Source organism: Streptomyces sp. NPDC053755 (assembly GCF_040677675.1).
In the GTDB taxonomy this organism is placed as follows: Bacteria; Actinomycetota; Actinomycetes; order Streptomycetales; family Streptomycetaceae; genus Streptomyces.
The window spans coordinates 1-48,043 of the sequence record NZ_JBFASK010000042.1; the positions used below are offsets into that span (position 1 = coordinate 1).

37 protein-coding genes are annotated in these 48,043 nt (G+C 71.7%); 17 read left to right on the plus strand and 20 right to left on the minus strand.

Going from position 1 to position 48,043, the window contains the following annotated elements; all coding sequences use genetic code 11:
• Positions 1-266 precede the first annotated feature (266 nt).
• The 3 genes from AB0K65_RS28465 to thyX form a co-directional block, all read right to left on the minus strand.
• Positions 267-1,952 carry a ribonuclease J gene (locus AB0K65_RS28465; protein ID WP_365721446.1) on the minus strand — a complete coding sequence of 562 codons (1,686 nt, stop codon included), beginning with the start codon at positions 1,950-1,952 and terminating at the stop codon, positions 267-269.
• Between the two features lie 153 nt (positions 1,953-2,105).
• The gene (gene dapA, locus AB0K65_RS28470; RefSeq protein WP_365721448.1) at positions 2,106-3,005 is read right to left on the minus strand and encodes a 4-hydroxy-tetrahydrodipicolinate synthase; all 900 of its coding nucleotides are present in this window, start codon (positions 3,003-3,005) and stop codon (positions 2,106-2,108) included.
• Positions 3,006-3,183: 178 nt separating this feature from the next.
• The gene (thyX, locus tag AB0K65_RS28475) at positions 3,184-3,924 is read right to left on the minus strand and encodes an FAD-dependent thymidylate synthase (protein ID WP_365721450.1); all 741 of its coding nucleotides are present in this window, start codon (positions 3,922-3,924) and stop codon (positions 3,184-3,186) included.
• Positions 3,925-4,112: 188 nt separating this feature from the next.
• On the opposite strand from thyX, the gene AB0K65_RS28480 reads away from it, so the two are divergent.
• Together AB0K65_RS28480 and AB0K65_RS28485 are read left to right on the plus strand one after the other, a co-directional pair.
• Positions 4,113-4,352 (plus strand): hypothetical protein, encoded by a 240-nt coding sequence (locus AB0K65_RS28480; RefSeq protein WP_365721452.1) that lies wholly within the window; start codon positions 4,113-4,115, stop codon positions 4,350-4,352.
• A 94-nt stretch (positions 4,353-4,446) separates the two neighbouring features.
• Positions 4,447-5,004: a hypothetical protein gene (locus tag AB0K65_RS28485; RefSeq protein WP_365721454.1), complete on the plus strand. Its 558-nt coding sequence runs from the start codon at positions 4,447-4,449 to the stop codon at positions 5,002-5,004.
• Here AB0K65_RS28485 and AB0K65_RS28490 read toward each other — a convergent pair.
• The 6 genes from AB0K65_RS28490 to eccD form a co-directional block, all read right to left on the minus strand.
• Positions 4,994-5,446 (minus strand): hypothetical protein, encoded by a 453-nt coding sequence (locus AB0K65_RS28490; RefSeq protein WP_365721456.1) that lies wholly within the window; start codon positions 5,444-5,446, stop codon positions 4,994-4,996. The genes AB0K65_RS28485 and AB0K65_RS28490 overlap by 11 nt on opposite strands.
• Positions 5,447-5,451: 5 nt before the next feature.
• Positions 5,452-6,204: a 4-hydroxy-tetrahydrodipicolinate reductase gene (gene dapB / locus AB0K65_RS28495; protein ID WP_365721458.1), complete on the minus strand. Its 753-nt coding sequence runs from the start codon at positions 6,202-6,204 to the stop codon at positions 5,452-5,454.
• 16 nt (positions 6,205-6,220) lie between these two features.
• The gene (locus AB0K65_RS28500; RefSeq protein ID WP_365721460.1) at positions 6,221-7,600 is read right to left on the minus strand and encodes a pitrilysin family protein; all 1,380 of its coding nucleotides are present in this window, start codon (positions 7,598-7,600) and stop codon (positions 6,221-6,223) included.
• Positions 7,597-9,819 carry a polyribonucleotide nucleotidyltransferase gene (locus tag AB0K65_RS28505; RefSeq protein WP_365721462.1) on the minus strand — a complete coding sequence of 741 codons (2,223 nt, stop codon included), beginning with the start codon at positions 9,817-9,819 and terminating at the stop codon, positions 7,597-7,599. The genes AB0K65_RS28500 and AB0K65_RS28505 overlap by 4 nt, the downstream gene beginning before the upstream one ends.
• A 276-nt stretch (positions 9,820-10,095) precedes the next feature.
• Positions 10,096-10,386 carry a 30S ribosomal protein S15 gene (gene rpsO, locus AB0K65_RS28510; protein WP_158991116.1) on the minus strand — a complete coding sequence of 97 codons (291 nt, stop codon included), beginning with the start codon at positions 10,384-10,386 and terminating at the stop codon, positions 10,096-10,098.
• 242 nt (positions 10,387-10,628) lie between these two features.
• Complete coding sequence (eccD, locus tag AB0K65_RS28515) at positions 10,629-12,107, minus strand: type VII secretion integral membrane protein EccD (protein ID WP_365721465.1); 1,479 nt, start codon at positions 12,105-12,107, stop codon at positions 10,629-10,631.
• Positions 12,108-12,287: 180 nt separating this feature from the next.
• Between eccD and eccCa the strand changes: the two genes are divergently transcribed.
• From eccCa to AB0K65_RS28545, 6 genes are all read left to right on the plus strand, one after another.
• The gene (gene eccCa, locus AB0K65_RS28520) at positions 12,288-16,241 is read left to right on the plus strand and encodes a type VII secretion protein EccCa (RefSeq protein ID WP_365721467.1); all 3,954 of its coding nucleotides are present in this window, start codon (positions 12,288-12,290) and stop codon (positions 16,239-16,241) included.
• Positions 16,242-16,343: 102 nt separating this feature from the next.
• Entirely contained in the window at positions 16,344-16,772 is a 429-nt protein-coding gene (locus tag AB0K65_RS28525; protein ID WP_365721469.1) for a hypothetical protein, read from the plus strand.
• A gap of 31 nt (positions 16,773-16,803) precedes the next feature.
• Complete coding sequence (locus AB0K65_RS28530) at positions 16,804-18,939, plus strand: hypothetical protein (RefSeq protein WP_365721471.1); 2,136 nt, start codon at positions 16,804-16,806, stop codon at positions 18,937-18,939.
• 49 nt (positions 18,940-18,988) lie between these two features.
• Positions 18,989-19,594, plus strand: a complete 606-nt coding sequence (locus tag AB0K65_RS28535) for a hypothetical protein (RefSeq protein ID WP_365721473.1) — start codon at positions 18,989-18,991, stop codon at positions 19,592-19,594.
• On the plus strand, positions 19,591-20,253 hold the full coding sequence (locus AB0K65_RS28540; RefSeq protein WP_365721475.1) for a hypothetical protein: 663 nt from the start codon (positions 19,591-19,593) through the stop codon (positions 20,251-20,253). The genes AB0K65_RS28535 and AB0K65_RS28540 overlap by 4 nt, the downstream gene beginning before the upstream one ends.
• 80 nt (positions 20,254-20,333) lie before the next feature.
• Entirely contained in the window at positions 20,334-20,567 is a 234-nt protein-coding gene (locus AB0K65_RS28545) for a DUF397 domain-containing protein (protein ID WP_365721477.1), read from the plus strand.
• 94 nt (positions 20,568-20,661) lie between these two features.
• Here the strand turns inward: AB0K65_RS28545 and AB0K65_RS28550 are convergent, their stop codons facing one another.
• The 7 genes from AB0K65_RS28550 to eccB form a co-directional block, all read right to left on the minus strand.
• Entirely contained in the window at positions 20,662-20,970 is a 309-nt protein-coding gene (locus AB0K65_RS28550) for a WXG100 family type VII secretion target (RefSeq protein WP_365721479.1), read from the minus strand.
• A gap of 19 nt (positions 20,971-20,989) precedes the next feature.
• Complete coding sequence (locus AB0K65_RS28555; protein ID WP_365721481.1) at positions 20,990-21,316, minus strand: hypothetical protein; 327 nt, start codon at positions 21,314-21,316, stop codon at positions 20,990-20,992.
• A gap of 49 nt (positions 21,317-21,365) precedes the next feature.
• Positions 21,366-22,589 carry a S8 family serine peptidase gene (locus AB0K65_RS28560; protein WP_365721483.1) on the minus strand — a complete coding sequence of 408 codons (1,224 nt, stop codon included), beginning with the start codon at positions 22,587-22,589 and terminating at the stop codon, positions 21,366-21,368.
• Positions 22,590-22,602: 13 nt separating this feature from the next.
• Positions 22,603-23,961, minus strand: a complete 1,359-nt coding sequence (locus tag AB0K65_RS28565; RefSeq protein WP_365721485.1) for a hypothetical protein — start codon at positions 23,959-23,961, stop codon at positions 22,603-22,605.
• Positions 23,962-23,979: 18 nt separating this feature from the next.
• Positions 23,980-24,438 carry a hypothetical protein gene (locus AB0K65_RS28570; RefSeq protein ID WP_365721487.1) on the minus strand — a complete coding sequence of 153 codons (459 nt, stop codon included), beginning with the start codon at positions 24,436-24,438 and terminating at the stop codon, positions 23,980-23,982.
• A gap of 92 nt (positions 24,439-24,530) precedes the next feature.
• Complete coding sequence (gene mycP, locus AB0K65_RS28575) at positions 24,531-25,781, minus strand: type VII secretion-associated serine protease mycosin (protein ID WP_365721489.1); 1,251 nt, start codon at positions 25,779-25,781, stop codon at positions 24,531-24,533.
• 13 nt (positions 25,782-25,794) lie between these two features.
• Positions 25,795-27,351, minus strand: coding sequence for a type VII secretion protein EccB (gene eccB, locus AB0K65_RS28580; RefSeq protein ID WP_365721491.1), 1,557 nt, complete (start codon positions 27,349-27,351; stop codon positions 25,795-25,797).
• 190 nt (positions 27,352-27,541) lie between these two features.
• Between eccB and eccE the strand changes: the two genes are divergently transcribed.
• The 8 genes from eccE (at position 27,542) to AB0K65_RS28620 (ending at position 39,068) form a co-directional block, all read left to right on the plus strand.
• Positions 27,542-28,858, plus strand: a complete 1,317-nt coding sequence (eccE, locus tag AB0K65_RS28585) for a type VII secretion protein EccE (RefSeq protein WP_365721514.1) — start codon at positions 27,542-27,544, stop codon at positions 28,856-28,858.
• Positions 28,858-29,694 (plus strand): hypothetical protein, encoded by an 837-nt coding sequence (locus tag AB0K65_RS28590; protein ID WP_365721493.1) that lies wholly within the window; start codon positions 28,858-28,860, stop codon positions 29,692-29,694. Before eccE ends, AB0K65_RS28590 begins: the two co-directional genes overlap by 1 nt.
• 226 nt (positions 29,695-29,920) lie before the next feature.
• Positions 29,921-32,941: an SCO5717 family growth-regulating ATPase gene (locus AB0K65_RS28595; protein ID WP_365721495.1), complete on the plus strand. Its 3,021-nt coding sequence runs from the start codon at positions 29,921-29,923 to the stop codon at positions 32,939-32,941.
• Positions 32,942-33,121: 180 nt separating this feature from the next.
• A complete protein-coding gene (locus AB0K65_RS28600; protein ID WP_365721516.1) occupies positions 33,122-34,987 on the plus strand; it encodes an ABC transporter substrate-binding protein in 1,866 nt (621 codons plus the stop codon).
• Between the two features lie 4 nt (positions 34,988-34,991).
• Positions 34,992-36,053 (plus strand): ABC transporter permease, encoded by a 1,062-nt coding sequence (locus AB0K65_RS28605; RefSeq protein ID WP_365721497.1) that lies wholly within the window; start codon positions 34,992-34,994, stop codon positions 36,051-36,053.
• Positions 36,050-36,937: an ABC transporter permease gene (locus AB0K65_RS28610; protein WP_365721499.1), complete on the plus strand. Its 888-nt coding sequence runs from the start codon at positions 36,050-36,052 to the stop codon at positions 36,935-36,937. Before AB0K65_RS28605 ends, AB0K65_RS28610 begins: the two co-directional genes overlap by 4 nt.
• A complete protein-coding gene (locus AB0K65_RS28615; RefSeq protein WP_365721501.1) occupies positions 36,934-37,899 on the plus strand; it encodes an ABC transporter ATP-binding protein in 966 nt (321 codons plus the stop codon). Before AB0K65_RS28610 ends, AB0K65_RS28615 begins: the two co-directional genes overlap by 4 nt.
• The gene (locus AB0K65_RS28620; protein WP_365721503.1) at positions 37,896-39,068 is read left to right on the plus strand and encodes an ABC transporter ATP-binding protein; all 1,173 of its coding nucleotides are present in this window, start codon (positions 37,896-37,898) and stop codon (positions 39,066-39,068) included. Before AB0K65_RS28615 ends, AB0K65_RS28620 begins: the two co-directional genes overlap by 4 nt.
• Before the next feature lie 199 nt (positions 39,069-39,267).
• On the opposite strand, the gene AB0K65_RS28625 is transcribed toward AB0K65_RS28620, so the two are convergent.
• Complete coding sequence (locus AB0K65_RS28625; RefSeq protein ID WP_365721504.1) at positions 39,268-40,218, minus strand: hypothetical protein; 951 nt, start codon at positions 40,216-40,218, stop codon at positions 39,268-39,270.
• A 53-nt stretch (positions 40,219-40,271) separates the two neighbouring features.
• Positions 40,272-41,453 (minus strand): type III polyketide synthase, encoded by a 1,182-nt coding sequence (locus tag AB0K65_RS28630; protein ID WP_365721506.1) that lies wholly within the window; start codon positions 41,451-41,453, stop codon positions 40,272-40,274.
• 162 nt (positions 41,454-41,615) lie between these two features.
• On the opposite strand from AB0K65_RS28630, the gene AB0K65_RS28635 reads away from it, so the two are divergent.
• Positions 41,616-42,836, plus strand: a complete 1,221-nt coding sequence (locus tag AB0K65_RS28635) for a cytochrome P450 (RefSeq protein ID WP_365721508.1) — start codon at positions 41,616-41,618, stop codon at positions 42,834-42,836.
• Positions 42,837-43,060: 224 nt separating this feature from the next.
• Here the strand turns inward: AB0K65_RS28635 and AB0K65_RS28640 are convergent, their stop codons facing one another.
• Positions 43,061-44,026, minus strand: coding sequence for a bifunctional riboflavin kinase/FAD synthetase (locus AB0K65_RS28640; protein ID WP_365721510.1), 966 nt, complete (start codon positions 44,024-44,026; stop codon positions 43,061-43,063).
• Between the two features lie 31 nt (positions 44,027-44,057).
• Positions 44,058-47,801: a trypsin-like peptidase domain-containing protein gene (locus AB0K65_RS28645; RefSeq protein ID WP_365721512.1), complete on the minus strand. Its 3,744-nt coding sequence runs from the start codon at positions 47,799-47,801 to the stop codon at positions 44,058-44,060.
• Positions 47,802-48,043 lie beyond the last annotated feature (242 nt).

Genomic DNA, 48,043 nt, shown 5'->3' on the forward strand with positions numbered 1-48,043 from the left:
TCGTGTTTCCAGCTTAGCAGATCCGATTTCCGTTTCCGCCACCCGCTGGAGCGGGTTTCACCTTCCAGGAATTCGCTTTCGCGCTTTCCTTTCCGGCGGCTCCGACTTTATCAGAACTTCTGAGTCGGAATTCCCGCCCCTCCCGGTTCACCCGTTCGTGCACACGGAGGTGCCGGGCTTCCCGTTCAGGCGGAGCCGTAAACGTACTGGAGCGGGGCGCCCCGATGCAAATCGAGGCGCCCCGCTCCTGGTTGGGGGGTCGAGGGTCAGACCTCGACGACCACCGGGAGGATCATCGGACGCCTGCGGTAGGTGTCCGAGACCCACTTGCCGACCGAGCGGCGGATGAGCTGCTGGAGCTGGTGCGGCTCGACCACGCCGTCCTGGGCGGACTTGTTGAGCGCCTCCTCGACCTTGGGGACCACGGCGCTGAACGCCGAGTCCTCGATGCCGGAGCCGCGGGCGTGGATGTTCGGACCGCTGACGATCTTGCCGGTCGAGGCGTCCACCACGACGAAGACCGAGATGATGCCCTCGTCCCCGAGGATGCGGCGGTCCTTGAGGTGGACCTCCGTGACGTCGCCGACCGAGAGGCCGTCGACGTAGACGTAGCCGGCCTGGACCTTGCCGACGATCTTGGCCTTGCCGTCGACCAGGTCGACGACGACGCCGTCCTCCGCGATGACGATGCGGTCCTTCGGGACGCCCGTCATCGCGCCGAGCTCGGCGTTGGCGCGCAGATGGCGCCATTCGCCGTGGACCGGCATGAGGTTCTTCGGCTTGCAGATGTTGTAGAAGTACAGGAGCTCGCCGGCCGAGGCGTGGCCCGAGACGTGGACCTTGGCGTTGCCCTTGTGGATGACGTTGGCGCCCCAGCGGCTCAGGCCGTTGATCACGCGGTAGACCGCGTTCTCGTTACCCGGGATGAGCGAGGACGCCAGGATCACGGTGTCGCCCTGGACGATCCGGATCTGGTGGTCGCGGTTGGCCATCCGGGACAGGGCCGCCATCGGCTCGCCCTGCGAACCCGTGCAGACGAGCACGACCTCGTCGTCCGGGAGGTCGTCGAGGGTCTTCACGTCGACGACCAGGCCGGCAGGGACCCGCAGATAGCCCAGGTCACGGGCGATGCCCATGTTGCGGACCATCGAGCGGCCGACGAAGGCCACGCGGCGGCCGTACTCGTGGGCCGCGTCGAGGATCTGCTGGATGCGGTGCACGTGGCTGGCGAAGCTGGCCACGATGATGCGCTTCTGGGCGTTCGCGAAGACGTTCCGAAGGACGTTGGAGATGTCCTTCTCCGGCGGGACGAAGCCCGGGACCTCGGCGTTCGTCGAGTCGGACAGGAGGAGGTCGATGCCCTCCTCGCTGAGCCGCGCGAAGGCGTGGAGGTCGGTGAGCCGGCCGTCCATCGGGAGCTGGTCCATCTTGAAGTCGCCGGTGGCGACGACCATGCCCGCGGGGGTGCGGATGGCGACCGCGAGCGCGTCCGGGATGGAGTGGTTGACCGCGATGAACTCGCAGTCGAAGGGGCCCAGGTTCTCCCGGTCGCCCTCCTTCACCTCGAGGGTGTAGGGGCGGATCCGGTGCTCCTGGAGCTTCGCCTCGATCAGGGCGAGGGTCAGCTTGGAGCCGATGAGCGGGATGTCCGGCTTCAGCCGGAGCAGGTACGGGACGGCGCCGATGTGGTCCTCGTGACCGTGCGTGAGCACGATGCCCTCGACCTGGTCCAGGCGGTCCCGGATCGTGGTGAAGTCGGGCAGGATCAGGTCGATGCCGGGCTGCTCCTCCTCTGGGAAGAGGACGCCGCAGTCGACGATGAGCAGCCGGCCGTCGAATTCGAAGACCGTCATGTTGCGGCCGATCTCGCCGAGCCCGCCGAGCGGGGTGACGCGAAGGCCGCCCTTGGGGAGCTTCGGCGGGGCGCCGAGTTCAGGATGCGGATGACTCAAAAGACTCTCCTCACCACACGCGCCACGTACCGCTTCGGCACGTGGCGCGCATGACATTCGTGCACTTGCTGTTGTCTGTCGGGCGGTCTCGTCGGACGTCGGATGTCGCTCGTCGCGTCGGACGGACCGGATATTCAGTTGTGAAGTCCGTTGCTAGATCTGTACCCCGCCGGCGGCGAGATCGACCTTGAGCTGGGCGGTTTCCTCCGGGGAGAGCTCCACGAGCGGCAGGCGCAAGGGTCCGGCCGGGAGGCCCTGGAGGGCGAGGGCGGCCTTGGAGGTGATGACGCCCTGGGTGCGGAACATGCCGGTGAAGACCGGGAGCAGCTGCTGGTGGATCTCGGTGGCCTTCTGGACGTCGCCGCTGAGGTACGCGTCCAGGAGGGCGCGGAGCTCGGGCGTCACGACGTGGCCGACGACGGAGACGAAGCCGCAGGCTCCCACGGAGAGCAGCGGCAGGTTGAGCATGTCGTCGCCGGAGTACCAGGCCAGGCCGCTGCGCGCGATGGCCCAGCTGGCGCGTCCGAGGTCGCCCTTCGCGTCCTTGTTGGCGACGATCCGGGGGTTCTCGGCGAGCCGGACGATCGTCTCGGTGTCGATGGGGACGCCGCTGCGGCCGGGGATGTCGTAGAGCATCACCGGAAGCTCGGTGGCGTCGGCGATCGCCGAGAAGTGCCGGTACAGGCCCTCCTGCGGGGGCTTGTTGTAGTACGGCGTGACGGCGAGCAGGCCGTGCGCGCCGTCACGGGCGGCGGTGCGGGCGAGCTCGACGGAGTGGTGCGTGTCGTTGGTTCCGATGCCGGCGATGACGTGGGCGCGGTCTCCGACCGCTTCCAGTACCGCTCGGACCAGCTCCGATTTCTCCGCGTCGCTGGTGGTCGGGGACTCGCCGGTGGTGCCGTTGATGACGAGGCCGTCGTTGCCTGCGTCCACCAGATGGGCGGCCAGTCGCTGGGCACCGTCGAGGTCGAGTGCGCCGTCAGCCGTGAGAGGCGTGACCATGGCGGTGAGGACCCTCCCGAAGGGGGTCTGCGGAGTGGAGATCGGAGCCATGGGTCACACGCTACTCGTTGCTCGGCGTCCGGTGTCCCCTCGGGGGACGTGAGAAGAGGAGCCCGGCACTGCCTGCTCGGGGGTTCAAGCAGTGCCGGGTCCGTTTGATCAGCCTAGATGAACTTCGTGAAACGCCGCAATACGGACACTTCGCGTGACGCGTTCGCACATCTGTGCTTTATGGGGCCACACGGCCGTTCTTGTTGAAGGCGTCGTAGCTCAGCGGCATGAGCCGGGACCAGTGCTCTTCCATCTTCTCGCCGACCATCTCGATCTCCCGCTGGGGGAAGGACGGCACCTTCGCCAGCTCGTGCTGGGTGCGCAGTCCGAGGAAGTGCATCAGCGAGCGGGCGTTGCACGTGGCGTACATCGAGGAGAAGAGGCCGACGGGCAGGACGGCGCGGGCGACCTCGCGGGCGACTCCGGCGGCGAGCATCTCCTGATAGCGCTCGTACGCCTGGATGTACGCCTCCTCCATGGCGGCGCCGGTCGTCTTGTACTGCTCCTCGGTGCCGTCGACGAAGACGTACTTGCCCGGGCGGCCCTCCTGGACCAGCTTGCGCTCGGGTCCGGGGATGTAGAACACCGGCTGGAGCTCGCGGTAGCGGCCCGACTCCTCGTTGTACGACCAGCCCACGCGGTGCCGCATGAACTCGCGGAACACGAAGATCGGGGCGCTGATGAAGAACGTCATGGAGTTGTGCTCGAACGGGCTGCCGTGCCGGTCGCGCATCAGGTAGTTGATCAGCCCCTTGGACCGCTCGGGGTCCTTCCGGAGCTCTTCGAGGGACTGCTCACCGGCGGTGGAGACCCGGGCCGCCCACAGCACGTCGGAGTCGGCGGCGCTGTGCTTCACCAGCTCGACGGTCACATCGCTGCGGAAACTGGGCTTGAGGTCTTCTGCGGGGGTGTCGCTCACCGGCGGGTGTCCTTCCATCGCGTCGCACGGGCGGCGCCCACTTTACGGGGAGCCGCCGACAGCGGGTCCGTGCACCCGCCTGAGCGGCTTTCTTCGGTCAATTCGGGGAAAGGGGGCACCAAGACGTCGGTTTCGTCGTCTGTACCTGTGAAACCACCCACCACCACCAGCCCGAGGAGTGTTTCCCCATGTTCAGCCGGCGAGAGGCCGTACCGTTCTCATTCGTCGCCGAGGCCGACCGGTTCCGCAGTAACGTCACTCCGCCGCCGAGGGAGCGCCTCAGCGTCTCGCAGCTCGCGGGCCGTACGCTGGTCGGGCTGACCGTCGTGGCCGGTCTCGTCGGGTCGCTGCTCTTCGGGATGCCCGCCATGGAGTCGGGCGCTGCCGGTGGCCACCGGCAGCACTCCGAGGCCTCCGACGGCCGCTGATCGTTACGGCCCCCTGGGGTGGCCCGGTCGAGGCCCCCTGGGTAGCCTCACCGGGCACAGCCCCTACGAGCGTGCTTGTGAGTGAGGACCCGTCGTGCCCCTGCCCTTCCTGACGGCCGACCGCGCCTTTGACGCGACCGACGATGTCGCGCTGCCGTTCGACGACCACGACCAGTGGCGTCGCCCGTACCGGCCAGGACCCTGGAGGGTCGGGGCCGCGGCGCTCGCGCTGCTGCTCGCGTCGTTCGTGCTCTTCGCCGCCGTGATCATCGCGGCCGCCGGAGCCGTACCCGGGGCGGGCGCCACCTTCGCGCTGGCCGGGGTGATCATCCTCTGCGCGCTGCGCATGCTGCGCGTGGGCACCTGGGTGAGCCGCCACGGTCTGCGGCGCGTCGGGTTCTTCTCGACGAGGACCCTGGAGTGGCGCGAGGCCGGCGCCGTGCGCACGGTGCAGCAGCCGGTGCGCTGGCTCGGTCTGCCCCGCACGGTCCAGGGTCAGGCCCTGCTCCTCGTACGGCAGGGCGGTGAGCAGCTGACCCTGCTCACCGACCACAACGCCGACTTCCTCTCGCGCGTCGAGGCGTTCGACCGCGCCGCGGACACGATCGAGGCGTGGAACGCCGAGTACGGCGCGGTGACGGCTACGCGCTGACCGTGCGCCCCGCGTGGAGGGCGATCGCCCGCTGCATCGCCTTGCGGGCGCGCGGGGTGTCGCGGGCGTCGTGATAGGCGACCGCGAGCCGGAACCAGCAGCGCCAGTCGTCCGGGCGGTCCTCGGTCTCGGCCCGGCGCTTCGCGAACACCTCGTCGGCCGAGTCACGGTCGATCCGCCCGCCCGCCGTGCGCCGCAGCTCGTCCACGGGCAGGCCGCCTTCGGCCTCCAGCTCCCGCGCGAGCCGCTGCGCCCTGCGGGCGAAGAGGGTGTTCTTCCAGAGGAACCACCCGCCGACGCCGGGCAGCAGGAACGCCACCGCGCCCATGCCCATCGCGGCCGGTTCCCCGGTCAGCATGAGCAGGACGCCCTCCATCGCCACCACGCCGAAGACGAGCACGAGGACGGTGGCGAGGAAGAAGTACGTGATCTTTCCGCCCATGGCCGTCAGCCCAGGTCCAGGAAGTGCTCCAGGCCGAAGGTGAGGCCCGGGGCGGTGGTCACGCGGCGGGCGCCCAGGAGGATGCCCGGCATGAAGCTGGAGTGGTGCAGCGAGTCGTGACGGACGGTCAGGGTCTCGCCCTCACCGCCGAGCAGCACCTCCTGGTGGGCCAGCAGGCCCCGCAGGCGTACCGCGTGGACCGGAACGCCGTCCACGTCGGCGCCGCGGGCACCGTCCAGGGCGGTCGCGGTGGCGTCCGGCTGGGCGCCGAGGCCGGCCTCGGCGCGGGCCGCGGCGATCAGCTGGGCGGTACGGGTCGCCGTGCCGCTGGGGGCGTCGACCTTGTTCGGGTGGTGCAGCTCGACGACCTCGACCGACTCGAAGTACGGGGCGGCGATCTGGGCGAACCTCATGGTCAGGACGGCGCCGATGGAGAAGTTCGGCGCGATGAGCACGCCGGTCTCCGGGGAGGCGGCGAGCCAGGTCCGCAGCTGCGCGAGGCGCTCCTCGGTCCAGCCGGTGGTGCCGACGACCGCGTGGATGCCGTGGCTCACGCAGTAGGCGAGGTTGTCCATCACCGAGGCCGGGGTGGTCAGCTCGACGGCGACCTGGGCGCCCGCCTCGGCGAGGGTCTCCAGCTTGTCGCCCCGGCCGAGGGCCGCCACCAGTTCCATGTCCTCGGCGGCCTCGACGGCCCGTACGGCCTCGGAACCGATACGGCCCTGGGCTCCGAGGACCGCCACGCGCAGCTTGCTCATTGCTCTGAAACTCTCTCTAGGAGACGGATTCGTGCAGGCGTGCCGCCTGCTTGTCCTTCAGCGGCCCGATGACGGACAGCGAGGGGCGCCGGCCGAGCACCTCGCGGGCGACCTCCCGGACCTCGTCGGGGGTGACCGCGGCGATCCGGGCGAGCATGTCGTCCACGGACATCTGGCTGCCCCAGCACAGCTCGCTCTTGCCGATGCGGTTCATCAGCGCGCCGGTGTCCTCCAGGCCGAGGACGGTCGAGCCGGAGAGCTGGCCGATCGCGCGGCCGATCTCGTCGTCGGTCAGGCCCTCGGAGGCCACCTTGTCCAGCTCGTCCCGGCAGATCCCGAGCACGTCGTGGATCTGGTTCGGGCGGCAGCCGGCATAGACGCCGAAGAGCCCGCAGTCGGCGAACCCGGAGGTGTACGAGTACACGCTGTAGGCCAGTCCGCGCTTCTCCCGGACCTCCTGGAAGAGCCGGGAGGACATGCCGCCGCCGAGCGCGGTGTTGAGGACGCCGAGTGCCCAGCGGCGCTCGTCCGTGCGGGGCAGGCCCGGCATGCCGAGGACCACGTGGGCCTGCTCGGTCTTGCGCCCGAGGTGCTCGACGCGTCCGGCGGTGCGGATGGTGCGCCGGCCCTCACGGGGGCCGACGGGGACCGCGTCGGTGCGGGTGAGGGCGCCGGCCTTCTCGAAGGCGCGGCGGACCTGGCGTACCACCGTGGCGTGGTCGACGTTGCCCGCGGCCGCGACGACCAGGTGGGTCGGGTCGTAGTGCTTCTTGTAGAAGCGGGCGATCCGGCCCCGGTCGAGGGCGTTGATGGTGTCGACGGTGCCGAGCACGGGGCGGCCCAGGGGGGTGTCGCCGAACATCGTCTGCGCGAAGAGGTCGTGCACGACGTCGCCCGGGTCGTCCTCGGTCATCGCGATCTCCTCGAGGATGACGCCGCGCTCGGCGTCCACGTCCTCCTGGAGGATCAGCGAGCCGGTGAGCATGTCGCACACCACGTCGATCGCCAGCGGCAGGTCGGTGTCGAGGACCCGCGCGTAGTAGCAGGTGTACTCCTTCGCCGTGAAGGCGTTCATCTCGCCGCCGACCGCGTCGAGCGCGGCGGAGATGTCGAGGGCGCTGCGTCGGCCGGTGCCCTTGAAGAGGAGGTGCTCGAGGTAGTGCGTGGCGCCGTTGAGGGTGGGCGTCTCGTCGCGGGAGCCGACGTTCGCCCAGATGCCGAAGGTGGCGGAGCGTACGGACGGCAGGGTCTCGGTGACGATGCGCAGGCCGCCGGGGAGGGTCGTGCGGCGGACCGTGCCGATGCCGTCCTTGCCCGGGAGAAGCGTTTGGGTACGGGCGACGGCCCGCCCCTCCGAAGAGGGGCGGGCCGTCGTCGCGGAACTACGGGACGTCACTGGTCGGTGTCGTCCTTCTTGTCCTCCGCGGCGTTCTCGTCGTCCGCCATGACGGGGACGAGGGAGAGCTTGCCGCGCTGGTCGATCTCGGCGATCTCGACCTGCACCTTGGCGCCGACCGCGAGCACGTCCTCGACGTTCTCCACGCGCTTGCCACCGGCGAGCTTGCGGATCTGCGAGATGTGCAGCAGACCGTCCTTGCCGGGCATCAGGGAGACGAAGGCACCGAAGGTGGTGGTCTTGACGACCGTACCCAGGTAGCGCTCGCCGACCTCCGGCATGGTCGGGTTGGCGATGCCGTTGATCGTGGCGCGGGCGGCCTCGGCCTGCGAGCCCTGGGCGGCACCGATGTAGATGGTGCCGTCGTCCTCGATCGTGATGTCGGCGCCGGTGTCCTCCTGGATCTGGTTGATCATCTTGCCCTTGGGGCCGATGACCTCACCGATCTTGTCCACCGGGATCTTGACGGTGATGATGCGCGGCGCGTTCGGGGACATCTCGTCCGGAACGTCGATCGCCTCGTTCATCACGTCGAGGATGTGCAGACGCGCGTCACGGGCCTGCTTCAGCGCGGCGGCCAGGACCGAGGCGGGGATGCCGTCGAGCTTGGTGTCGAGCTGGAGCGCGGTGACGAAGGTCTTCGTACCGGCGACCTTGAAGTCCATGTCGCCGAACGCGTCCTCGGCGCCGAGGATGTCCGTGAGGGCGACGTAGTGGGTCTTGCCGTCGATCTCCTCGGAGATCAGGCCCATGGCGATACCGGCGACGGGGGCCTTGAGCGGCACACCGGCGTTCAGCAGCGACATGGTGGAGGCGCAGACCGAGCCCATGGACGTCGAGCCGTTGGAGCCGAGGGCCTCGGACACCTGGCGGATCGCGTAGGGGAACTCCTCGCGCGTCGGCAGCACCGGCACGATGGCGCGCTCGGCGAGCGCGCCGTGGCCGATCTCGCGGCGCTTGGGCGAGCCCACGCGGCCGGTCTCGCCGACGGAGTACGGCGGGAAGTTGTAGTTGTGCATGTAGCGCTTGCGGGTCACCGGGGAGAGGGTGTCCAGCTGCTGCTCCATGCGGAGCATGTTGAGGGTGGTGACGCCCAGGATCTGGGTCTCGCCACGCTCGAACAGCGCCGAGCCGTGCACGCGCGGGATGGCCTCGACCTCGGCGGCGAGCGTACGGATGTCCGTGATGCCGCGGCCGTCGATGCGGACCTTGTCCTTGATGATCCGCTCGCGGACCAGCTTCTTGGTCAGCGCGCGGTAGGCGCCGGAGATCTCCTTCTCGCGGCCTTCGAAGGCCGGGAGGAGCTTCTCGGCGGCGAGCTCCTTGATGCGGTCGAGCTCGGTCTCGCGCTCCTGCTTGCCGGCGATGGTGAGCGCCTGGGCGAGCTCGCTCCTGACCGCGGCGGTGAGGGCCTCCAGGACGTCGTCCTGGTAGTCGAGGAAGACCGGGAACTCGCCGGTGGGCTTGGCGGCCTTGGCGGCGAGGTCCGACTGGGCCTTGCACAGGACCTTGATGAAGGGCTTCGCGGCCTCGAGACCGGCGGCGACGACCTCCTCGGTCGGCGCCTCGGCGCCGCCCTTGACGAGCTCGATGGTCTTCTCGGTGGCCTCGGCCTCGACCATCATGATCGCGACGTCGCCGTCCTCGAGGACGCGACCGGCGACGACCATGTCGAAGACGGCGTCCTCGAGCTCGGTGTGCGTCGGGAACGCGACCCACTGGCCCTTGATCAGCGCGACACGGGTGCCGCCGATCGGGCCGGAGAAGGGCAGGCCGGCCAGCTGCGTGGAGCAGGAGGCGGCGTTGATGGCGACCACGTCGTAGAGGTGGTCGGGGTTGAGCGCCATGATCGTCTCGACGATCTGGATCTCGTTGCGCAGGCCCTTCTTGAAGGAGGGGCGCAGCGGCCGGTCGATCAGGCGGCAGGTGAGGATCGCGTCCTCGGAGGGCCGGCCCTCACGGCGGAAGAAGGAGCCGGGGATCTTGCCGGCCGCGTACATCCGCTCCTCGACGTCCACCGTCAGGGGGAAGAAGTCGAGCTGGTCCTTGGGCTTCTTGGACGCGGTGGTGGCCGAGAGGACCATCGTGTCGTCGTCCAGGTACGCGACGGCGGAGCCGGCGGCCTGCTTGGCCAGGCGGCCCGTCTCGAAGCGGATGGTGCGGGTGCCGAACGTGCCGTTGTCGATGACGGCTTCGGCGTAGTGGGTCTCGTTCTCCACTATGGGTTTCTCCTACGTGTTCGTCTTTTCGTCCGTCGGCCCGTGTGGCCGGGGACGGTCATGGAGGAGAAGCGCACCTTCGGTGCGGGCCGGTCTTCGATCGAAGCACCCGGGGATATGGGGTCCGGGCGCCACTACCGAGGACCGGCGGCGGGCCGGCGGCTTCTCGCTCGTGTGTGGCGTTGTGTGACCAGACTAAGTGCCGGTCGGCACATCGCGCACGTACAGCAAAGGGAGCGGCCCCCTAAAGGTGGGAACCGCTCCCTTCACGGCGTCTTACTTGGCGCCGCCGGCCGCACCGCGGCGGATGCCGAGGCGGTCGACCAGCGCACGGAAGCGCTGGATGTCCTTCTTGGCCAGGTACTGCAGCAGGCGGCGGCGCTGGCCGACCAGGATCAGCAGACCACGACGGGAGTGGTGGTCGTGCTTGTGCTGCTTGAGGTGCTCGGTCAGGTCCGAGATGCGGCGGGAGAGCATCGCGACCTGGACCTCGGGGGAGCCGGTGTCGCCCTCCTTGGTGCCGAACTCGGCCATGATCTGCTTCTTCGTAGCGGCGTCGAGAGACACTCGGTACTCCTCTTGGTGTTCGTGCGCCGACGAGTGCCCCTGGTCTTGGTCTCAGGGGAGCTTCGGTGACTCGCCAGGCGAAGGTCCGATGGGCGCAGCTTCCAGAGGAGGTCCTGATCCGGGGATCCGGGTCGACTCCGGGAACGCGTACACAAACGGCCGTCACCCAGCGTACCAGCCCGGGGGAGGCGCCCCGCCCGGGCCCCCTTGCGCTCTCCCTGCCCGCCGGTGCGGGCCCTGTCCTACTTACTGGTGAGGGAGCGGGCCGCCATGAAGACGTCGAGGACGGCCAGGCAGAGCGGGACCAGGGAGAGCAGGACGAAACTCTCGGCAAGGTCGAGCAGCCGGCCCCAGAACGGCGAGAGGCCCTTCCTGGGGATGATCAGGCCGATGGCGGTGAGCAGGGCGGCGCCGGCGGCGACGGCCGCGGTGAGCCAGATCGTACGGATGTCCAGACCGCCGCGGTCCCCGTAGATCAGGAGGTCCTTGACCAGGTCGGCCGGCGGGTTCAGGGAGAGGCCGAGAATCAGCAGGGCGATCGCGGCGATGCCGGCGACCAGGACGCAGGCGACCTGCGAGGTGTAGCGGAAGAGCCGGGCGCGCAGCAGCATCGCGAGGCCGGCCGCCAGGGCGAGGAGCTGGCCCCAGACGTTGCCCGCGAAGCCGAGGACGGCGGCCGATCCGACGACGACCGCGGCGCAGCCCCCGACCAGGCCGAGCAGCATCTCGTGGCCGCGGCGGGCCTGGAGGGCGATGCGCTCGCCGTCGACGGGCTGGGCCTCCTCGGCGGAGGGCTGGGCGGGGTCGGCGTGGAAGTCGTCGTCCGCGGCGCTGCGCGGCGCTGCGTAGCCGATGGGGAGCCGGGCGAAGCGGGCCGACAGGCCGGGCAGGAAGGCGACGAGACCGATGGCGACCGGCGCGCAGACGGAGGCGGTCGCGGTGGCGGAGGCCTCGGTGAGGATCGCGAGGAACGTCGCGAGGGTGCCGACGGCGGCCAGGAAGGTCGCGGCGACGAAGGGCGCGTCTCCGCTGGGGGTGAGCGCGACCAGGGTGACGGAGGCGACCAGGACGGTGACGCAGCCGAGCAGGAACTGGAGGCGTCCGGGGCCCTGCCCCGCGTCGGGGCCGATGATCCCGGAGCCCGCGATCAGCAGCAGCGGCAGGGCGCCGAGACCGAGGGCGACGGCGGTGGCCCGGTCGGCGTAGACCCGGGCGCGGACTCCGGCGAAGGCGGTCAGCAGGACGCCCGCCGCGCCGGCGACGACGCCGGGCAGGCTGTGCATGTCGTGGCGGACCGGGTCGGCGAACCACAGCACGAAGCCCATGAGGACCAGCAGCAGGACCCCGCCGACGAGTCCCGCGCCGCGCAGCAGGTCGTCGCTCCACAGGTGCCGGTCGCGGGTGACGGCGGAGGCGACGGCGTCGGAGACGTCGTCGAAGACGGCGGGCGGCAGCGACTGGGCGAAGGGGCGCAGCGAGAGCACCTCCCCGTCGAGGACCTGCTGGCCCGCCAGGGTGCGGGCGCCGTCGAGGACCGATCCGTCGCGGCGGACCAGGTGGTAGCCGGTGGGAGCGCCGGCGGCCTGGGTCTGGCCGGTGAGCCGCAGGATCTCCGGATAGACGTCGGCGACCGCGATGTCCTCGGGGAGTGCGACGTCGATGCGGCTGTCCGGCGCCACGACGGTGACGCGGCAGAAGCCGGTCGCTGCGGTCGTACTCACTGTCTGGACCCCCTGATTCGCGGTTGCGCACGATGCGCGGGCCACCCTACCGGGGACGGGTGTCGGTCGCTGCACGTAGGATCGCGTCCCTGGGGGGATCCATGGACCAGTGCTTTCGACGGGGGCGCCGGTGCGGAACTCCCGCACGAAGTCGGCCCGTAACGAGGGATTGATGCGCCGGTGAGCCAGATCGTCGTCAAACGCCCGCCGAGGTCCCTTCCTCCGGAAGTGCCCAGCGAGGAACTGGTCCTGGAGCCTCCGCCCGAGCTGCCGAGAGGTCAGCAGGAGGGCATGTTGATGCAGCTCCTGCCCATGCTCGGCATGGGGTCGTCGGTGGTGTTCTTCTTCATGCCGGGCGCTCATCCGTTCATGCGCATCATGGGCATCCTGATGCTGGTCTCGACGGTCGGCATGGTGATCGCCCAGCTGGTGCGCTTCCGTCGGGGTACGCAGGGGCAAATTGCCGATGTCCGGCGCGACTACCTCAAATACCTCGCGCAGACCCGGCGGACGGTCCGGCGCACGGCGCGTAAGCAGCGCGACGCGCAGCTGTATCTGCACCCCTCCCCCGAGCAGTTGTGGTCGGTGGTCGCCGAGGGCTCGCGGGTCTGGGAACGCCGGGTCGGCGACACCGACTTCGGGCAGGTGCGCGTCGGGCTCGGCGCGCAGCAGCTGGCGACGCCGCTGGCCGCGCCCGACACCGCTCCGGTCGACGAGCTGGAGCCGCTGTGCGCCGGTGCGATGCAGCAGTTCCTGGCCGTGCACGGGTCGTTGGACGGGCTGCCGATGGCGGTCTCGATGCGCGCCTTCTACCACGTGACGATCTCCGGTGAGCCGGAGGCGGCCCAGGCCGCGGCGCGCGCTCTGGTCTCCCAGCTCGTGACGCTGCACTCCCCCGACGACATGATGCTCGCGGTGGTCGCGGCGCGGGGCGCGCAGGAACGCTGGGACTGGACGAAGTGGCTGCCGCACGCGCAGGTGCTCGGGCAGGTCGACGGGGCGGGCAGCAGGCGGCTGTTCGGTGACGACCTCGGCGAGCTGGAGCAGTGGCTCCGCCCCCGGGTCGACGGGCGTCCGCGGTTCAGCCGCGACAGCCAGCCGGTGCTGGACCAGCCGCACGTCGTGGTGGTGCTGGACGGCGGGATGGTGCCGCCGGACTCGCTCTTCGCGGCCCCGGAGGGCGTGCAGGGCGTGACCATCGTCGAGGTGGTCTCCGGTGAACTCGACGAGCCGCGCGGTGGCCTGTCGGTGGTGGTGCGGCCGGGGCGGCTGCGTCTGGAATCGGGCGGCGGTTTCGCCTACGAGGGCGTGCCGGACGGGATCTCGCTGCCGGCCGCCGAGGCGCTGGCGCGGCAGCTGGCGCCGCTGCGGATGGGCGGCGGGGACGACGACGAACCGCTGCTGGCCAACCTGGACTTCACGGACCTGCTGAACCTCGGCGACGCCGCGTCGGTGGACGTGGCGCGCACCTGGCGGCCGCGTTCGGTGGCCGAGCGGCTGCGGGTGCCGATCGGTGTGGGCGAGGCCGGCGAGCCGGTCATGCTCGACCTGAAGGAGGCCGCGCAGGAGGGTATGGGCCCGCACGGGCTGTGCGTGGGCGCGACCGGCTCCGGCAAGTCGGAGCTGCTGCGCACCCTGGTCCTCGGTCTGGCGGTGACGCACTCCTCGGAGACGCTGAACTTCGTCCTCGCGGACTTCAAGGGTGGTGCCACCTTCGCCGGCATGTCGCAGATGCCGCACGTCGCGGCCGTCATCACCAACCTCGCCGACGACCTCACGCTGGTCGACCGCATGGGCGACGCGATCCGCGGTGAGCTCCAGCGCCGACAGGAACTGCTGCGCTCGGCGGGCAACTACGCCAACATCCACGACTACGAGAAGGCCAGGGCGGCCGGCGCGCCGCTCGAACCGCTGGCGTCGCTGGTCCTGGTGATCGACGAGTTCTCCGAGCTGCTGACCGCCAAGCCGGACTTCATCGACATGTTCATCCAGATCGGCCGCATCGGCCGCTCCCTGGGTGTGCACCTGCTGCTCGCCTCGCAGCGACTGGAGGAGGGCAAGCTCCGCGGCCTCGACACGTACCTCTCGTACCGGATCGGTCTGCGGACGTTCTCGGCGGCCGAGTCGAGGACGGCCATCGGTGTCCCGGACGCCTACCACCTGCCGTCGGTGCCCGGTTCGGGATACCTGAAGTTCGGCACGGACGAGATGACCCGCTTCAAGGCGGCGTACGTCTCCGGCACGTACCGCACCGGCGGGCCCCGGCTGACGGCCGGGCAGCTGCCGATCGAGCGGCGGCCCGCGCTCTTCACGGCGACCCCGGTGCCGGTGGTGTACGCGGCGCCGGACCCGGCGTACCTGACGGCCCGGCGCGAGGAGGAGGACGACGCGCTCGCGGACACCGTCCTCGACGTCATCGTGCGCCGCCTGGAGGGACAGGGCGTGCCCGCCCACCAGGTGTGGCTGCCGCCGCTGGACCAGGCGCCGTCGCTCGACCAGCTGCTGCCGGGGCTCGCGCAGACCGCGGACCGGGGGCTGACGGCCACCGAGTACACGCGCCCCGGCGGGCTGACCGTGCCGCTGGGCCTGATCGACAAGCCCTTCGAGCAGCGGCGCGAGGTGCTCTACCGGGACTTCTCCGGCGCGGCCGGTCACATGATGGTCGTCGGCGGCCCGCAGTCCGGCAAGTCGACGCTGATGCGGACGCTGATCTCCTCGTTCGCGCTCACCCACACCCCGCAAGAGGTGCAGTTCTACGCGCTGGACTTCGGCGGTGGCGGCATGGTGTCGCTGGCCGACCTGCCGCACGTCGGCGGGGTCGCGTCCCGGCTGGACCCCGAGCGGGTGCGGCGGACGGTCGCGGAGGTCCTGGGCGTGCTGAACCGGCGCGAGGAGTTCTTCCGGGCGCACTCCATCGACTCGATCACCACCTACCGCCGCAAGCGGGCCGCGGGTGAACTGCCGGGCGAGGCCTGGGGAGACGTCTTCCTCGTCATCGACGGCTGGGGCGGCTTCCGCAACGAGTACGACATGCTCGAGGGAGTCGTCTCCGACATCGCCGCGCGCGGTCTCGGCTACGGCATCCACGTCGTCATCACCGCCGCCCGCTACATGGAGGTCCGCGCCGCCATCAAGGACCAGATGCTGAGCCGTCTGGAACTGCGCCTCGGTGACGTCATGGACTCGGAGTTCGACCGGAAGGTCGCGGCCAACGTTCCCACCGGGGTGCCCGGCCGCGGGCAGGTGCCGGAGAAGCTGCACTTCATGGGCGGGCTGCCGCGCATCGACGGGTCGGGATCCGCCGGGGACCTCGCGGAGGGCACGGCGGCCTTCGTGGAGGCCGTGCGCACCGCCTGGAACGGTCCGGCCGCGCCCGGTGTGCGGCTGCTGCCGCACAAGGTGCCCGCGGACCAGCTGCCGAAGGGCTTCGAGTTCCCGCAGCACGGCGTCGCGATCGGCATCGACGAGACGCGGCTGGAGCCGGTGTTCGTCAACTTCGACACGGATCCGTTCTTCCTGATCTTCGGCGAGAGCGAGTCCGGCAAGACGAACCTGCTGCGCCTGATCGCGAAGCAGATCGCGGAGCGGTACTCCCCCGACGAGGCGAAGTTCGTCGTCGGCGACTACCGCCGCGCGCTGCTCGGCGCGCTGCCGGAGGAGCACCTCCTTGAGTACGCGCCGATGGCGAGCTCGATGCAGATGCACATGGAGGCCCTGGCGGGCGTGTTCTCGCGCCGCCAGCCGCCGCAGGACGTGACCCCGCAGCAGCTGCGGGACCGCAGCTGGTGGTCGGGGCCGCAGGTCTTCATCATCGTGGACGACTACGACCTGGTGGCGACGAGCTCCGGCAATCCGCTGGCGGCGCTGGCGGAGTACCTGCCCTTCGCCCGTGACACGGGCGTCCGTTTCATCATCGCGCGCAACACGGCGGGCGCCTCGCGCTCCATGTACGAGGCGTTCATGCAGCGCATCAAGGAGCTCGGCGCCCAGGGTGTCGTCCTGTCCGGCGACCCGAACGAGGGCGATCTGCTCGGCAACGCGCGTCCGCGTCCGCTGCCGGCGGGACGCGGGTACTTCGTGTCGCGCCGGGGCGCCGCGTCGCTGGTGCAGACCGGCCGGATGCCGGGGATGTGAGGCCGCCGGTCAGGTTGTCGACGGACATGGAGTACTGCATGGACGTGGGCACTTCGAAACTGCAAACATCGCCGTAATCCAGATCCAGCGAGGGGGAGTCGAATGTCGTTCCAAGACGAGTGGGCCCAGGACAAGAGCGCCGCGATCGAGCGCCAGTCGTCGAGCATGCAGCTCAACCAGGTCCCCGCCGACCAGGGCGGCGGCCCGGGCAGCCCGGACCTGGCGACCACGCCGGAACGGAAGAAGAAGGCCGCCAACACCATCGAGAACCACATCCAGCCGGACGTGAAGTCGGCCGCCGACGCCGCCGACGAGGGCACCAACGGCGCCGTCACCGAATTCAAGGGCTGGGACACGGCCGCCGGCCTGAAGAAGGCCCACGAGCACTGGGACAGCCAGGTGAAGCGGCTGATGGCGCGGCTGGACTCGGAGAAGGTCGCCTTGCGGAACACGTCGACGCTGTTCCGCAGCAACGACATCGTGACGGGGGCGGGCTTCGCCCCGGCGCAGTCCAAGGTTTCGGGAATCTAGGGGGAACGCGGTGCCGACGTACCAGGAGATCATGCAGACCTCCTTGACCAAGCTGAACACCGCCGCCGACGGCTGGAAGAGCATGGCGGAGAAGTTCAAGAAGGTCGAGGACCTGTACGAGAAGGAGGTCCAGAGCATCGCGGCGGGCGGGCCGCTCTGGACGGGCCACAGCCAGGCTGTCGGCTTGAACAACTTCAACATCACCCGCAGCGAGCTGGACTCGGCGCAGAAGGAAGCGCTGGCCATGGAGTCGCTGCTGCGGGACGCCCACAACACCTTCACCGAGCTCAAGGGCCGGGTGAAGGCGGCCGTCGACGAGGCCGTCGCGGCGGGCATGAAGGTCTCCGAGTCCGGCAGCGCGAGCTACGACTTCAGCAAGGTCAGCGCCAAGGAGGCCTACACCATCCGCCACGACCCCGACCTGCGTGAGGTCGAGATGTCGTACACGCGGAAGATCAACGACGCGGTGAAGGCGGTCACGGACTTCGACGCGGACGTCAAGGTCGCCCTGATGAACGCGTCGGGCGCGGACGGCACGGCGCCCCTGGGCTTCAACTCCAAGCCGGTCGGCGACGTGGAGGCCGTGGAGGCGCTGGCGCTCTCGGAGAAGGTCCGCGAGGGCAAGGCGTCGAAGCAGGAGCTGGAGCACTACCGGGACCTGCTGAAGGACAACTCGGACGACAAGCACTTCAGTGAGGCGTATCTGAACGCCCTGGGGGCCAAGGACACGCTGAAGATCGCTGACGAGATGAGCCTTGCGGCGGCCGAGCGGGGGATCTCGGACGCGGACAAGAAGCTCTACAACTCGATCAACGCCGGTCTGGCCGACACGATCGCCTCCGGCACGAAGGACCCGAACAGCCCCGCGTACCGGCCGTTCGTCGACGGGCTCAAGGCCATCGGCGACGACAACATCACGGGCAACCTGAGGCCGTCGCACGGGTACCAGCACCTGGTCACGCTGATGTCGCAGGGGAAGGGGGACTACGGCAAGGAGTTCCTCAACGAGATCGGCAGCGACATGATCAAGGTCGAGAAGGACAGGGAGAACATCTGGGCGCACCACTTCGACGGCCAGCGTCCGAACCTCATGCACGACCCCGTGGACGGCCTGCTCAAGATCATGAGCCGGGATCCGGGGGACGCGGAGTACTTCCTGGACCCGAAGGCGCCGGGCAACGGCAACAACCACCTGGAGTACCTGCTCACCGACCGCAAGTGGGTCGACCCGTGGATGTCGGCCCCGGGCCATGTCACGGAGCTGCCGAACCCGACCAAGGCGGAGGGCCTCGGCGCGGCCATCCAGGCGGCGGCGACCGGGCACGCCCCGGGCGAGAAGCTCGGGGACGTGGGGGCGCACACCGAGGGCCAGGCACGCGTGATGCACAACGCGGTCGCGTTCCTCGACAAGGACAGCGGCGGGGCCGAGTTCCCCGAGGACCTGAAGAACCTCCAGAAGCCCATGGCGCACGCCCTGGCGGACTACGTCAACGACACCCATGTGATCCTCAACGGCGAGAACCCCGAGTACGGCCTGAGCAGGGGCAAGGACGACATCATCGGGTCCGGCGACAACTCCCACATGGCGGTTTCGCAGGGAAGCCTCATCCGCGTGATGCGCGGCATCGCGGACGACCCGGAGTCCTTCGCCCTGATCTACGAAGCGGAGCGGTCCTTCTCCGCCAAGGAGCTCGCCGACGCTCCCGCGTACACGGGTGACCCCACGCACGGCCAGAGCTCGGACTGGGACCACCGGTCGAAGCACGTCGGCGCCGCGCTGGGCGCCCTCAACGGCATCGGCGCCGATGTCTACCTCGACAAGGAGGACGACAAGGTCAAGTGGGCCGAGTCGACCGCGGAGTACTCGGCGAACGGCGTCAACAGCATCGTCGGCGAGATCCCCTTCGCGGGCTCGGCCGCCGGAGCCATCGTCGACACCGCCAAGTTCGAGTGGGTCAAGGATGTCACCGACGCCGCCGAGGAACAGGGCGACAAGGAATCCAGCGAGAACTACTCGGCCGGCAAGGACGGCACCAACGACCTCATCCAGGCGTGGGGGAAGCAGGAAGGAATTTCGGACAGTGGTGCGTTCAGCTCGGCGAAGGATGCTGCGAACGGTGGATACGAGGACGGCCGCAGCACGGCGGCAGGGCACCTGGGGAACTAGCGGGCCGCGCTCCTTCCGACGCTTCGCGGCGGCCGCGGCGCTCCCGCTCATGCTGGTCGCGACGTCGTGCTCGGACGAGACCCCGAAGGCGGCGGCCGACCGCGTCTGCGCCATCGCTCCGGGTTCCGCCGAGGACAAGCTGCTGCGTCAGGTGATGAGGGCGGAGACCTTCTCGACCGACGTCGGCAGCAGGGACTCTCGCTTCGTCGAGAAGATGCAGGACGCCCTGCGCTCGAACCCGGAGTACCGGACCGGCCAGTGCGAGTTCCATCCCAACGGCAAGGAGGGGAACGGCCAGGCCACCATCGACTACGGCTGGTCGCCGGTCGCCGACGCGGACAAGGTCCCGGGGGCGGATACCCGCCGGTACGAGCTGAACGGAGCGAAGGGGACGTCCGACGACGTCATGACCCATCTCTACGTTCCCTGCGACCTGCCCGGCGAGCTCAAGCCCCAGTCCAGGAAGGTGCTCCTGCACGCGAACGCCGCGTTCACCGTGAACCTGGGTGCGGTGAAGGACCACGGCACCCAGGACGAGCAGATGTCGTTCCTCTACTCCATGGCGCGCAAGGCCGCCGACGTCCTCGGCTGTGAGAACAAGCCGCTGGCGGGCGACCCGGTCGTCAAGCCCCTCACCGGAAGCACCTCCTCATGAGGCGTAGCAAGCCCACTGCCGCCGGCGCCGTGAGCGCCGTCCTCCTCGCAGCCCTGGTCGGCTGCGGAAGCGAGGACACGGGTGCCGGGGGCGGTGGGTCCCTGAGCGTCGACCGGCTGGTCACGCTCGCGGAGGAGGTCGGGAAGGACGGGTCCGAGACGTGTCCCCTCCCGTACGACGCCGGCAAGGCGACGGAGGCGGCGAAGGTCGAAGAGGCCGTCGAGCCGGGCGCGGCGGGGGCGGAGGCGGGCGAGCCCGTCGCCACGGCCGAGGGCGGAAGGACGACGGATCCCGGCTCCCCGTGGTCGGGGAAGCCCGGTGCGCTCGTCACCTGCTCGTACCACGTGGGTGGGGACGACCTGGAGGTGCACACCGCCGGTACGGAGGCGGGGAAGAGCGTCTTCGTACTGGCCCCGGTCATGCAGCAGGCCGGCGGCATGAGCATCGACGAGCTGAAGCCGTACACCGAGAAGGCTGCGAAGGCGAAGCCCGGACAGCCGGTACAGAGCGAGGGTGGCACCGTCGTGACCGTCCCGCTCGACCCGGGTGGCACGGGTGACGTCACCCTGGTCCTGACCGTCGGCGACTCGGGCAAGAGCTCGCTCAAGCCCGAGCAGGTCCTGGAGCTGGCCCGCACCTTCGCCGCGCAGGCGAAGTGAATCTGTTCGTCCGTCTGACAGCGGCCTGCCCGGGCCCCGATCATTGACCCGCAACGACGTTGATGAAGGAGTACGGCCTGATGGGCACTCAGCAGGAGAAGGACGAGCTGTACGCGCTCGACATCAGTGACGTGGAGTGGCTGGGCGCCCCCGGCACCAGCCCCGACGAGGAGCGCGTGGAGATCGCCCACCTGCCGGGTGGGGCGGTCGCGATGCGCTCCTCCCTCGATCCCGACACGGTGCTGCGCTACACCGAGGCCGAGTGGACCGCGTTCGTCCTGGGTGCCAGGGACGGCGAGTTCGACCTGAAGTAGGCCGGCCGGTCAGGCCGGAGACACGCGGAAGGGGCCCGTTCCCGGAGGAACGGGCCCCTTCCGCTACGTCAGCGAGACCGAGACCGGTGGGGGATCAGTAGGACTCGGTGAACAGCCGCGACGCCTTGATGTCCGTGGCGCGGTAGCTGTCCTTGCCCTGCTCGATCTGCTTGGCGACGAGCTCGAGGCGGTCCTTCATATCCTCGGCGCGCTTCTTGTACTTGCCCTGGAGGATGACGTACTCGCGGTGCGCGTCACCGTCCCAGGTGTCGGTGACGACCCGGAGAGCGGCGTTCATCTCCTCCAGGTCCTTGATGATGTTCTTCGAGACGGTGCGGAGGCGGTTGGCCATCTCCTGGACGCTCTCGTACTTGACCTTGGTGTTCTGATCGATGCCGGACATCGTGGTGCTCTCCTCGGACTCAGACGTTGTTCAGCGCGGAATTGTTGGCCTTGAGGGTCTGGAACACCTCGTGGTCGTTGGCGTTGCTGAGGTTCTTCGTCTCGCCCACCGCGTTGAGCAGCACGTTGAGCAGCCGGCGGATGGTGTCGTGGTCCTCGTTCAGGGTCGACTGGGCCGTCTTGAAGCCCGCCGCGCCCGCACCCGTCCAGCCCGCGCTGACGGTCTCGAGGATGTTGGCCATCTCGCGGGCCTGCTTGGAGACCTCTTCACCCGTCTGCATGATCTTGTTCTTGGCCTGGGTTACCGGATCGTCGGCAAGTCCGAACCCACCTGCGGGCGTGCTCATGTGCTGCTCCTCATTGTCGGATGAAGTTCTTCATGCGCGTTGCTCGTAGCTACGCTCTCCTGTTGCGTATACCTGCCGCCACGACGACGCCGAGGACGGCGACGACCGCGACGGCACTCGCGGCGATGCCCCAGAGCGGGAATCCGCTCTCTTCGGGCCGGGCCGCCGACTCAGGCGTGTTCGGAGCCTGGGTCTGCCCGTTGCCGCTTGCCCCCGTGCTGTCAGGAGAGGGGGAAGTCGAGGGTGTGGGTGACTGACGCTTCTGCGCGGCGAGCAGCGGGTTGACGTTCGGGTCACCCGGGTCGCCCTTGCCCTCCAGGAGGACCTGGGCGGGACGGACGGAGCCGTAGCCGATGTACTTGCTGGGCACTTCGCCGACGTGACCGGCGGTCTCCATCATGACGCGGAGGACCTGGTTGGCGGTCCAGTCGGGATGGGCGGACCAGATGAGGGCGGCGGTGCCGGAGGCGATGGCGGTGGCCTGGCTGGTGCCCTGGTGCGCGCAGTACTTGTTCTTGTCGCTGGTACACCGCCCGGGGATCTCGACGCCTGGGGCGGCAAGGGCGAGGTGGGAGCCGTAGTTCGAGAACTTGGCGACCTTGCCCTCGGTGTCGAGCGCACCGACCGCGACGACTCCGGGAATGGCCGCGGGGTACACGGGAATTTCCAGTCCCTCGTTCCCTGCCCCCGCGAAGATCAAAGCGCCCTTCTTGTGGGCATATTCGACGGCCTGTCGCCAACTCTGGGCCTCGTCCTCGTCGGCCGGACCGGCCGACGAGATGTTGATCACGCGAGCCCCGTTGTCGACGGCGTAGCGGATCCCCTTCAGCGTCATGTCGTGCCCGAAGACGACGTAGTCACCCGTCTTCACCGGAAGGATCTTCGCCTCGGGGGCGATTCCCTTCACTCCACCGTCGGTACCGCTGCCCGCGATCGCGATGGCCATATTGGTGCCATGGCGATCGTCGTCCCTCTCGTCGATGCGGCCCGGTCCTCCTCCCGCGTCGGAGAAGTTCCGGCCGGGCAGCACCTTGCCTCGAAGCTCCGACACCGTGGAGTCGACACCCGTGTCGAGGACGGCGACCGTGACGCCCTTGCCCGTGGCCACCTTCCACAGCTCGTCCGCCTTCATCGCGTCGAGGTACCACTGGCGCGACCGCATGTCGTCCGCCAGCGCGGCCGGCGCCGCGACGGTCCACGTCGCGACGACGGCCGTCATCGCGCCGAGCAGACCGACCGCACGGCTGCGGATGACACGGGCAAGCGGGGACATCGGCGAACGACTCCTAGTCGATGACGGGCGGGACGATCTGACGCTGGCCGGGGGCCCACGTCTCCTCGTCCTCGGTCAGATAGTCGGGGCGGCGGCTCGACGCACGCCGCTCCTCCTGACCCGGCTCGGTGGTGCCGGGCGGACGGACGAGGCCGGTGCCGCCGGGGGTGAACGCGGGGCGCCCACTGGCACCGGACGCACCCGGAGCCCCTACGGTTCCACCCGGCTGCACGGCCAGACGGCGGCCGACGGCGTTGCCCGTGCCGCCGCCCGGTGCTCCCTGCATGCCGGCACCGGGGCCGTGCATGCCTCCCGCGCCGCGCGGGAACTGGCCGCCGCGCTCCTCCCCCACGACCGGGCCCATGGGCAGTCGGGGAGGGGTCATGCCGGGGCGACCGGGCACCTGACGGCCGCCCGTGATGCCCTCCGCGCGGGGCGGCGCGCCGAAGGGACTGGTCGGGCCCGTGAGACCAGGACGTGTCAGACCCGTCGGGCCCGTCGGCCCCGGAGTGGCCGGGCGGAGCACCGGGCCACCCGTCGTCTGCGGGCCGACCGGCGGTGCCATGGGCGGCAGGGCCACGGGGGGAGGGCTGTTCGTCGTCACCGGCGGCGTGTTGGGCGGCTGCACCGTGGGGCGGGTCGGCGTTTCCGGCGTGATCGTGACGGAGTCGAGGTTCGTGTCGACCTGGGACTCCGGCGGCAGCGCCACGGGCGGCGTCGGCGGCAGGATCACCGGGTCGGGGAAGTCCTCGGTACGGGCCGGAGACGGCTTGTCCGCGCTGCGCAGGGACGACTCGCCCTGCGCCGTTCGCGTGACGGAAGAAGTGGAGGAGTTCTCGCTGCCTCCGCTTCCCGTCCCGTACTCGTATTCACCCTGCCCGACCCCGGCTTTGATCGGCTTGAACTCCGGCTCCCGCTCCGCCGCCATCCGGTCCCGCGACGCGTCGTAGTACGACGACAGCCGCTCCAGCTGGTGGATCGCCTCCTGGAGCTTCGGCCCGGTCTCCGACTCGAGGCGGGCCTTCTCCTTCTCCGGGTCCGCGAAGCACATGCCCGCCGGCTTGGGCACGGCCGACTTGGCCTCGGACAGCGCCTGCCCGGCCCGCTGCATCTCGCTCGCCACGACGCTGGTGAAGTCACCGAGCACCAGTGTCTCGGCGACCATCCCCGCGCCCCAGGTGCGGAAGGCGGTCCCGCCCTCGCCCTCCCACTGGACACGGCTGATGTACAGCCGCAGGTCGGCGGCGATGTCGAGGATCTTCGGCACCGCTGCCGCCAGTGCCGTGCCGGTGGAGGTGATCTCCTCCGGCTTGGCCGACGCGATCATCGCGTACAGGGCGTCCAGGGACTTCCCCTCGAACTCTCCTGCCATAGTGCTGCAACTCCCCCGTTAGCTGAATCCGCCGGAATCCCCGGTGCCGCCCGCGTCCTTGGCAGGCTGCTGCGGCTTGTCGCCGGCGTGGCCGTCGGTGCCGTTCCGCTTCTCGTACTCGTCCTTGTGACGCTTCTGGATCGCGGCGTAGCGCTCGCGCTCCTCTTCGTCGACCCCCGTGTAGCCCTTGTCGGCGATGTTGGCCGCGATGCCCATCGCCTCCAGCGTCTCCCCGAAGGTCCGCGTCAGCTCCTCCAGCCGCGTCCGGACCTTCTCGTACGCCGTGTGCAGTTCCGTCGCCGCGGCGAAGCCCGTGCCGTAGGACGCCGCCGTGACCTTCTGCTCGCCGATCTTCTTGTGCTCGGCGGGCGAGCCCTTCAGTTCCTCGACGAGCTTCTGCATGCGGGTGTAGAAGCTCTGGAGAGTGACCTCTCCGACTTCCAGCCCCTGCTTGCCGCCCCCGATCGGCGCTTCCACCTCAGTGCCCCCTCGTCACGTGAACTCTTGAACCACTCTAGCCATTTGGTACGACAGTTCCAACTGCAAAGTGCTGTTCGGAGGGACCCGGCTCACCGGGCCGCTCCGTGGCGTCGCCTGCTGTCCCGGAGCACGGTCGCGGTCCCGGCGACCACCGCCACCAGCACGCCGGCGATGCCCAGGGCGTAGGTGGCGAGGCGCTCCGTGCGCTCCTGCGGCGTCTCCGTCAGGGACAGGTGGGCCGGTTCGGGTGCCGGGGGCTTGGGCGGGCCCGGGTCAGCCTTCGGGGCCGCCTGGCGTACGGCGCCGTCGGCGAGGGCGCGGACCGGGTCGACGACGCCCCAACCCACGTGATTGTCACGGCCGTTGATGGACCGTACGGCCGTCTGCTCGATGCGGGCGACGATCTCGGCCGCGGTCCAGTCCTTGTGCTTGGCGCGCAGCAGGGCCGCCACTCCGGCCACGTACGGGGCGGAGAAGCTCGTGCCGTTGTCGACGCACTGGCCCCCGCCGGGGACGGTGGAGACCATGTCGACGCCGGGTGCGGCGACACCGACGAAGCTGCCGGACTGGGAGAACGCGGCCCGTTCGTTGTTGCGGTCGGAGGAGGCGACGGCGAGGACGCCGGGGAAGGCGGCCGGATAGGTGTTCTTGAGTTTGCCGTCCATACCGTCGTTGCCGGCCGAGGCGACGACGACGATCTCCTTCGCCAGCGCGCGGGCGACGGCCTTGGCCATCGAGGAATCGAGGCTCAGCGGCTGGGTGGTGTCCTGCGAGATGTTGATGACGTGGGCGCCCTTGGCGACGGCGTGGTCGATCGCCTGCGCCATCGTGTCGGACTTGCCGCTGTTCTTCTCGTCGTTCTGGCGGATCGGGATGATCGTCGCCTCGGGCGCGAGCCCGACGAAGCCGGTTCCGGCGCGGGGGCGGGCGGCGATGATGCCGGCGACCTTGGTGCCGTGGCCGACCTCGTCGACCGTGCCGTCGGTCTTGCCGCGCTTGTCGTCCCCGGGGCTGGGGTTGTTCTTGTCGGGCTTGAGGTAGTCCTTGCCCGCCTTGGCGTCGACGGCGGGCTTCAGCTGGGGGTTGACGTCGTCGACGCCGGTGTCGATGACCGCGACCCGGATGCCCTTGCCCTTGGTGTCCTGCCACAGCTCGTCGAGGAGCACGCGCTGGAGCGACCAGGGGATGCCCTCGATCTGCTTCTTCATGGGGAAGGTGCACTCGCCGCTGCCGTCGAGCCGGGGACCACCGGCACTGTCGGTCGCGTGCGCGGCGGGAGGCAGCGCCAGCAGGCACGTCAGGGCCGTGGCGGTGAGAAGGGCCGCCTTCCGGTACGTCACCACTGCCACTCCCCTACGAACCCTGCGGCTGACGGGCGCTGTTGGTGTCGAGTCGCGGCCCCTTGGACAGGAACTCCGACCACACGATCGGGACGAGGACCGGTGTGACCTTCTCGTACCCCAGACGCGTCTGCGCCTCGCTCGGTTCCGGGCGGCCGTCGGTCTGCTTCTGCTGGTCGCCGGTGCCGATGTCGGAGCGGGCGGCGTCGCTGTCGCCGTTCGCCTGGACGGCATAGCGCAGCCCGGTGTCGGTGACGAGGAAGAGGGAGCCGTCGGGCGCGGTCTGGTTGCCCTGGATCTGGGTGTAGAGCAGGCCGCTGCCGGGCGTCACGTACGTGCTGGTGCCGCCGGCGGTGATCTCGGCCGGGTACTTCGTGCCGGCCCAGGTGGTGAGGGTGGTGTTGCCCTTGGCGTCCACGCTGTTGAGCACGCTGCACACGGTGTCGCGGGCGCCCGCGCCGCTGACGGCGTTGACCTGGGTCGACTTGCGGGACGGCCACCGGTACTGCGCGCCGAAGGTGGTGGCGTCCGGGGTGAGGGAGGCGGCGTCGACGGCGGTCGCCTTGCCGTCCATGTCGAGGGTGTCGGTCTGCGGGGAGTTGATGAGCAGCCAGGCGGTGAACTCGGAGACCGGCTGCGCCTTGCCGGCCAGGACCACGTAGTGCTGGGGTCCGGATCCCGTCTGGGCCAGCAGGACCATGCCGACCCGGTCCTCGGTCCTGCTCAGTCCGCCGCCGAGGCCGGCCGGGTCGCCGACCTTGCCGGCGATCTGCGGGAACTCCACGGGGCTGCCGGTGTGCAGGGTGGCGAGCCAGTCGTCGGTGACGGCTTGAGGTTCCTTGCTGAGGCCGACGAGGGCGGTGGTGAGTCCGGCCGACTCGTCGGGCGTTCCGGGCACCAGGTACTTCGTACCGGTGTGGTCGACGAGGTAACGGGCGCTGTCCTTCTGCCCCTTGACGTACATGACCTGACCGTCGGCGAGCTTCTGGCCCTTGCCCTCCGTGCGCGCGAAGTCGCGCTGGGAGAAGACGAAGGTGGCCTTCTGGACGCTGGATCCGGCTCCGCCGCCGGGCTGCTCGCACACGGCCCAGCGCTTGGCCGTACCGGCTTCGCCGGCGGACGGGAGCCGGTCGGGGGCGTAGGGGATGCCGAGGATGGGGCCGCGCGGCGGGTTGCCCTTGTCGAGCGTCTCGTCGTCGACCTGGATGACGGAGAACTTCTGGGGGGTGAGCAGCAGCCGGGCGGAGGCGAGGTTGAGGACGGGGTGGAGCAGCGTCTTCCTGTTCTTTCCCTTGCCGGTGGAGAGGACCACGTAGCGGGTGGTCGACTGCTTGCCCACGATCACCTTGGTGCCGGGCTCGTCCCAGCCCTTGGGCGCCTTGGGGCTGAACATCCCCCAGGCCCCGAAGCCGGCGAGCACGAGCGCGCCGATGACGAGGCCGGGGACGACCGCCCGCAGCGGCCTCGGCGCTCCCTCCTCCGTCCCCGAGGGCGAAGGTTGGAGGAATGCGGCCACCGTGCGCTTCTTCGCAAAGGTGTACGCGTTGAGCTCATCCCGCCGTGATGCCATGAGTCCCCATATTCGTCAGACGCAGTCTTCACACGAGAGCCCGGGGAGCATGGCACCCGGGCTCCGGCTGTCGGACCGGCCCCCTACTATGCCTGCTGTCCGGTCGCGCTTGTGGGGCGGGTAGGGTGATCCAGCCGCCAAAGCCCTGGCGGGCCAGGGTGATCGGGACGAATTGGGGGGATTCTCCATGATGGCATCCGCGACGCGGACGCGGCACGCGGCGGCCGCGCCCTCCTCCGCCGCCCCGGGGAACACACCGGGCGGAGCCCCCGCCGCCGCGCCGGTGTCGCCACGGCTCCAGGCACGTCCCGGACACTTCGGATCGTTCCGATTGCAACAGCTCGTACTGATCGAGATCGCGGCCGCGCTGCTGCTCGTGGCGTGGGTCGTGGAGCCGTTGCTGCTGGTCCCCGCGGGTGTGGTCGCCGCGCTGCTCGTGCTGCTCGCGGTGGTGCGCAGGCACCGCCGTTCGATGCCGGAGTGGCTCGGCACCTTCCTCGCCCTGCGCGCGCGGACCCGGCGGGCGGCCTCGCTCGTCCTGCCCGAGGGCACGGAGCCGGGGCTCGCGCCGGTGGTGGAGTGCGATCCCGCGCTGCGGACGTACGCGTACGGCGACCGTGACAGGCGGCCGGTCGGCCTGATCGGTGACGGCACGTTCCTCACGGTGGTGGTACGGGTCGAGTCGGAGGCCACGGCGCTGCGCCCGGACCGCTCGGCGAGGCCCCTGCCCGTCGCGCTGGTACGGGACGTGCTGGAGGTGGACGGCATCCGGCTGGAGTCGGCGCAGATCGTGCAGCACACGCAGCCGGCTCCCGCCCCTCATCTGCCCGCGCAGTCGATGGCGGCGCGCAACTACGGTCCGCTGCAGGCGCAGACGGGCTCCCCGGCGCTGCGGATCACCTGGGTCGCGCTGAAGCTCGACCCCGAGCTGTGCCCGGAGGCGGTCGCCGCGCGCGGTGGCGGCCTGGAGGGCGCGCAGAAGTGCGTGGTGCGGGCGGCGGACCAGCTGGCGAGCCGGCTGGCCGGCGCGGGGTTCAAGGCGACGGTGCTCACCGAGCAGGAGCTGACGGCGGCGATCGCCACGTCCACGTGCGCGAGCCCGATGGCCATCGCGCAGGCCGGCCGGGGGCAGGCGCAGGCGCGCCGGACCCAGGAGACGGCCCGGACCTGGCGGGTGGACGACCGGCGGCACACGACGTACTGGGTGGGGCGCTGGCCCCAGCTGGGCGGCGGGGGCGCGGGCGCCTCGATGCCGCAGCTGGTCGCCCTGCTGACCTCGCTTCCGGCGCTGGCGACGACGTTCAGCCTGACGCTGAGCGGGGGTGACCGTCAGGAGGTGACGGTCACCGGGCACGTACGGATCACCGGGCGCAGCGACGAGGAACTGGTGGCCGCCCGGCACGAACTGGAGCGCGCGGCACGCGGGGTGCGGACCGGCCTGGTGCGGCTCGACCGCGAACAGGTGCCGGGCATGCTGGCCTCGCTGCCGCTGGGGGGTGCGCGCTGATGTCCTTCTCTTCTTCTCCTTCCTCTCCTTCTCCCTTCTCTTCCTCCTCGCCGGCCGGCGCGGGCAGGGGTACGCGCCCGGACGCGGGTGGCGGCAGACAGGGCGGGACCGGCCGGGGTGCGGGCAGGGCCGCCAGGCCCCGGTTCGGCTTCGGGCTCATCGGGCCGCGCCGCGACCGCCACGCGGTCCCGCTGGAACAACTGGGCGCCCTGGGCCTGCCGGTCGGCGACGACGGCATGGTCATCGGTGTGGACGCCGAGGGCCGGCCCGCCGTGCTGGGCATCAACCGCCCCACTCCGTACGACGTGACGCTCATCGGCGGCCTGTGGACGGCGCAGGTGATGGCGCTGCGCGCCGCCGCGACGGGGGCGCGGATCGCCGTGGAGACCGGCCGGGCGCCCGCCTGGACGGCGCTGGCCCAGGCCGCGGGCGGCGGGCAGCCGTGCATCACCCTCCACGACGTCGGGCGGGTCCCGCCGCAGGGTGCCTCGGCCGGCAGTCCGGTGGTCGTCGTGCGGGACTGCGGGATGCGGCCGCCGCGCGGGCGGGTCGTGTCGGGGCCCTGGCAGTCGGTGGTGACGCTGCTGCCCTACCTGAGCCCGGTGGCACCGCGGTTGCTGGAGAAGTCCTCGCTCGTCGGTGTGCAGCGGGTGTCTCCGGACGAGGCCACGCAGATCGGCCGCATCATGGGGATCCCGCGCGCGGAGTCGGAGGCGTTGTCGACGCTCGCCGACGGAGTGACCCTCTGGTGCACGCCGGGCGACCGGCAGTTCGTCATGACGCAGGCGACGGATGCCGAGACCGGATTGTTGGGCAGCGCCCGGCGCATGGACTGATCCTCGACGACTTTTCAGGTACGTCCCTTTATGTACCGATGTGCAGTGCCGTGCGATCACCTCACGGTTCACTCTGCGATGTGGGTAGGTCACTTCGGGGCGAGACGTGACCTGCGGGTCGGCGGGGGTGGGCCGTCCGCCCTGCCCCATCGACCCTGTTGGCGATTAGGGTGGGAAGGGCCCGCCCACGACGGCACAAGGGTGCGCGACCACACCAGGAGGCAAAGTGAACGGCGATCGGGACGAGATCCGCGGGGGCTGGAATCCGCCCGTCGATGATCAGTCCGACGCGGATCCCGCCGAGATGACGGGTGAGTTCACCATCGACTACACCCCTCCGGCCTGGTACACGCAGAACGCGTCGGGCAGCGGGGGTGGGGGCGGCGCGACCCCACCGCCCCCTAGCGGTGCGCCCGTCGGCGTGCCCGGGATCCCTTCCGGCAGTGGTTTCGAACCGCAGCAGCCGTGGACGCCCGCACCGACGACGCCCCCGTCCACGCCCCCGGTTCAGGCTCCGGCTGCGGCTCCGGCCGCCCCCGACGCTCCGGGGCCGGCCGCGGCCGCGGCTCCGGGCCCGGGAGACGGCGGCTCGTTCGGGGGCGGTGACCTGGAGAGCGGCGCGACGATGCGCTTCTCTCCCGCCACGCTGAAGCGCGAGATGGCGGAGATCGCCGAGCGCGCGGAGAACGCCCGCGCCGAACAGCCCGCCTCGGCGGAGCCGCCGTCGGGCGGGGCGCCCGTGACCGACGCCCCTGCCGGTTCCGAGACCGCGGGGCAGCAGCCCGCGCAGGAGACCTCCGCCCCTGCGGACGCCGCCGACGACACTCGGGGCCTCCCGGAGAGCGCGCCCGAGGCCGCCGCCGACGCGGCCGTCGCCGCCTCCACGGGTGACAGCACCGCCGTCGGCGAAGGCTCCGCGGCCGGTCCGGACACGAACGCGGCCGCCGACGCGGCCGGTACGCCGGAGCAGCCCGCCGCGCACGACGCTCCCGAGGGGGCCTCGGACGCCGCCGCGTCCGCCACGAGCGGTGAGGCCGTCGACACGGCCGGGACCGGAGAGACGGACGGCTCCGTCGGCGACACCGCGCCCTCCGCCGCCGCCGAGACCTCTCCCGCCGCGTCCGCCGCCTCCGCCGAGCCCTCGGCTCCGCAGGACGCCGCTCCGGCGGCGCCCTCGGCCGCGCCCGAGCAGTGGAGCCCCGTTCCCCCGCAGGCCGGCGGCGCCGGACTGCCGCCGCTGCCCCCGTCGTTCCAGCCGGCGGCGCCCACGGCGGCGCCGCAGTGGCCCGCGCCCCCGGAGGGTGGCCCCGTGCCGCCCGCCGCGCCGCTGCCGGCCGCCGCTTCCTGGCCCGCCCCGACGGCACCGGGCTCCCCGGCGCCCGTGCCGCCGCAGGGCGCGCCCGGTGGCTACGGCTTCCCGCACCCCGGCGCCCAGCCCATGCCCGCGCCGGCGCCCGCCCCGGTACCCCCGCAGGCGCAGGCGCCGGACAGCCAGGCGCCCGCCCCGCACGGCGGCTACGGTTTCCCGCACCCGGGCGCCGGCCCGCAGCCCGCCGCCCCGGCTCCGGCACCTCAAGGGGGGTACGGCTTCCCGCACCCGGGCGCCGCCCCGCAGCAGGGTGCGCCCTCGGCGCCGCAGGGCGGCTACGGCTTCCCGCACCCCGGCGCCACCCAGCACCCCGGTACGCCCCCCGCCCCCCAGGGCGGCTACGGCTTCCCGCACCCCGGCTCCCAGCCCGTGCCCGGCCGGCCGCCGGCGGCCGGGCAGATGCCGGCCGAGTACCAGGCGCCCCCGCAGCAGCCACAGGCGTCCGTACCGCACCAGGCGGCCCACCCGCAGCCGGGGCAGCAGCCTCCGGTGGATCCGCGGACCGGGGCCGCCTGGCCCACGGCCGTCACGCACGACCAGCGCGAGCGTTCCGTGCCCGGCGCCCCGCTCGGGTACAACGCGGCCGTGGAGCTCTCCTCCGACCGTCTGCTGCGCAACAACAAGCAGAAGGCCAAGTCGAGCCGGACGCCCGGCGCGGCCTCCCGCTTCAAGCTCGGCGGCAAGAAGGAGGAGGCCGAGCGGCAGCGCAAGCTCGATCTGATCCGCACGCCGGTCCTGTCCTGCTACCGGATCGCGGTCATCTCCCTCAAGGGCGGTGTCGGCAAGACCACGACGACGACCGCACTCGGCGCGACGCTCGCCACCGAGCGGCAGGACAAGATCCTGGCGATCGACGCCAACCCGGACGCCGGCACGCTCGGCCGCCGCGTACGGCGCGAGACCGGGGCCACCATCCGTGACCTCGTGCAGGCGATCCCGTACCTCAACTCGTACATGGACATCCGCCGCTTCACCTCGCAGGCGCCCTCCGGTCTGGAGATCATCGCCAACGACGTGGACCCGGCCGTCTCGACGACGTTCAACGACGAGGACTACCGGCGGGCGATCGACGTCCTGGGCAAGCAGTACCCGATCATCCTCACCGACTCGGGCACCGGCCTGCTCTACAGCGCGATGCGCGGTGTGCTCGACCTCGCCGACCAGCTCATCATCATCTCGACGCCCTCCGTCGACGGCGCCTCCAGCGCGTCGACGACGCTCGACTGGCTCTCCGCGCACGGCTACGCCGAGCTGGTGCAGCGCTCGATCACGGTCATCTCCGGGGTCCGCGAGACCGGGAAAATGATCAAGGTCGACGACATCGTGCAGCACTTCCAGACCCGCTGCCGCGGCGTCGTCGTGGTGCCGTTCGACGAGCACCTGGCGGCGGGCGCCGAGGTCGACCTCGACATGATGCGTCCCAAAACCCGCGAGGCGTACTTCCACCTGTCGGCGATGGTCGCCGAGGACTTCGTGCGGGCACAGCAGGCGCAAGGGCTGTGGACCGGCGACCCCCAGGGCGGCATGCCGCCGCACATGGCCCCCCCGATGCCCGGCCGGCCGCAGCCGTACCCGCAGCAGGGGCAGCAGCCGGGGCAGCCCGCCCCGGGACAGCCGTACGCGCCCCAGGCCCCGCAGCCAGGTCAGCCGTACGGCGGACAGCCCGGTCAGCAGCCGTATCCGCCGCAGGGGCAGGGGCAGCCTCAGCCGTACCCCCAGCAGCCCTATCCGCAGCAGCCCGGTCAGCCCGGTGTCCCGCAGGGCTGGCAGCAGCCTCCGCAGGCCCCCCATCCGGGAGCCGAGGCGCAGGGCGGTCAGGTCCCGCCGGCCGGGTGGCAGCAGCAGCCTCCGCAGGCGCCGCCAGCCCCTCAGCAGTAAGGCGTCAGAGGCGTAGACCAATGAGGCTCCGCACCGGTTCTCCGGTGCGGAGCCTCATCGTATTCCCGCAGTACACACGGGGTTTGAGTCATCGTTGACGGCGCTCGGCCACCGCTGATAGACCTTCGCATCACCAGTTGGCGCCCAAAGATCCACGACGCGAGGTCACGTCCCATGGTCATGGTCACGAAGGTTCCACCCTGCCCGGTCGCCCCCCGCCGAAGTCCCCGCCTCCTCCGCCTCCTCCTCGCCGCCGGCGTCACGGCCACCGCGGTCGTCGTTCCGCAGGCCGCCGCCCAGGCCGCCCCGCCCGCCCAGGACGACCCGAAGGGCGGCGGCACCACGCTCACCGTCGCCGTCTCGCAGAGCGTCGACTCCCTGAGCCCCTTCCTCGCCCAGAAGCTCGTCTCCACCACCGTCCACCGGCTGGCCTACGAGTACCTCACCAACTACGACGTGAAGGACGCGAAGCCCATCCCGGGCTTCGCGACGGAGTGGAAGGCCTCCCCCGACAAGCTGACCTGGACGTACACCATCCGTACGGACTCGAAGTGGTCCGACGGGAAGCGGGCCACGGCCGAGGACGCCGCGTGGACGTTCAACAAGATGATGACGGACGAGAACGCCGCGACCGCGAACGGCAGCTTCACGTCCAACTTCCGGAAGGTCACGGCGCCCGACCCGCGAACGCTCGTCATCGAGCTGAAGAAGCCCCAGGCGACGATGACGGCGCTCGACGTGCCGATCGTGCCCCGGCACGTCTGGGAGAAGGTCGGGGACTTCTCGAAGTTCAACAACGACGAGCAGTTCCCGATCGTCGGCAACGGCCCCTTCGTCATCACGGACTTCAAGGTCGACCAGTACATCAAGCTGAAGCCGAACAAGGGCTTCTGGCGCGGTGCACCCAAGTTCGACGAGCTGGTCCTGAAGTACTACAAGGACGGGGACGCCGCCGTCGCCGCGCTGCAGAAGGGCGAGGTGTCCTTCGTCCCGAACCTGACGCCCGCTCAGGCGCTGGCGCTGAAGTCGGCGAAGAACATCAAGGTCAACGACGCTCCGGGGCGCCGCTTCTTCGCACTGGCGACCAACCCGGGCGCCCGGTCCAAGGACGGCAAGACCTTCGGCAACGGTCACAAGGCGCTGCTCGACCCGGCCGTCCGCAAGGCGCTCTTCCTGGCCGTGGACCGGACGACGATCGTGGACAAGGTCTTCCAGGGGCACGCCGTCGAGGGTGAGGGCTACATCCCGCCGCGCTTCGGGCAGTACTTCTGGCAGCCCGCCGCCGGACAGAAGCTGGCCCACGACCCGGCCAAGGCCGCGCTCCTGCTCGACCAGGCCGGGTACCGGAAGAACGGTGACGGCAAGCGGGTCGGGAAGGACGGCCGACCGCTGGACTTCCGGATCCTATGCCACGCCACCGACCCGAACGACAAGGCGGTCGGCAAGTACCTCCAGGAGTGGTGGGGCGAGCTCGGCATCGGGCTGAAGGTGGAGTGCCTCGACAACGTCGGCGACCCGTGGACGAAGGGCGACTACGACCTCGCCTTCGACGGCTGGTCGGTGAACCCGGACCCGGACTACGTCCTGTCGATCCACACCTGCGGCACGCTGCCCGCGACGCCGAAGGACACCGGGGCCACCGACAACTTCATCTGCGACCCGGCCTTCGACGGGCTGTACGCGCGGCAATCGGTGGAGTACGACGCCGCCAAGCGGGCGGATCTGGTCAAGCAGATGCAGTCCCGACTGTACGACACCGGGTACATGAACGTCATGGCGTACCCGAACGCCCTCGAGGCGTACCGCACCGACCAGATCGCGTCCATCACCACCATGCCGGAGGCCGCCGGCAACCTCTGGGGCCAGGACGGCTACTGGAGCTGGTGGTCCGCCGTGCCCGCGGCCGCCTCCGCCGACGGCGGGGACTCCGGCTCCGGCTCCTCGGCCACGCTCTGGCTGGTGCTCGGCCCCCTCGCGCTCGTCCTGGTCGCCGTCGGCGTCTGGACCGCCGTCCGGCGCCGCTCCACCGCCGACGACCGCGAGTAGCGGCGTGACGACGGCAGGCACCCCCGCCGACGTGGCGCGGACCGCACCGGTCCGCGCCACGGACGGCGCCTCCCGCACCGGCACCGCCCTCGGCTACCTCCGCCACGCGGCGGGCAAGCTGGGCGGCGCGGCCGTCTCGCTGCTGGCCGTGCTCGTCACCAGCTTCTTCCTCTTCCGGATCATCCCCGGTGACCCGGTCAAGGCGATGACACACGGCGTACCGACGTCGGCCGAACAACTGGCCACGCTGAGGCGGCAGTTCGGCCTGGACCTGCCGCTCTGGCAGCAGTTCACCGAGTACTGCGCCAAGGCGCTGGGAGGCGACCTCGGCACCTCGTACCAGTTCCACGCACCCGTCGGCCAGCTCATCGCGCAGAAGCTGCCCGCGACGCTGCTGCTGACCGGCGTCGCGGTCACGCTCTACTCCGCGCTCGGGCTCTGGCTCGGCACCCGCTCCGCCTGGAACCACGGCCGTCTCGGCGACAAGGTGAGCACCGGCCTGGCGCTGACCCTCTGGTCCGTACCGTCGTTCTGGCTCGGCCTGCTCCTGATCATCGTGTTCTCCGTCGGCATCGGCCCGGTCCCCGGGCTCTTCCCGACCGGCGGGATGGAGTCGGGCACCGGCGAGACCGGCTTCGCGTACGTCCTCGACGTCGCCCACCACATGGTGCTGCCGGTCCTCACCCTGGTCGCCGTCGGATACGCCCAGACCCTGCTCGTCATGCGCTCCTCGCTCCTGGACGAGATGGGCGGCGACTACCTGACGACGGCGCGGGCGAAGGGGCTGCGCGACGACGCCGTGCGCCGTCGGCACGCCGTACCGAACGCCCTGCTGCCGACCGTCACCATGGTCTTCATCAACCTGGGCCATGTGGTGGCGGGCTCGATCCTGGTCGAGACGGTCTTCTCCTGGCCGGGACTCGGCGGGCTGTTCTACCAGGCGCTCAGCGTGCCCGACCTTCCGCTCGTGCAGGGCCTGTTCGTGGTCTTCGCCGGAGCGATGATCGTGGCGAACCTCGTGGCCGACCTGCTCTATCCGCTGCTCGACCCCCGGGTGGGCCGATGACGACCTCTCTGACCTGGGCGCGGCGGCGGAACGCCGTGTCCCGCTTCTGGCGGCAGTACCGCACGCACCGCGCCGGGCTCTACGGCCTGGCCGCGCTCACGCTGATCGCGCTGACCGCCCTGCTCGCGCCGCTGACCGTCGGCGCCGACGTGCAGTCGGTGACGAACGCGCCCGGGACGGCCATGGAGTCGCCGAGCGCCGCGTTCCCGCTCGGGACGGACCAGTTCGGGCGCTCGCTGCTCGGACTGCTGATCTGGGGCGCGCGGATCTCGCTCCTCGTCGGGCTGCTGGCGGCGGCCCTCTCGGTCGCCATCGGGACGGTGGTCGGTATCGTCGCGGGCCATTACGGCGGTTGGTTCTCGACGGTCGTCATGCGGATCACCGACTGGTTCCTGGTCATGCCGACGCTCGTCCTGGCGATCGTGCTGGCCACGGTGATGTCCCGGTCGATGTGGACGGTGATCCTGGCGATCGGTGTCACGAGCTGGCCGACGACGGCCCGGCTGGTGCGCGCCCAGACGATCGCCGTGGAGTCCCGCCCGTACATCGAGCGGGCCACGGCGCTGGGCGGCGGGCACGGGCACGTCATGAGCCGGCACGTACTGCCCAACGTGATGCCGCTGGTGCTCGCGCAGACGACGCTCGGCATCTCGACCGCGATCCTCACCGAGGCGACACTGGCGTTCCTCGGCCTCGGCGATCCGACCGTCGTGTCATGGGGCGGCATGCTGCAGGACGCGCGGGAGGCGGGCGCGGTCTCCTCCGGTCACTGGTGGTACCTCGCCCCGCCCGGGATCGCGATCGCGGTGGTGGCGCTGGCCTTCACGCTGTGCGGCCGGGCGATCGAGTCCGTACTCAACCCGAAGCTGGGGGTGGGGCGTTGAGCCTCCTGGAGATCCGCGACCTGAGGGTGACGTACGGGTCGGGCGCGGCCGCGGTCCCCGCCGTCCGGGGGGTCGACCTCACGCTGGACGCCGGGCGGAAGCTGGGGGTGGCGGGCGAGTCCGGCTGCGGGAAGTCGACGATGGCGCTCGCGCTGCTGCGGCTCCTTCCGCCGTCGGCCCGGCTGACCGGTGAGATCCTGCTCGACGGCGAGGACGTCCTGACCATGCGGTGGGGCCGGCTGCGGGCGGTGCGGTGGGCGGGGGCGTCGATCGTCTTCCAGGGGGCGATGCACTCGTTGAACGCGGTGCACCGGATCGGCGACCAGATCGCCGAACCGCTTCTCGTGCACGGCCGATCCACCCCGGCGGCCGCGCGCGGGCGGGTCGGTGAGCTGCTGGAGCAGGTGGGCCTTCCGGCGGCGCGCGCGGCGGCGTACCCGCACGAGCTGTCCGGCGGGCAGCGCCAGCGGGTGATGATCGCGATGGCGCTCGCCTGCGATCCCCGGCTGATCGTGGCGGACGAGCCGACGACCGCCCTCGACGTGATGATCCAGGCGCAGATCCTGCGGCTGATCGGGCGGCTCGTCGCCGACGAGGACATCAGCCTGCTGATGATCAGCCACGATCTGGCCGTCCTCGCCGACACCTGCGACCGGCTCGCGGTGATGTACGCCGGACGGGTGGTCGAGGAGGGGCCGGCGCGGATGGTGTACGACGCCGCCGAGCACCCGTACGGGCGGGCGCTGTCCTCGGCGTTTCCGAGGATCGGCGACCCGGCGTCGCGCCTGGCGCCGCGCGGGCTGCCGGGCGATCCTCCGGATCCGGCGGACCTGCCGGGCGGCTGCGCGTTCCATCCGCGCTGTCCGGTGGCGGTGGAGGTGTGCGGGGAGCGGGACCAGGAACTGCGGGAGGCGGGCGCGGGGCGCCGGGCGGCCTGCGTACACGTCGGGAGTGGCTCATGAAACCGCTGAAGCCGGACGCCTCGCCGATGGAGGCCACGCTGTCGGGGGCACGGTCCGAATCCTCGCCGCTCGCGCCGCCGGACGCGGCGGCGGAGGGGGTGCAGGCGGACGCGGGGGCGCCGGAGGCGGAGGCGGACGCGGGGGCGCCGGAGGCCGCGACCTCACCGGAACCCGTGCGCGCGGGGGCCTCGGGGGCGCGGCCGTTGCTGTCCGCGAGCGGGCTGCGGATCGTCTTCCCGGGGCGGCGTGGCGCTCCGGCCGCGCGCGCGGTGGACGGGGTCGACCTGAACATCGGCGCGGGCGAGATCGTGGCGCTGGTGGGCGAGTCGGGGTGCGGCAAGACGACACTGGCCCGGTCGCTGCTCGGCCTGGTGCCGCCCACGTCGGGGACGATCAGCTTCGCCGGCGAGCCGCTGTCCTACGGCTCCCGCGCCCTGAAGGCGTACCGGAAGCGGGCGCAGCTGGTCCTCCAGGACCCGAGCGGCTCGCTGAACCCCCGGCACACGGTGTACGACGCGGTGGCGGAGGGGCTGCGGATCCACCCGTACGACGGGGACGAGCGGGCCGCCGTCGCCGCCGCGCTCGCGCGGGCCGGGCTGCGGCCGCCCGAGCGGTTCTTCCTGCGCTATCCGCACGAGCTGTCCGGCGGACAGCGCCAGCGGGTGGTCATCGCCGGCGCCCTGGTCCTCGAACCGGAACTCATCGTGGCGGACGAGCCGGTGGCCTCCCTGGACGCGTCGGTGCGCGGGGAGATCCTGGCACTGCTGCTGCGCCTGCGCGACGACCTGGGTCTGTCGGCGCTGGTCGTGACCCACGATCTGGGTCTCGCGTGGAACATCGCGGACCGGGTGGCGGTGATGTACCTGGGGCGGATCGTGGAGACCGGATCCGTGGAGTCCGTGCTGACCTCACCCCGGCATCCGTACACCCGCGCGCTGCTGTCGGTGCTTCCGGAATCCGGGGGCGAGCCGGTGGTGCTGACCGGCGAGCCCCCGGACCCGTCCCGGATCCCGTCCGGTTGCCGCTTCCACGCCCGCTGCCAGGTCCTCGCCTCCGGCGAGGCGGCCGCGGTGGCGGACCGCTGCCGCGGTGAGGACCTGCCGGTCCTCGGCGGCGGCGGTGGCACGCGGGAGGTGGCGTGCCACTGGGTGGCGGCCCAGGGAGGGTGAGGGGAGCCCGGCCGGGTCGGACCGGCCGGGCCGGGGAGTGCGGCGCGGCCGAAAGCCGGGCCGAGGAGATGACGCGACCGGGCCGGACGGGCCCGGGATCACGGCCCGACCGGTCCGGGCGAGCCGGGGAGCGTGACGCGACCGGTCGGCCGGGCCCGGGTCGGTGGCCCCGAGCCCGCCGTCCGGACCCACGTCAGGACTACGGCTCGACCGGCTCGGTCGGGTCCTGGTCCGCGGGGCCCGGCTGGGACCCGTCTCCCGCTGCCGGGCCGCCCGGCTCCTGCCCGGCGGGCCCACCCGGCTTGACGTCGCCCTCCTGCGCCGCCGGCATCGACTCGCATGAGCTGATGGACGTCCGGGTGGAGACGGACTTCACCAGGCAGGTGTCCTTGCCGACACCGGCGTCCACCGAGCCCCAGTGCTCGCCGACGATCAGCGTCGCGCCGCGCGGTCCGCTGATCTTGTCGTCGCCCGGGCCGGACTGGATGAGTCCGCCGGACTCCGGGCCCAGGGCCTCGGCCTCGATGGTGTCGTTCTCGCTGCCGCCGAGGACCCGGCCCGAGAAGTCGATGACGCCCGTGCGGATGGTGTCGGCACCGTCGTTGCCGGTGACGATCCCGCCGCCGCGGTTGAACTGACCGGGCGCGCCGGACACCGAGCCGGTGGTGATCTTGTCGTCGCCGTCGTCGCCGTGGACCACGGCCCCGAGCTTCGCCCCGTCGCCCCGGACGGTGGCCACCTTGATGACGTCGTTGCCCCGGTTGCCCCGGACCATGCTGAAGGTCGTCTGGGGGACGAGGTGCTTGGCGCGGATGACGTCGTTGCCCTCTCCGCCCGTGATGGCGGAGTCGATCACCAGGCCCCTGACCTCGATGATGTCGTTGCCGTTGCCGCCCGAGACGGTGACCCCCTCCAGGTCGCTGTCGCAGAAGATGTGGTCGTCCTTCGGGGTGCCGTTGACCTGGTTGCCGGCGGGCGCGGGGACGTCGTTGACCCAGCACTGGTGCATGGGGACCCGGCCCTTGTGCGGGGCCGACGCCTGGGCGGGCGCTCCGGCCACGGACACGACGGCCACGCCGGCGAGCAGCGCGGTCATCGCGGCCGGGCCGCGCACGGCCTTGCGGAGGGACGACGAGGTGGTGTCTGACATTGCGTGGGTCTCCTTTGCGGAAATGGCGAGATAGGCGCCAGGGGGACGAACGGTCAGGCGGTCGTGGTGCGCGCGGGGTGCGCCGCGGGCGAGTAGCCGACGATCCGGCGGGTGTTGAGGTCGGCCTCCAGGGGGGGCACAGCGGCCTTGGTCCACCGTCCGAGGCACATCTCGGCGGTGATGCCGGGGCCGAAGCCGGCCACGATGCCGCGGGCGCCTTCGGACAGGCCGCCTTCGTCGAAGAGCCGGCGCACCGCGTCCAGGACGACGGCGCTGGCGATGTTGCCGTACTCCGTGAGGGTGGCCCGGCTGAACCGGAAGGCCTCGGGCGGCACTTCGAGGAAGTGGCTCAGGTCGTCCAGGATCCGGGGTCCGCCCGCGTGGATGATGTAGAAGTCCAGATCGCCGGCGTCCCAGCCGTGGGACCCCGCGATCTCGCGGAGCGCCGGAGCCAGCGGCTCCATGGTGGTCGGCACCCGCTTGTCGAGCAGGAAGTGGAACCCGGTGGCCCGGACGCTGTACGCGATCCAGTCCTCGGTGTCGGGGACGAGGTGGGAGTTGTTGCGTTCCAGGGCGATCCCGGTGCCGCCGCGCCCCCGTACGACCGCGGAGGCGACCGCGTCGCCGAACAGGCCGTTGGAGAGCAGCGAACCGACACCGAGGTCGGTGGGCTGGTAGCACAGCGAGCAGAACTCGCAGGCCACGATGAGGACGTTGGCGTCCGGGTACGCCACGCAGAAGTCGTGCGCCCGGTTGATGGCGGCGCCGCCGGCCGCGCAGCCGAGCTGGGCGATGGGCAGCTGCCGGGTGTGGCTGGGGAAGCCCATGGTGTTGATCAGCCAGGCCGTGAGCGAGGGCATCATGAACCCCGTGCACGACACGTAGACGATCATGTCGATGTCGGCGGGGCGCAGATCGGCGTTGCGCAGGGCCTCCTCGATCACACGCGGCACCCGGGCCTTCGCCTCGGCTTCGTAACGCACGTTGCGTTCCTCGAAGCCCGGGTGTTTCAGGGTCTCCTCGATCGGCTGGACGATGTGCCGCTGCGCCACGCCGGTGTTCTCGATCAGGCGGAGTGCCAGCGGCAGTTGGGGGTGATCGGCATGACGCGAGCGGGCGAGATCGAGCGTCTCCTCCCTTGTGATCACGTACTCGGGTACGGCCACCGCGGGTTTGCACAGAGTCACCACGAGACTCGCTCCTTCGTTCAGGTACGCCGTGAACTGCCGCCACATTCACCCGGCGCTCGCGGCGCCGCAACCGCGAGAGTCACCAAAAGCTCACGGAGCGTCACCCGACCGGCCCCGTCGGCACCCGGCCCAGGGCCCCGTCCTCCGTTCAGGGGGCTGTGGCCGCCGGGCGTATCGGCGCCTCCTCCGGCCGGGAACAGCCACCCCATGACCACCTCCGAATCGACGGCCGCGGCGCGGCCGGCACGCACCTGGGCGGTCGACGACCTGCCCGCGCTGGACTTCGACCCCCTGCTGACCGAGCTCCTCGCCGAGGAGCCGGTGGCGCGCATCCGACTGCCGTTCGCCGCCGAGAACGAGGCCTGGCTCGTCACGCGGTACGAGGACGTCCGCATGGTGACGTCCGACCCGCGGTTCAGCCGGACGGCCCTGCTCGACCGCATGGTGACCGGCATGACCGGTCACATGGTGGCCTCGAAGGCGGCCCTGAACTACGCCGATCCGCCGTACCACACCCAGCTGCGCAAGGCCGTGACCAAGGCGTTCACCGGACAGAGCACCAAACGGCTGCGACCGCTCGCACAGGCGACCGCGGACCGGCTGCTCGACCGGATGGAGGAGTCGGGCCGTCCCGCCGACCTGATGAGCCATCTGCACGGGCCCCTGCCGATGGCCGTGGTCTGCGATCTGCTGGGCATCCCCGACGAGGACCGCGCGGAGCTGGCGTCCTGGCCCGACCTGATCCTGTCCTCGGGCCCCGGGCCGGCCGGCAGCAAGGCGGCCAAGGCCCAGATCCACGGCTACATCACCCGACTGCTCGAACGGCGGCGGGCGGAGCCGCGTGACGACCTGGCCGGGGTGCTCGCGGAGTCCCTCGAAGAGGGCCGGATCAGCAACGACGAGGCCGTGTCGCTGGCCATGGCGATCCTCATCAGCGGTGCCCACGCGGTCCGCAACAACAGCGCCAACATGGTGTACCTGCTGCTCACCCGTCCGGACCTGATGGCGCGTCTGCGGGCGGAGCCGGAGCTGCTCCCGCAGGCGGTGGACGAGCTGCTGCGGTGGATCCCGCACCGCAACGGCGTGGGGCTGCCGCGGATCGCCACCGAGGACGTGGAGGTCGGCGGGGTGCTGATCCGGGCGGGTGAGGCGGTGTACGCGTCCTACCTCGCCGCCAACCGGGACCCGGAGGTCTTCGAGGACCCGCACGAGGTCGACTTCGACCGGACGGGTACGGGCCACGTCTCCTTCGGGCACGGGCCGCACCACTGCATGGGCGCGATGCTCACGCGGATGGAGTCGGAGGTGATGCTCTCGACCCTGCTGAGGCGCTATCCGGACCTGCGTCTGGCCGGGGCGCCCGAGGACACGGTGTTCCAGTCGAAGGGCCTGATCCGCGGCCCGAAGGAACTGATCGTCACCTGGTGACCGCGCCGCGGCGCCGGCGTACGGCCATGGCCCGCCTCGGGCTCACGCCCGGAGTCCTGCCCCTACGGGTCGGCCGCCGGGCGGGGGCCCGGCGCGGGCCGGACGCGTGTGCGGGCCCGGCGACAGCGCTTCGGGGTCGGGGGCCCGCGACGGCGGTCCGGGAGCGCGGCCCCGGAGCGTCGGGCGTCAGGTGGCGGGACGGGCTGGCGCGTCGGCGTCGGGCGTCAGGTGGCGGGACGGTCCCGGTCGTACGCCTCGGTCAGCTCGCGGCAGCGCTTGACGTCGCCGGCCATCGCTTCGAGCAGGTCGTCCAGCGTGTCGAACTTGAGCATGCCGCGGACGTACGCCAGGAAGTCGACAGCCACGTGCAGGCCGTACAGGTCGAGGCCCTCGCGGTCGATCGCGTACGCCTCGACGGTCCGCTCCGTGCCGTCGAACTGCGGGTTCGTGCCCACCGAGATCGCCGCCGGCATGCGCTCGCCGGCGGCCGTCAGCCAGCCCGCGTACACGCCGTCGGCCGGGATCGCGGTGTGCGGCAGGGTCTCGACGTTGGCCGTCGGGAAGCCGAGCTCGCGGCCGCGCTGGGCGCCTCGCACGACGACGCCCTCGACGCGGTGCGGGCGGCCGAGGATCTCTGCGGCGCCCTCCATGTCGCCCTCGGCGACCAGGCGGCGGGTGAGCGTGGAGGAGAAGGGGTCGCCGCCGCCGGCCGTACCGCTGACGAAGAGGTCGACGACCTCGACGTCGTAGTCGTAGGTGGCGCCGAGCTCGGCCAGGAACGCGACGTTGCCCGCCGCGCGGTGACCGAAGCGGAAGTTGGGGCCCTCGATGACGGCCTTCGCGCGCAGCTTGTCCACGAGGACCTTCACGATGAAGTCCGCCGGGGACAGCTGTGAGAACTCGGCCGTGAACGGCAGGATCAGCACCGCGTCGACGCCCAGCTCCGCCATCAGCTCCGCGCGCCGGTGGTGCGGGGCGAGCAGCGGCGGGTGGCTGCCGGGCCGCACGACCTCGGAGGGGTGCGGGTCGAAGGTGACGACGACCGAGGGAACGCCGAGCTCACGCGCGCGGTCCACCGCCCGCCCGATGATCAGCTGGTGCCCGCGGTGCACACCGTCGTAGGAGCCGATGGTGACGACGCTGCGTCCCCAGTCCTGGGGAATGTCCTCCAAGCCACGCCAGCGTTGCACTGTGACCGCTCCTCGTCCGCCTGTTCGCCGATTACGCAGGTCTAAGACTGCCATGTCCACGGCCTTCGGTTTGCATCGGCATGGAACTGCCGATGCTCTCGACCGTCCTGCGGGTGTCCGCGCCGACGAGCGCGGCCCAGGCGGCGGGGTCGTCGGCCGGTCCGCCGGCCAGCCCGGCGGCGAAGGCCGGTACCTCCCGGGCGAGCTCCGCGATCCGCCGGTCGAAGCGGTCGGCGCCCTCGCGGGTGCGGACGAGGAGCAGTCCGACGCGGTGGACGAGGTCGCGGGTGCGTACGTCGGGGCGCCGGTCGCAGCCGAGGGCGGCGGCGCGCAGCAGGGCGTCGAGGACGGCCGGGCTCCCCGGTTCCTCCTCCTCGTATCTCAGCAGGACGTCGAGGAGTTCGGACCGCAGGAGGCGCGAGGCGCCGGTGCCGGGCGCGGCGAGGACGGGGGCCATGGCCGCGCGGACATGGGCGGGGTGGTCCCGGAGCAGTCCGGTCACCAGCGGGAAGAGGACGGCCCGCGCGGCCGGGCCGTCCTCCAGCCTGCGGTCGGCGAACGCGGCGGCGTGGCGGGCAGGCCCGGGGCCGGGGTGGCGGTCGACGTACGCGCGGACGAGGGCGGCGGCGCGGCGGGCGAGGGCGGGCGTGGTGATTCCCGCGAGGGCGTCCATCACCTCGCCGGCCGCGGTTTCGAGGCCGTCGAGGCGGGCCCGGAGGGCGGCGATGACCGGCTCGGGGTCGGCGGGGAGCGCCGCGGTGAGGGCCGTGGCGGGTACGCCGGGCTCGGTGAGCGCCCGGGGGAGGTGGCGGGCGCGGGTCCGCGGGTCGCGGATCAGGATGCCCAGGGCGGGCCCGTGCAGGGCGGGGTCGCGGGGGCGGGCGAGGAGGGCGAGGGCGGCGTACCGCAGGAGTTCGCGGTCGGCGCCGGACGTGACGTGTCCGGCGACCAGGTTTCCGTACGAAGCGGCCGCCGCCCTCCGCTCGGGCCGTCCGTCGTCGTGGGCCCATCGGTCGACGGCCCGGCACACGGCGGACGGCTCGTCCTCGGCGAGTGCGGTCAGGAGGCCGTCGGCGAGCGGGTGCGCGGTCGCGACGAGCGCCTCGCACAGGTCGTCGACGGCACGGCCCCGGTGCGTGTGGAGCAGCGCCTGCGCCGCGGTGCCGACGGTCGCGTGCGGGGCGGCGGGCAGCGGTCGCGGATCGCCGAACCACCGGCAGAGCAGCGGCTGCACCCCCCGTGGGTCGGCGGCCAGCCGGGCGGCGACGGCGTCGAGGTGGCGGGGAGGTCCGCCCAGGCCGGGCGGGCCGTCGGCGGTCACCAGCCGCCGCAGCAGGTCCACGCGCTCGTCCTCCCCCACGCGCAGGGTGTCCCAGAAGGCCGGACCGAACGGCGCGAAGGCGTCGGCCGGCTCGTGGGACCCGCCGGGCGGGCGGGCTCCGACGTGGTCGGCGAGGTGGCGCAGGACGGGGAGGTACGGCCTCGGGTCGGGCACCCGCCGCAGGGTGCCGGCGAGAAGGCGGCTGCCCCACCAGGCTCCGTCCGTGGCCTCGAGACCGGCGCGCGAGAACCGGTCGAGCGCGTCGACCAGACCCGCCAGCCGCGCCGCGAGCGCGGCGGGCCCCCGCTCCCGCTCCACGAGGAGCAATGCCTCGAGCACGGGCCCGATGCGGTGGCGCGGTACGGGAAGCGAGCACGGGCCACTCTCCCGCGCCCCTTCCGGGAGGCGCGGCGCGGGTACGGACGACGGCGCGGGACCCCCGGAGCCGCGTGAGCCGAGCGGCGCGGGATCCCCGAAGGCACGCGGGCCGAGCGGCGCGGGCGCGGCGTCGAAGGGGACGTGGTGGGCGGGGAGTCGCGCGGGGGCCTTCTCGTGCCGGCGGTGGACCAGGACGTGCAGGGCCCCGTCGACGTCCAGGTGGGCGCCCTGCAGCCAGTCCGCGAGCTCCTCGTGTCCGAAGCGGTAGCCCGGGCCGGCCGGGACGAGGAGGCCCTCGGTCAGGACGGCGGAGGCCCAGCCCGTCCGCCACGGGAACATCTCCTCGAAGGAGGGCCGGTCCAGTTCGCCCTGGCCGGGGCCCAGACACCGCCGGGCGGCCGCGTGGACCCGTCCCGCCACCCGCGCCGCCAGCCGGCGCACGGCGGTGCCCCGGACGAGGGGGCGGGATCCGGCGGCGATCCGCACCGCGACGCGCAGGCACATCAGGTCCAGGTGGGCCGAGAAGACCTCCTCCCGGCCCGGCCGGCCCGGCACGTCTCCGGGCAGTGCCTCCCGCACCTCGGCGAGCAGTCGCAGCACCAGCGGATGCCGTGCGTCGGCACCGGCCTGATCGGTCTCGGCGAGCCCGTACCGTCGCCGCGCGGCCCGCGCCTCCTCCTCCCCGAGATCACCGATCACGACGGCGCCGGGCAGGTGCGGCGCGGCCTTCGGATCCGGCCGGAGGGACAGCGCCGCGGATCCCGCCGCCGGAGGGTCCGCGACGGGACCGGTCCGGGCGCCTGAGCCCGTCGACGGCTCCGTGCCGGGACCGGCGTACGCTTCCCCTCCCGGCCCCCGCCCGGCTGGGCGGTGGAGGGCGGCGGGTGTGTAGAAGCCGGCCGCCTGTTCCCAGTGCTCCGGGCGGCAGCCGAGCATCAGGCGGGCGCCGTGCGCGCGGAGCCAGTTCTCCGTTCCCCCGCTCCAGGCGGCCAGCCGGTGCGCGAGGGCCGGAGGCATCTCCTCCGGGCCGTCGAGGACGAGGAGCAGGGGGCGGCCCGCCTCGTGGGCGAGTGCGGCCGCCCGTTCCGGGGTGGCGGTGGTGGCGTCACCGCGGGCGCCGGACGTGGCGACGATACGGCCGGCCTGGCGCAGGGCGCGGCCGACGGCGTCGGCGACGGAGGTGTCGTCGGCGCGCAGGTCGGCGCCGCGCAGCCAGAGGGTGGGGGCGGGCTCTGTTCCCCGGGCGCGGCGGGCGCAGTGGGCGGCGAGCGCCGTGGTGCGTCCCGTGCCGGGGACGCCGACGAGCGCGAGGACCTGTGCCCCGCCGGCGGTGAAGGCGGCGAACTCCCGGACGCACGCGGCGCGCTCGACGGGCTCGGGTGCTGCGGGCCAGGCCGCGGGGGTGCCGGCCGAGCCGGTGGAGGTGGCGGTCAGCTCCAGGACCCCGGCGAGGTTGAGATCGTGGCCGTAGCAGGGGACGGTGGCGGCGTTGCGCCGCAGCAGGTCACGCAGCGGGCGGGCGCACGCGAGCGGCAGGGCGTACCCGGCGGCTCGGTGGTCGCCGTGGAGGGCGGTGCCGAGGACGGCGAGGACGGCTCCGGTGACGGGGTCGAGGACGGGGCCGCCGGCAGCGTGACCGCCGCGGCGGAGGGCCTCGGCGCCCTCGGTGCCGATGGCGAGCTCCACGGCGTCGCCGAGGACGTGGAAGCGGTCCGTCGCGGTGTAGGTCACGCGGGCGGGAGCGAGCACCCGCGCCTCCCGCCAGCCGTGCGCGGCGATCCGCACGTAGGTGCCCGCCTCGATCTCCCTGCGGGCGCTGATCGGCAGGGGGCGCACGCCGAGTCCCTCGGTCCGTACGAGCGCGAGGCCCGACTCGGGAAGGGCGGTGACGGCGTCGCCGTCGACGCGGCATTCGCGGCCGCCCTGCGCGGCGCGCAGGACGAGTCGTGCGATCCCGTCGACGGCTTCGTGGCTGGTGACCACCGTGCCCCGGTCGTCGGCGACGAAGCCGGTCCCGCGCGGACGGCCCGCCGGATCACAGATCCGTACCAGCGTCGCCAGGTCCCCGCGTCCCATGGTGTCGACGGTAGGTCGGCGGTGATCATCCCGAGAAGCACACAGGCCGAACGCGCCCCCATGTGCACCCCCGTTTCACTCCGAGCGCCCGTCCGAAGGAGTGAATACGCGGCCTGACGTGGAGAGGAACCCTCCGGAGGGGGATCGTGGAGCGGGCACGCGCGCGGGGCCCCCGCACCCAAGGTTGTAGGACGGTCGCCCGGGGAGGGGGGGGCGGGGCGCCCCCCCGCCGACACCAACCA

Coding starts and splice junctions, on each gene's coding strand:
- dapA (WP_365721448.1), bottom strand. CDS start 3,005: ATGGCTCCGATCTCCACTCCGCAGACCCCCTTCGGGAGGGTCCTCACC.
- AB0K65_RS28480 (WP_365721452.1), top strand. CDS start 4,113: ATGTTCAGCCGGCGAGAGGCCGTACCGTTCTCATTCGTCGCCGAGGCC.
- AB0K65_RS28490 (WP_365721456.1), bottom strand. CDS start 5,446: ATGGGCGGAAAGATCACGTACTTCTTCCTCGCCACCGTCCTCGTGCTC.
- dapB (WP_365721458.1), bottom strand. CDS start 6,204: ATGAGCAAGCTGCGCGTGGCGGTCCTCGGAGCCCAGGGCCGTATCGGT.
- AB0K65_RS28525 (WP_365721469.1), top strand. CDS start 16,344: ATGTCGTTCCAAGACGAGTGGGCCCAGGACAAGAGCGCCGCGATCGAG.
- AB0K65_RS28530 (WP_365721471.1), top strand. CDS start 16,804: ATGCAGACCTCCTTGACCAAGCTGAACACCGCCGCCGACGGCTGGAAG.
- AB0K65_RS28535 (WP_365721473.1), top strand. CDS start 18,989: ATGCTGGTCGCGACGTCGTGCTCGGACGAGACCCCGAAGGCGGCGGCC.
- AB0K65_RS28540 (WP_365721475.1), top strand. CDS start 19,591: ATGAGGCGTAGCAAGCCCACTGCCGCCGGCGCCGTGAGCGCCGTCCTC.
- AB0K65_RS28545 (WP_365721477.1), top strand. CDS start 20,334: ATGGGCACTCAGCAGGAGAAGGACGAGCTGTACGCGCTCGACATCAGT.
- AB0K65_RS28550 (WP_365721479.1), bottom strand. CDS start 20,970: ATGTCCGGCATCGATCAGAACACCAAGGTCAAGTACGAGAGCGTCCAG.
- AB0K65_RS28555 (WP_365721481.1), bottom strand. CDS start 21,316: ATGAGCACGCCCGCAGGTGGGTTCGGACTTGCCGACGATCCGGTAACC.
- AB0K65_RS28560 (WP_365721483.1), bottom strand. CDS start 22,589: ATGTCCCCGCTTGCCCGTGTCATCCGCAGCCGTGCGGTCGGTCTGCTC.
- AB0K65_RS28565 (WP_365721485.1), bottom strand. CDS start 23,961: ATGGCAGGAGAGTTCGAGGGGAAGTCCCTGGACGCCCTGTACGCGATG.
- eccB (WP_365721491.1), bottom strand. CDS start 27,351: ATGGCATCACGGCGGGATGAGCTCAACGCGTACACCTTTGCGAAGAAG.
- eccE (WP_365721514.1), top strand. CDS start 27,542: ATGGCATCCGCGACGCGGACGCGGCACGCGGCGGCCGCGCCCTCCTCC.
- AB0K65_RS28590 (WP_365721493.1), top strand. CDS start 28,858: ATGTCCTTCTCTTCTTCTCCTTCCTCTCCTTCTCCCTTCTCTTCCTCC.
- AB0K65_RS28600 (WP_365721516.1), top strand. CDS start 33,122: ATGGTCACGAAGGTTCCACCCTGCCCGGTCGCCCCCCGCCGAAGTCCC.
- AB0K65_RS28610 (WP_365721499.1), top strand. CDS start 36,050: ATGACGACCTCTCTGACCTGGGCGCGGCGGCGGAACGCCGTGTCCCGC.
- AB0K65_RS28620 (WP_365721503.1), top strand. CDS start 37,896: ATGAAACCGCTGAAGCCGGACGCCTCGCCGATGGAGGCCACGCTGTCG.
- AB0K65_RS28625 (WP_365721504.1), bottom strand. CDS start 40,218: ATGTCAGACACCACCTCGTCGTCCCTCCGCAAGGCCGTGCGCGGCCCG.
- AB0K65_RS28630 (WP_365721506.1), bottom strand. CDS start 41,453: ATGTGGCGGCAGTTCACGGCGTACCTGAACGAAGGAGCGAGTCTCGTG.
- AB0K65_RS28635 (WP_365721508.1), top strand. CDS start 41,616: ATGACCACCTCCGAATCGACGGCCGCGGCGCGGCCGGCACGCACCTGG.
- AB0K65_RS28645 (WP_365721512.1), bottom strand. CDS start 47,801: ATGGGACGCGGGGACCTGGCGACGCTGGTACGGATCTGTGATCCGGCG.